At 44.9% G+C, this 55,989-nt stretch carries 44 protein-coding genes and 3 pseudogenes; 27 read left to right on the top strand and 20 right to left on the bottom strand.

Going from position 1 to position 55,989, the window contains the following annotated elements; all coding sequences use genetic code 11:
- Positions 1-31: 31 nt before the first annotated feature.
- Positions 32-217 carry a hypothetical protein gene (locus tag ACED45_RS15310; RefSeq protein WP_371714392.1) on the bottom strand — a complete coding sequence of 62 codons (186 nt, stop codon included), beginning with the start codon at positions 215-217 and terminating at the stop codon, positions 32-34.
- A 31-nt stretch (positions 218-248) separates the two neighbouring features.
- Complete coding sequence (locus tag ACED45_RS15305) at positions 249-1,655, bottom strand: CHASE2 domain-containing protein (protein ID WP_371714391.1); 1,407 nt, start codon at positions 1,653-1,655, stop codon at positions 249-251.
- Between the two features lie 293 nt (positions 1,656-1,948).
- Between ACED45_RS15305 and ACED45_RS15300 the strand changes: the two genes are divergently transcribed.
- From ACED45_RS15300 to ACED45_RS15290, 3 genes are all read left to right on the top strand, one after another.
- Positions 1,949-2,746 carry a Cof-type HAD-IIB family hydrolase gene (locus ACED45_RS15300; protein ID WP_371714390.1) on the top strand — a complete coding sequence of 266 codons (798 nt, stop codon included), beginning with the start codon at positions 1,949-1,951 and terminating at the stop codon, positions 2,744-2,746.
- A 181-nt stretch (positions 2,747-2,927) separates the two neighbouring features.
- Positions 2,928-3,575: a DsbA family oxidoreductase gene (locus ACED45_RS15295; RefSeq protein WP_102495503.1), complete on the top strand. Its 648-nt coding sequence runs from the start codon at positions 2,928-2,930 to the stop codon at positions 3,573-3,575.
- Positions 3,576-3,609: 34 nt separating this feature from the next.
- Positions 3,610-4,818 (top strand): winged helix-turn-helix domain-containing protein, encoded by a 1,209-nt coding sequence (locus tag ACED45_RS15290; protein ID WP_371714389.1) that lies wholly within the window; start codon positions 3,610-3,612, stop codon positions 4,816-4,818.
- Between the two features lie 27 nt (positions 4,819-4,845).
- Here the strand turns inward: ACED45_RS15290 and ACED45_RS15285 are convergent, their stop codons facing one another.
- The gene (locus ACED45_RS15285) at positions 4,846-5,703 is read right to left on the bottom strand and encodes a LysR substrate-binding domain-containing protein (protein WP_371714388.1); all 858 of its coding nucleotides are present in this window, start codon (positions 5,701-5,703) and stop codon (positions 4,846-4,848) included.
- Between the two features lie 106 nt (positions 5,704-5,809).
- On the opposite strand from ACED45_RS15285, the gene ACED45_RS15280 reads away from it, so the two are divergent.
- From ACED45_RS15280 to ACED45_RS15265, 4 genes are all read left to right on the top strand, one after another.
- Complete coding sequence (locus tag ACED45_RS15280) at positions 5,810-6,133, top strand: putative quinol monooxygenase (RefSeq protein WP_017072302.1); 324 nt, start codon at positions 5,810-5,812, stop codon at positions 6,131-6,133.
- Between the two features lie 3 nt (positions 6,134-6,136).
- Positions 6,137-7,111 (top strand): Gfo/Idh/MocA family protein, encoded by a 975-nt coding sequence (locus tag ACED45_RS15275; protein ID WP_371714387.1) that lies wholly within the window; start codon positions 6,137-6,139, stop codon positions 7,109-7,111.
- 198 nt (positions 7,112-7,309) lie between these two features.
- Positions 7,310-7,648 carry a Fis family transcriptional regulator gene (locus ACED45_RS15270; protein WP_102478785.1) on the top strand — a complete coding sequence of 113 codons (339 nt, stop codon included), beginning with the start codon at positions 7,310-7,312 and terminating at the stop codon, positions 7,646-7,648.
- A 53-nt stretch (positions 7,649-7,701) separates the two neighbouring features.
- The gene (locus ACED45_RS15265) at positions 7,702-8,004 is read left to right on the top strand and encodes a hypothetical protein (protein WP_240698013.1); all 303 of its coding nucleotides are present in this window, start codon (positions 7,702-7,704) and stop codon (positions 8,002-8,004) included.
- Positions 8,005-8,173: 169 nt separating this feature from the next.
- On the opposite strand, the gene ACED45_RS15260 is transcribed toward ACED45_RS15265, so the two are convergent.
- The gene (locus tag ACED45_RS15260) at positions 8,174-9,073 is read right to left on the bottom strand and encodes an AraC family transcriptional regulator (RefSeq protein WP_371714386.1); all 900 of its coding nucleotides are present in this window, start codon (positions 9,071-9,073) and stop codon (positions 8,174-8,176) included.
- Positions 9,074-9,528: 455 nt separating this feature from the next.
- Between ACED45_RS15260 and ACED45_RS15255 the strand changes: the two genes are divergently transcribed.
- Complete coding sequence (locus tag ACED45_RS15255) at positions 9,529-11,760, top strand: hypothetical protein (protein WP_371714385.1); 2,232 nt, start codon at positions 9,529-9,531, stop codon at positions 11,758-11,760.
- Between the two features lie 43 nt (positions 11,761-11,803).
- On the opposite strand, the gene ACED45_RS15250 is transcribed toward ACED45_RS15255, so the two are convergent.
- Together ACED45_RS15250 and ACED45_RS15245 are read right to left on the bottom strand one after the other, a co-directional pair.
- Positions 11,804-12,265 (bottom strand): hypothetical protein, encoded by a 462-nt coding sequence (locus tag ACED45_RS15250; protein ID WP_371714384.1) that lies wholly within the window; start codon positions 12,263-12,265, stop codon positions 11,804-11,806.
- Between the two features lie 181 nt (positions 12,266-12,446).
- Complete coding sequence (locus ACED45_RS15245; protein ID WP_102431788.1) at positions 12,447-13,205, bottom strand: DeoR/GlpR family DNA-binding transcription regulator; 759 nt, start codon at positions 13,203-13,205, stop codon at positions 12,447-12,449.
- 280 nt (positions 13,206-13,485) lie between these two features.
- Between ACED45_RS15245 and ltnD the strand changes: the two genes are divergently transcribed.
- From ltnD to ACED45_RS15205, 8 genes and pseudogenes are all read left to right on the top strand, one after another.
- On the top strand, positions 13,486-14,400 hold the full coding sequence (gene ltnD, locus ACED45_RS15240) for an L-threonate dehydrogenase (protein ID WP_371714383.1): 915 nt from the start codon (positions 13,486-13,488) through the stop codon (positions 14,398-14,400).
- 2 nt (positions 14,401-14,402) lie between these two features.
- A complete protein-coding gene (gene otnK, locus ACED45_RS15235) occupies positions 14,403-15,659 on the top strand; it encodes a 3-oxo-tetronate kinase (RefSeq protein WP_102431790.1) in 1,257 nt (418 codons plus the stop codon).
- 11 nt (positions 15,660-15,670) lie between these two features.
- Entirely contained in the window at positions 15,671-16,318 is a 648-nt protein-coding gene (otnC, locus tag ACED45_RS15230; RefSeq protein ID WP_371714382.1) for a 3-oxo-tetronate 4-phosphate decarboxylase, read from the top strand.
- Positions 16,318-17,094: a 2-oxo-tetronate isomerase gene (otnI, locus tag ACED45_RS15225; RefSeq protein ID WP_102431791.1), complete on the top strand. Its 777-nt coding sequence runs from the start codon at positions 16,318-16,320 to the stop codon at positions 17,092-17,094. Before otnC ends, otnI begins: the two co-directional genes overlap by 1 nt.
- Positions 17,095-17,253: 159 nt before the next feature.
- Positions 17,254-18,708 (top strand): GntP family permease, encoded by a 1,455-nt coding sequence (locus tag ACED45_RS15220; RefSeq protein ID WP_102431792.1) that lies wholly within the window; start codon positions 17,254-17,256, stop codon positions 18,706-18,708.
- A gap of 113 nt (positions 18,709-18,821) precedes the next feature.
- Positions 18,822-19,991: pseudogene (locus ACED45_RS15215) on the top strand (glycerate kinase).
- Positions 19,992-20,190: 199 nt separating this feature from the next.
- Positions 20,191-21,642, top strand: a complete 1,452-nt coding sequence (locus ACED45_RS15210) for a catalase (protein ID WP_371714381.1) — start codon at positions 20,191-20,193, stop codon at positions 21,640-21,642.
- Positions 21,643-21,846: 204 nt separating this feature from the next.
- Complete coding sequence (locus ACED45_RS15205; protein WP_371714380.1) at positions 21,847-22,719, top strand: patatin-like phospholipase family protein; 873 nt, start codon at positions 21,847-21,849, stop codon at positions 22,717-22,719.
- Positions 22,720-22,838: 119 nt separating this feature from the next.
- Here the strand turns inward: ACED45_RS15205 and ACED45_RS15200 are convergent, their stop codons facing one another.
- From ACED45_RS15200 to ACED45_RS15190, 3 genes are all read right to left on the bottom strand, one after another.
- Positions 22,839-23,831, bottom strand: a complete 993-nt coding sequence (locus ACED45_RS15200) for a 2-hydroxyacid dehydrogenase (protein WP_371714379.1) — start codon at positions 23,829-23,831, stop codon at positions 22,839-22,841.
- A 195-nt stretch (positions 23,832-24,026) separates the two neighbouring features.
- A complete protein-coding gene (locus tag ACED45_RS15195) occupies positions 24,027-24,365 on the bottom strand; it encodes a DUF1971 domain-containing protein (protein WP_285953859.1) in 339 nt (112 codons plus the stop codon).
- 66 nt (positions 24,366-24,431) lie between these two features.
- Positions 24,432-25,235, bottom strand: coding sequence for a ferredoxin--NADP reductase (locus tag ACED45_RS15190; protein WP_371714378.1), 804 nt, complete (start codon positions 25,233-25,235; stop codon positions 24,432-24,434).
- Positions 25,236-25,577: 342 nt separating this feature from the next.
- Here ACED45_RS15190 and ACED45_RS15185 point away from each other — a divergent pair, with 342 nt between their 5' ends.
- Positions 25,578-26,513 carry an acyltransferase gene (locus ACED45_RS15185; protein WP_102478808.1) on the top strand — a complete coding sequence of 312 codons (936 nt, stop codon included), beginning with the start codon at positions 25,578-25,580 and terminating at the stop codon, positions 26,511-26,513.
- Positions 26,514-26,676: 163 nt separating this feature from the next.
- Here ACED45_RS15185 and ACED45_RS15180 read toward each other — a convergent pair whose 3' ends face one another.
- From ACED45_RS15180 to glgX, 3 genes are all read right to left on the bottom strand, one after another.
- Positions 26,677-27,399 carry a tRNA (adenine(22)-N(1))-methyltransferase gene (locus ACED45_RS15180; RefSeq protein WP_102478807.1) on the bottom strand — a complete coding sequence of 241 codons (723 nt, stop codon included), beginning with the start codon at positions 27,397-27,399 and terminating at the stop codon, positions 26,677-26,679.
- A 141-nt stretch (positions 27,400-27,540) separates the two neighbouring features.
- Complete coding sequence (locus ACED45_RS15175; RefSeq protein WP_102478806.1) at positions 27,541-29,283, bottom strand: sensor domain-containing diguanylate cyclase; 1,743 nt, start codon at positions 29,281-29,283, stop codon at positions 27,541-27,543.
- 248 nt (positions 29,284-29,531) lie between these two features.
- A complete protein-coding gene (gene glgX, locus ACED45_RS15170; protein ID WP_123300506.1) occupies positions 29,532-31,505 on the bottom strand; it encodes a glycogen debranching protein GlgX in 1,974 nt (657 codons plus the stop codon).
- A 434-nt stretch (positions 31,506-31,939) separates the two neighbouring features.
- Here glgX and lamB point away from each other — a divergent pair, with 434 nt between their 5' ends.
- Entirely contained in the window at positions 31,940-33,148 is a 1,209-nt protein-coding gene (gene lamB / locus ACED45_RS15165; protein ID WP_048660984.1) for a maltoporin LamB, read from the top strand.
- Positions 33,149-33,310: 162 nt separating this feature from the next.
- Positions 33,311-34,141: a MalM family protein gene (locus ACED45_RS15160; protein ID WP_371714377.1), complete on the top strand. Its 831-nt coding sequence runs from the start codon at positions 33,311-33,313 to the stop codon at positions 34,139-34,141.
- Between the two features lie 348 nt (positions 34,142-34,489).
- Here ACED45_RS15160 and pulA read toward each other — a convergent pair whose 3' ends face one another.
- Complete coding sequence (gene pulA / locus ACED45_RS15155; protein WP_371714376.1) at positions 34,490-38,203, bottom strand: pullulanase-type alpha-1,6-glucosidase; 3,714 nt, start codon at positions 38,201-38,203, stop codon at positions 34,490-34,492.
- Positions 38,204-38,580: 377 nt separating this feature from the next.
- Between pulA and ACED45_RS15150 the strand changes: the two genes are divergently transcribed.
- On the top strand, positions 38,581-38,970 hold the full coding sequence (locus ACED45_RS15150; RefSeq protein WP_371714375.1) for a DUF1294 domain-containing protein: 390 nt from the start codon (positions 38,581-38,583) through the stop codon (positions 38,968-38,970).
- 55 nt (positions 38,971-39,025) lie between these two features.
- Here the strand turns inward: ACED45_RS15150 and ACED45_RS15145 are convergent, their stop codons facing one another.
- A complete protein-coding gene (locus ACED45_RS15145; protein WP_086714841.1) occupies positions 39,026-39,610 on the bottom strand; it encodes a LysE family translocator in 585 nt (194 codons plus the stop codon).
- Positions 39,611-39,751: 141 nt separating this feature from the next.
- On the opposite strand from ACED45_RS15145, the gene ACED45_RS15140 reads away from it, so the two are divergent.
- Both ACED45_RS15140 and ACED45_RS15135 read left to right on the top strand, forming a co-directional pair.
- Entirely contained in the window at positions 39,752-40,192 is a 441-nt protein-coding gene (locus ACED45_RS15140) for an Lrp/AsnC family transcriptional regulator (RefSeq protein WP_009845852.1), read from the top strand.
- A 26-nt stretch (positions 40,193-40,218) separates the two neighbouring features.
- Positions 40,219-41,148: a LysR family transcriptional regulator gene (locus tag ACED45_RS15135; RefSeq protein ID WP_371714374.1), complete on the top strand. Its 930-nt coding sequence runs from the start codon at positions 40,219-40,221 to the stop codon at positions 41,146-41,148.
- Between the two features lie 143 nt (positions 41,149-41,291).
- Here ACED45_RS15135 and ACED45_RS15130 read toward each other — a convergent pair whose 3' ends face one another.
- The 5 genes and pseudogenes from ACED45_RS15130 to dsrO form a co-directional block, all read right to left on the bottom strand.
- Positions 41,292-42,353 carry a c-type cytochrome gene (locus tag ACED45_RS15130; protein WP_371714373.1) on the bottom strand — a complete coding sequence of 354 codons (1,062 nt, stop codon included), beginning with the start codon at positions 42,351-42,353 and terminating at the stop codon, positions 41,292-41,294.
- Positions 42,354-42,362: 9 nt separating this feature from the next.
- Positions 42,363-43,004 (bottom strand): c-type cytochrome, encoded by a 642-nt coding sequence (locus ACED45_RS15125; RefSeq protein WP_371714372.1) that lies wholly within the window; start codon positions 43,002-43,004, stop codon positions 42,363-42,365.
- A 456-nt stretch (positions 43,005-43,460) separates the two neighbouring features.
- Positions 43,461-46,553, bottom strand: a complete 3,093-nt coding sequence (locus ACED45_RS15120; protein WP_371714371.1) for a tetrathionate reductase subunit A — start codon at positions 46,551-46,553, stop codon at positions 43,461-43,463.
- 14 nt (positions 46,554-46,567) lie between these two features.
- Positions 46,568-47,688 (bottom strand): annotated as a pseudogene (nrfD, locus tag ACED45_RS15115) (NrfD/PsrC family molybdoenzyme membrane anchor subunit).
- Complete coding sequence (gene dsrO / locus ACED45_RS15110; protein ID WP_371714370.1) at positions 47,685-48,521, bottom strand: sulfate reduction electron transfer complex DsrMKJOP subunit DsrO; 837 nt, start codon at positions 48,519-48,521, stop codon at positions 47,685-47,687. Before dsrO ends, nrfD begins: the two are co-directional and overlap by 4 nt.
- A 203-nt stretch (positions 48,522-48,724) precedes the next feature.
- On the opposite strand from dsrO, the gene ACED45_RS15105 reads away from it, so the two are divergent.
- The 3 genes from ACED45_RS15105 (at position 48,725) to ACED45_RS15095 (ending at position 52,734) form a co-directional block, all read left to right on the top strand.
- Positions 48,725-50,602 (top strand): sensor histidine kinase, encoded by a 1,878-nt coding sequence (locus ACED45_RS15105; RefSeq protein ID WP_371714369.1) that lies wholly within the window; start codon positions 48,725-48,727, stop codon positions 50,600-50,602.
- Between the two features lie 11 nt (positions 50,603-50,613).
- Positions 50,614-51,216 (top strand): response regulator transcription factor, encoded by a 603-nt coding sequence (locus ACED45_RS15100; RefSeq protein WP_146491018.1) that lies wholly within the window; start codon positions 50,614-50,616, stop codon positions 51,214-51,216.
- Positions 51,217-51,522: 306 nt separating this feature from the next.
- On the top strand, positions 51,523-52,734 hold the full coding sequence (locus tag ACED45_RS15095; protein WP_285953934.1) for a tetratricopeptide repeat protein: 1,212 nt from the start codon (positions 51,523-51,525) through the stop codon (positions 52,732-52,734).
- A gap of 191 nt (positions 52,735-52,925) precedes the next feature.
- Here the strand turns inward: ACED45_RS15095 and sstT are convergent, their stop codons facing one another.
- On the bottom strand, positions 52,926-54,140 hold the full coding sequence (gene sstT, locus ACED45_RS15090) for a serine/threonine transporter SstT (protein ID WP_017108934.1): 1,215 nt from the start codon (positions 54,138-54,140) through the stop codon (positions 52,926-52,928).
- Positions 54,141-54,777: 637 nt separating this feature from the next.
- Between sstT and ACED45_RS15085 the strand changes: the two genes are divergently transcribed.
- Together ACED45_RS15085 and ACED45_RS15080 are read left to right on the top strand one after the other, a co-directional pair.
- Positions 54,778-55,098 (top strand): hypothetical protein, encoded by a 321-nt coding sequence (locus ACED45_RS15085; protein WP_017072398.1) that lies wholly within the window; start codon positions 54,778-54,780, stop codon positions 55,096-55,098.
- A pseudogene (locus ACED45_RS15080) lies at positions 55,099-55,935 on the top strand (HlyD family secretion protein); the annotation flags it as partial.
- Between the last annotated feature and the right edge of the window lie 54 nt (positions 55,936-55,989).

The following is a 55,989-nucleotide window of genomic DNA, read 5'->3' as shown; positions in this document are numbered from 1 at the left end:
ATATGGGTTTGGAGCTATTAGATCATATCTGTTAACAAAGTGCGATCCCGCCCTGAGGTAAAGTCTTCGTTGATACGTCTGCGCATTCATTATTCTTGTCACACACCCAAACATTATCGACTAAAAAGTCAATAATCTTGACGTGGTCTTGCGCCATGGCTGCTGATGTCGAAAAACCTAATGATAAGCCTAGAACTAGCGTTGATAATAGTTTCATAAATGTTCCTTATTTACTGAATATTATGTGTTTATTGTATTTTTCTTAATTTATGCTTGGCTGTTTTTGCGAATACACAGGCTTTCTCTCGATATATTTCGAGTTTTGGTCTGAAAGCTTCAAATATGAAGAAGAAAAACACCGGCAAGTCGATAAAAATGATCAGAACCAATCCATACCAATTAGGTGCACCGACGTTAAGTACAAAGTGAGATATGGCAACTGAAATGGCGATGACAGCAATGATGATTATCATCGGAACGAAAGCGCCCCAAAGTTTTTGTCTTTCATTGAATTGCAGACTTTCTTGTTGTTCTAGAAAGTTAAAGCGAAACCAAATGACTAAAAATAGAACGATGGTTTGCACTGAAATCTCAACCATATCTGCAATACTTAGGTTAAATAACCCAGTGTCGTCAGGGGAACGCCAGTAGTCATCTTTAAGTATGACTAGGTTATCGAGTGCCATAGCATGAAAGTAGACCCCAGGAAGCGTGCCGTGAACGGGTGAAACAACTAGATCGACACCACCAGTAACATGGTAACCAACGAGTACCATTTTCCCCTTAATGGCTTGTTTTAGTTCAGGTGAACCAGCTGCACCAGGAGCACTGAGCTTGGAAGCTGCAATAGTAAGAAAGGGCGGACAGCGTTTTCTGAGCGTGGCATCGACATCATTTTGGTCTTGTATGCCTTGAGTAAGGCTTACGACAAGTAACTCTTTTAACTGTTGAAACTGGCTGGTGTGTTCTCCACAGTCAAACCCAAGTGGAAAAAATGACTCCTGGTTACTAGCGTGTTTGTTGCTCCATTGGACAATGACCGCGTCATCCATATTGCCGATGGATGTGGTATCGCACTGTTTGTCTCGTGCGCACCAGTCTTGATACATCGCAGCCGCAACGGTGTTCATTGTCTTATCATTCCATGGGACAGACAACGGGTAGTATCGTCCTTCACCACTCCAAGATACTGCTGCCAGTTGTGCGACATTTGATATTTTGTGTCTTAGTGATTCCGGATCATTAAGTCTTTGTTCAGTGTCATAATTGGTGTTGCTGGCCATGAAAATGGGGAACTTCTGGTTATCCAGCATGCGCAACCAACGCTTTAGATTATCGGAATGCTCATGATGTTGAAGAATATCGTAGAACATGGATTGTGGTTCGTAACGTGAGATAGTTTTAAGTAGCCGGGCAAGATTTCGGTAGCTAACCGGGTAAGTGTTAGTTTCTTCTATATATTGGTCATCAATTAATACAACTACAATGTCTTCAGAAACTGTTTCACTAAAGAATGGAGACCATAATCTTAGAATATGATCTTCATAGTGGTCTTCGGCAGAGTTTCTGATTCCAAGTGGGTCAACAATGAAGACGACCAATATCAGGCTCGTTGTGATTAGGGCTTTAAGGAATATTTCGAAGCTAAAAAACATTAATCAACAACCATAAATTATAAATAAGCAATATGTAGGTGAACAACTCGTTGCAAAGTTGTGCAAAATAACACTGCTAGGGGTGTTTTTATGGGAGTAATATCACAAAAGTATGGCGTATTTATAAATGGAACAATAAGTTAATGATGAGTCCCAGTTTTTTCACTTTTTATTGATTTTTATGTTAGTTATTTAATCATGTTAGAGGGGAGCAATTAGGTTAGATTGAGATATAATCAACGACTTGCCCACGACATTGTGGACTCATTACAATTTTAAGGTAAGTATCTGAAATGCCACAACAGAACATCAAATTTATCGCTGCTGATATGGACGGCACTCTGCTTAATGAACACGGAAAGTTAGACCCAGAATTCTTCAATCTTTATGAGCGACTAGAAGCTCAAGACATCATTTTTGCGGCGGCATCGGGTCGTCAGTACTACAGCTTGATGGAAACATTTTCTCCGCTAAAAGATCGCATGATGTTCGTTGCTGAAAATGGCACATTGGTGATGCACAAAGGGCAAGAGCTCTACAGCTGCTTACTTGATACTGATGCCATCAAAGACATCATCAAAGAAGCGCGTGCCATTGAAGGTGCACATGTGGTGCTTTGTGGTAAGAAATCAGCGTACATCGAAACCAAAGATGAGCGTGCTCTAGCGGAGATCTCTAAGTACTACCATCGCCGTGAGAAAGTAGAAGATTTACTGGCGGTAGAAGACGATTTCATCAAGGTGGCTATCTGTCACTTCGACGGTTCACAAGAGAAAGTGAACCCAACTATTGATGCCAAGTTTGGTGAGAACTACCAAGTGGTTGTCAGTGCGAAAATTTGGCTAGATGTGATGAACGCTGAAGCGTCAAAAGGTGCGGCGATTAAACATCTACAAAACACATTAGGTTTCACTTACGAGCAGACCATGAGTTTTGGTGACTACCTGAATGACTTGGAAATGCTTAAAGAGAGCTACCACTCTTACGCGATGGAAAATGCGCATCCAAAGCTGAAAGAGATTGCTCGTTTTGGCGCGCCAAGTAACGTTGATGCAGGTGTATTCCAAGTGCTTAAGAAGCTGCTAGCGTAACGCTCTTAAGCTCCAACAGATTTTTATGAAAGCCAACTCGTGAACATGAGTTGGCTTTTTTGTTGGCTACAGATCCAGTTAGTTAAATTTGAACGATTGTTCAGGTTGTTGTAGTCTGAAGATAAATTGGATGCCTGCTTATACAGCGGACATGCCTTATCAATGATCATTTGGAATGACGATGAGCAAGAAACTTCAACTCGATATTATTTCTGACGTAATGTGCCCGTGGTGCGTGGTCGGTTACAAAAACTTAGAGCAAGCTATTGCTGAGCTTGGCTTAGCAGAGCAAATTGAACTTGAATGGCAGCCGTTTGAGCTCAATCCTGATATGCCGCAAGAGGGTGAAAACCTGCGCGATCACATCATGAGAAAATACGGCTCTAGTGCGGAAGAGAGCCAAAGTTCGCGTGAGCAACTTGCGGCTCGTGGCAAAGCGGTTGGTTTCGATTTCAATTTCTATGACAGCATGAGAATGGTCAATTCCCGTCATCTGCATGTGCTTCTCGATTTCGCACTGGCGCATGGTAAACAGACTAAGTTAAAGCTACGCTTCTTTACCGCTCACTTCACAGAGCAAAAAGATCTGTCTGATCTTGAGGTCATCGCGCAAGAACTTGAAGCGGTTGGGCTAGATTCAACGAAGGCATTGAAGCGCCTAAAGAACACCGACAACTTGAAGCAAATTGAAGCGCAAGAGTTTGAATGGCAACGCATGGGGATCTCAGCTGTTCCTACTGTGGTGTTCAATCGTAAGAGTGCAGTAACGGGCGCGCAGACGATAGAAACTTACAAACAGATTCTTCAAGAGCTTATTGCTGAATCATAAACGGATCATTGGTATCAATTAGAGTCTGAATTTCATGGAATCACTGTCACTCGCTCAAGCGCAAAAAATGGTACTGCTTTCGCAAAAGCTTCCGCCTAAGAAATTACCCCCTAAAAAGCAACGCAATGGGGGTGCTTTGGCGAATACGCTGTTTGCGATTGAAAACCTTGGCTATGTGCAAATTGATACCATTTCTGTGATTCAGCGAGCACACCATCATACGTTGTGGAATCGCAATCAAGGCTACCAGCTTGATCATCTCGACAAACTGTTAGAGCGTCGAGAGGTGTTTGAGTATTGGTCGCATGCCGCTGCGTATTTACCCATGCGTGACTTCCGATTCAGCCTACATCGCAAGAATGGCTTTGCGAGCGGTAAGCTCAAGCATTGGTATAAAAAGGATGACGCACTCATGGATCATGTTCTCAAGCGAATTGAGAATGAAGGGCCGTTGATGGCGAAAGACTTTGAAGGGGATAGGCCAAACCCCGGCGGGTGGGGCGGTAAACCGGCCAAGCAAGCACTAGAAACCTTATTCATGCAAGGCGACTTAATGGTGCCAAGCCGAGTAAACTTTCATAAGGTGTATGACCTTACCGAGCGAGTTTTGCCGAGTGGCATTGATACCTCAGAACCTACGGAACAAGAGTACATCGAGCATCTAATCACGCGTTATTTAGAAGCCAATGGTGTGGGAATAGCGTCGGAAATGAGCTATCTACTCAAGAACACTAAACCTCTGATTCAGAAAACACTCCAACAGATGCTTGAAGATAAGCAGGTTCTGAAAGTAGATATTCAAGGCTCTGGCTACTATGTCCTACCAGGTGCTTTTGATCTGCTGAATCTGCCGCTTTCTAGAACCAAGCTAAAGATACTGTCTCCGTTTGATAACCTGCTGATTCAACGAAAGCGAATGCAATCATTGTTCAACTTTGACTACCTCCTTGAGTGCTATGTGCCAGAGGCCAAGCGTCAGTTTGGTTACTTTAGTTTGCCGATTCTGTGGCAAGGTAATCTGGTGGCGCGAATGGATTGTAAGGTCGACAGGAAGACCCGTTTACTCAATATTCGTAACTTGGTTGTTGAAGATAGAGTTAAAACTCATGAGTCATTGATTCACGCTTTATGCGAAGAACTAAAGCACTTCATGGTGTTTAACCAATGTGATGAGATGATCGTCCATAACACCACACCTTACGATCTTGGCAAGCGCTTGATGAGCCATTGGCAAACAGTCTAGCGGTCTTTGTTGTTTAGAAGCGCTTAGTTACTCAGCAAACGCAGCTAACAAGAACTCGACAAAGGTTCTGTTCTTCAACGACAGTTGCTTGGTTTTGTAGAGCAAGTGAATCGGCTTTGGTAACGGCGCCATGCCGGGTAGGATTTCCAACAGCGCTCCACGTTTAATCTCTTCTGCGACTAAGATTGTCGGTTGCAACAACACGCCCACACCTTGTAGGGCGGCATATCGCAACACATCCCCATTATTCGACATCAAGCGCACACGTTCTTTGTTCGGTGTGGCGTGAGGGGCTTGGCTGCTGTAACTGAACCCAAGCGACGGGTGCTGCGCCAAGTCTTCTAATACTCTGATCTCAGCATGTTGGTTAAGGTAATCGGGCGCCGCGCAATAACACATCTTATAGTCCCCTAAATACCTTGCGACCAAGCTTGAATCGGATAGGTCACCAATTCGCACAATCAAATCAATGTCGGATGAGTAAGGATCAACAAGATCATTATTCAACATCAGCTCAACGTTAATGGTTGGGTGATGTGCGAGAAACTTAGCTACGATAGGGGCAAGTACCTTGTTGCCGTAGGTGACGGGGCAGTTAATCTTTACCGTGCCTTGCGGCTGATTTTCCAAGGTTTGAATCAGGTTTTCAGCATTGCTGATGTCTTCGAGAATTCGCTTACACTCACGATAGTAAAGCTGCCCTGAGTCGGTTAACGATTGCTTACGCGTGGTGCGGTGGATCAGCTGAGAGTTCAAACTGGTTTCTAAGGAATGGACATGCTTACTGATCATGGTCGCCGACAGGTTGAAGTGGTTTGCGGCGCTACGAAAGCTGCCCTGTTCCACTACGTAGACGAAGACTTTCATGCTGGTTAACTTATCCATTAAACACTTTTGGTTGATAAACAATAAACAAAAGGTGAGTTTATCAATTATTAGGGGTTAATTATATTAATGGCAAACCGATAATTAACTAAAATAAGAGCGTGAAATGCCTCAAATGAATGAAATCATCTTTGTTACTGCCGAACTTAAGATCAAAACCAACATAGAGCGAGCTGCTGCGATCGAAGCCATCGAACAGTTTTGTTTAGACATGCAAAGCGAACCGGGCTGCCTACAAGCGATTGCAACCTATGATCAAAGCCAAAGCGATCGTGTGATCTTGCTTGAACAATACGCAAACCGCGAGGCGATCAATCAGCACTTTGTGATGCCTCATACCCAAGCGTTTATTGAGCGTGGCATTACCGAGTTGGTTCAAGCATTCGAAACGCAACGTGGACCTATCAAAGCACAAGAGCAGGAGATCTAAGACATGAAATGGGGAATCCTAGGAACTAGCTTTATCTCAGGCGCAATGGCGGATGCGATCAAAGGCGATGCTCAAAGCGAGCTGTATGCCGTTGCTGGTCGTACTGAAAAAACACTAAACGAGTTTGCTGCCCAATACCAACCAACACGAACCTTCAACAGCTATGACGCCTTGATTGAAGATGAGTCAGTCGACATCATCTACATTGCTCTGCCAAACCATGTTCATCATGAGTATGTGATTAAAGCGGCTCAAAAAGGCAAAGCGATCTTGTGTGAAAAGTCTCTGTCGGTTGATATGGAAAAAACCGAGCAAGCTCTGCGAGCGGTAAAAGCATCTGGCGTGTTCTTCGCAGAAGGTTTGATGTATCTAAATCACCCGCTTATCGCTAAGCTTCATCAAGAATTAGCGACAGGTGAGATTGGCGAAGTGCGCTCAATTCAGGGTTCATACGTTGCTGCGATTGACCAGTTCGTTAACCCTGCGAGCAAAGGCGCGTTGTACAACTTAGGTTGTTACCCAATGTCACTGATTCACTCTGTCGCGCAACACCAGTTTGGTGAGAGTGTGTTTGATGACGTGCAGATTTCAGCCATTGGCCGACGTGGTCAAGATGGTAACATCTGCGAGTCATCGGCGATGATGCGCTTCAACGACCACTTCACAGCGCAAATCCATACTGCAGAAGACCACGGTTTAAAGCATGGCTTTACGATTTTAGGCAGTAAAGGCTGTATCATTCTCGACACCAACCCATGGTTACCGACCGAAGACAACACATTCACGGTTGAGATCTACGAAACATCGACACGTGAAGTAAAAGTCGAAGCGCAAGGCGATGGCTTCCATTATCAAGCGCGCAATATCCGCCAAGCAGTTGAGCGAGGTGACACACAACTTGCAGCACCCATGGCGACTCATCAAGACTCTCGCGTAATCATGAAGTTACTGACGGATTGGGAACAAGCGGCGAGCTAGTTTCTTTGCTAATTCCTGTACACGCCTCATACTTGGTAGCTTTGTAAGCTATCAAGCATGAGGTGTTTCTCTAATCCTTCTCGCCCATTATCCTCAATAAATACTTTGCATTTGAAACAGTCGCAGTGTCCAATATCGGTTGAGACTACATTGATCGAAAAACCTTATTTTTAAGATGTTAAATAGGAAGTTTGCTGTATGCGTAAATCAGATAAGAAGATCGAAAATCAGATCAGAGACGTGCTAACTGACGTTTGTGAAGACACGCTAAAAGGCTTCGATGGTTTTTTGTGGGTGACTCACTCGGTCAACTTCTCTTCATTTCCGCAAAGTTTGAAAATCGTCTGTGTATTCGATACCAATCAGGATAGAGCGAATTTCTTAAATGGCGAAGGTCAACAGAGTGTCTCTGAGTCTATTCAACAAGCGTTCAATCAAGTTGGAATTGCATTAAAGAATATCGACAAGCATGTTAGCTACGATACGCAGGAAAATTGCGACCGCGACCATCAAGGAAAGTGGAACAAGAGGCTTTAGTGCTCTTGCTTCTTTAGAATCCCTCAACTGTGTCGTGATAAAAAGGTCGTGAAATGAATAAAGCTCAAATATCGCTTAACAAGAACACACTGCTAGGTGTGTTCGAGCAATTTTTGATACTAGCTCTGTGGCTGCTAGTAGGAAGTGTCGTTTGGTCTGTTTGGTTTATGTGGGGGATTAACGTTGTCCCCTTTGACGATCCTTACCTCTCTGATACTGAGTATCAACGTCTCATTAAGCAAGAAACTCAGCTGATCAATATCGGCTTATGGGTAGGTAAGCTCTATACCGCGTGTGCGGTGATGTTTTTTATTGTACGCGTTAGGAAAGTGCTTCGAGCCTCAAGCGATGGATGAAATCCGTTTGGGTTATGACATTACTGGTATCTACTAGTATTTGTTCTCATTGATTGACTAAAAATCTACGAAACGAGATGTCGCTATCCATAAACTTAATTAATCAACAAAGCCGTTGGCAAGCGAACCGAAGAGAAGAAAGCCTACGCGAGGTAGGCTTTGATTGTCGTTATTTAATTGCGGTACAGAAGCTGACGTCTGAATGTTGAGTTTGCGGATCGTAGCTGTGGTAAAGCTCAAAACAAGGTCGATCGTCTGTTTCAATACCGGACTCAATGACGTTACTCATTAAATCATCCCAAGCTTTGGCATATTGGCCGATTTCGGTGATCGTTTGTCTCATCACCGCATATTGCCCACCGGGAAAGTCCTTTAGCTCGATACCGCTGGGTACTTCGACATCCTCTGGAACCATTAAACAAATGTCTGTTCGGCACTTATCTGTCGGTGTGATTTCTGGGTTATCATGGTAAATGAACATGCAGGTGTTGCCTGATAATCCTTTCATTTCTGCCCACTGATAAAGACGGCCGCTAGGCTCTTCATACCCTTTTCCATAAGGGCCTGTTACTCGCACATACGCCAATTTTGATGATTCGAATTGTTGCGTTTTCATTGTCTTACTCCATGTTGAAAGTTCGGAGCCAGTATATGAATTACTCGTAACTGCATCGTTTCCATTCTTGCGCAACGTGTGTCCAATCTTGCTATTTCGAGTTAACTCACCGAAAGCTTGGTAGTCTTCACAATCACGAAATGCGCTAGGCGTAACGCCAAAGTGTTGCTTGAAGGATTTGGCAAAGTTTTGAGACGATGAGAAGCCGTAATCTAGTGCAATATTAATAATAGGTTGCTTGGTTTTGAAGAGATCGTTGGCTGCCGCTTCGAGTCTCAATCGTCTGATAAAATCAGCAAGCGTTTCGCCTTGAACGGCCTTAAAAGTACGATGAAAATGGTAGGGTGAAAAGTTAGCTAATGCCGCGACTTCGATCAAGTTGAGCGGATCGTTAAAGTGCTTCTCTAAATAGCGTATAACGGGAACAAGCCGCTTATGATAGTCAACGTACATCGCTTTATTTACCACTCTCTGTTGTCATCGTTCTTGTGTAGATGACCGAGACTAGCCTATCCAAATTGAGTTTCAACAATGTGGCGTTGAAACTGAGATTCGATGCAGCAAATCTCAGCCCGTTCTGAGCTTTAAGCTCTGATCATCTTCCTTCTTCCAAACCGTATTATTCTCATTTTGAGAAAATCTGAGCTGATTTCTCGTTAGCCTGAGATACTTGGTTTCCAAATAAAATTAAAATCACAAAAATTTATCTTTTCCTTAATGCATTGATTTTGAATCGGCATTTGCTCGTCTTCCTTGTCATGGATGAAACAATACAGACGAGCACTTGAACAATAGAGCCATGTAGTCGATACTTTTTTCGTATTTTGATTCCTAAATTGACACGTAAGTTGGCTGACTTTTCGTCTTGTGATTTAAGGCATGACAGTATCGATTAGGAAATTTGATTCATGAAAACCTACATTTCTGGGCTGCTCGCACTCATACCGTCATGTTTAATCGCTGGCTACGCTTTTGCTGTTGGTACATCAGTTGTGCTGCCAGGGCAACATGAAGCGGGTGTTGATCTTTCGGGCTCCCCACTGTCTGCGGATGCCGTCATTGATTGGGAAATTTCCAACAGTGATATTGTGTTCGGAGCTTATGCCGACAAAGCCGACAATGAGCGGGCCACGACAATTGGTTATATGTACAACCAAGTCATGGCGATGAACTCGGGTTGGTTGGAGAACGATCTCCGTAACCAAGCTGAGTTAGAAGGCCTCAATTTCGAAGACTATTTCCTGCACTTTTCTGAAGATACTGTCATTGCCGAAGTTGATAAAACTCACGGCGAAAAGACTCTTTTAAACCGAAAACCTATGATCTTGGGTTATACAGCCAGTGAAGACCATGCTGGTTTTTGGCTGTATCAAGAGCCTCCGTGGGATGCCGATGTGTTTGAGAATTTCGAACAGGGTGGGGCTTTGTATGTCTATCATGCTGAGCAGTTCGAACGGCTGACCTTTAAGTTCTCACAGTTTGCTGGCAGCGGCGAATTTTGGATTGAATACCCAACGGCTATTGATTCTCAGGGTAGGGTTTCACAGTGGGAAAGGCTCGATATAAAGAAAGACAAAACGCTCAGCATGACCAAAAACCAATCGGTGATCTGGAACCTTCCTAATGATTGGGTAAGAGCCACAACTCATGATGGCAGTGGTGCGAGCTATGGTGGCGGCCAGTATTTTGGCTCCACCTTTTTGAGAGATGGTGGGCGCTTATACGTTGTGAGAGTTCGTTGGCAAAGTGAGAACGCCGACGACAGGCCGCGCTTAAAAGAAGTAAAACTGAAAAACAGTTTTCCAACCGTCAAATTAACCGACGCTCCGACTACAACGCCGGATGGCGATGCTATCAGCCAATGGCGCAAAATCCGCGGTTTTGATGTGTCTGCAGACCTAGATGGCGATAACTACTTGTCGCCGAGCGAGTATCGAAATCGAACCAATAAGAACGCGACAGCGCGTTTTCGTTGGGAATCAAGAGTGGTGCCATTTGGTCGAATGTGGAGCGCTAATTCATCTTGGTCGTTAACGAACGTCGCAAACACGGATTATCTATCTGCCATTCATCGCTACTACAAGCAAAGCTGGACAAGCCAAGGTTTGAATGGTGCGTACAACGACGACACAAATAAACTCATTGGTTCAAACCAATTCTATGTTCATTCTGGCGGGCATGTTCAAGAGTTAGGATCCGTTGCGGGTTCGAATCAAGCGGATGATCTCTACAAAAAGCAGTTTTCAGCGTTTCTGAAAAATCTATCTGCTTTAGAAAGTGATGCGTCGATTGGGTTGAATATCGGAACCGCGAACTTACTGGGTCGAAATGGACAGTCTCATCTTAGCGAGGCGGGCTCTCTGTATTTACGCGAGCACTACATTTTTCCGTCTACTGGGTTTAGTGGTTACTCGGGGATCTCAAAATTCTGGGATAATTCTGCGCTCGCCTACAATGGGCAAAGTGTTATTTTTCAGGCGACAACGCGTTATGGGCGAGTTCAGTATCTTGGAAATAGTGAAGATAATTGGAAGCAAGACCAATACTCGACCCTAGCGATCTACCACCTCAATCGACACGCTCAACATAGCTACTTTAATCAGTGGAACAATGGTTACGTCTATGGAAGTGGCAATACGACGGCTGACACTTTCTGGCAAAGTGGTGTCCCTAAAAACATCGCCTACCAACCCAGTTCGTTATTGGCCGTTGACTTGGGAGAGCCGAGTCATCAAATCCCACATGGCTTTGCGCCGATTCCTTTGATGCTTTCGACAACGACACCTCAGCCTGCTGACTACACCATCGTTGGCGATTCCTCGATGAACGAAATGGTGCATGCTGATCTACCCAATGGTATGACTCACGTTCTACCGACGTTCACGTACTTTATATATCAATCTGATAATCAGGTGGTCGCTGGTGGTCCTGAAGATATGGTGTTAGCGAGAGAGTTCAGCAACGGCCGTGTGTTGTATCGCACGGATTTCCACGGTAAGAATCCAAGCTTTTATGGCGCGGAAAAACTCACCATCGCGCTGGATGTTCCAATGAAACCTGTTGATGCTAACGGTAACGTTGGTGAGTATGTGAGTGAAATAGAAATTGGCGGTTATGAAGGACTGTTCTTACTTTATTAAAACCAATGCGAATGAGCACTCTCGAACCAGAGCAGACTAGAGCTTAGGCTCGGGATATCAGCTTATTCTTTTTACACAGCTTAAACTCTTTGGCGATCCACGATTGCTCGTTTAATCCATTGTCGATTAAAGCAAAAAGGTAACCATCGACTTTGCTTGAAGCCGCTGGGTATTCTTGAAAAGCGTGCTTAGGGTAGGCGGGGTAATCCGTTTCGTATTGAGCGTCTAACTGCTTACCGAGTTGACGCCATTTTACAAATAACTCTGAAGAGGACGTTTCAACCTTATATTGGCCTAAAATGCGTTGATGGTGGGTTAACGCCACTTTAGCGCAGTGGTTGGTCTGTACGACTTTTTGTATCAATTCAACTTGTTCTTCACTCATGGTTTTCGCCAGTACATTCTCTTGTTCGATGCGCGCCATTCGCTCATCAAACGTTTCAGCATGGGTGGGAAACACAAAAGTAAGCGGTAAAGCCAATGGCAAAAGGTACTTGTAGAACATAACCAGACTCGCTGAAGGGATTTGTGCCCATTATGCCGTCCGCTGATAATATTATTAATGAATATAGAAACTTAATTGTAAGAATTATTTTTATCGAGTGGATAAATAGATGGTTTTGGAGTTTTGGCATTCAGGCTCTGAATGTTTGATTGGTGAGCCTGAAGCTTGATGGGGGGAACAGTTACGAGTTAATGACCTTAATACCTTTATCTTGAAGCTCATCAATCACACTACTCGAAAGATCAATATCGGTGATCACGCCATCAAGCGCACTTAAATCTAAGGCGTGGAAAGTAGCGATGCGCCCGTATTTGGTTGAGTCTGAAATCAGATAGTTTGAATGAGCTGCTTGAACAATGGCTTGTTTGACTAATACCTTATTTTCACAAGGTGTCGAGAGCCCTTTTAGATTCCAAGATGAAGAAGAGATAAACGCAATATCAATATTCATCCCTGCTAAGAACTCCGCTACTTTGCCCCCAATACTCGATTGATTTTCACGGTCAATCTTACCACCAGTATGGTAAATCTCAGATTGTGTACTGTTCATTAGGTACGCGGCAATCGCGAAGTCATTGGTGATGATAAGCAGATCATCTCGCCCTGCAAGTTGGTGGGCGATCTCCAAAGAGGTTGTTCCAGCGTCTAAGTAGATAGTCGAATACTCAGGAACTAATTGAGCAGCTAGTTGACCTATTTGAGCTTTTTCGTTTGCTTGCTGTTCTACCTTGATGTCGTGTGACAATTCGCTGTGAAGTGCTTTAGTCAGCTGAACGCCACCCGAAACTGAAATCACTTTCCCTGATGTCTCTAGCTTTACGATATCTCGACGAACGGTCATATGAGACACCTCTAGGTGCTCAACAAGCTCAGAAATACTGATCACTTCTTGATGTGATAATAGTGACAAAATGGTTCTCTGACGTTCTGCTGGAATCATGATTCTTCTTCTATGTTCTTATTTTTCATTATCCTATCAACCTTTCGTTGTTTTGTGAATATCTGTGAATATCTGTTGTGATATAGCAATAAGAACTGTGATTGTTGCGGAAATTACCATTATCTAATGCCTCGAAAGGGGTAAATCACCCACGAATGTTAACTTTTGTTAAAAATGTGACTTATCACTAAGTCGCATTCGGTTGCTTCACATATAATCACAAACATAAACAATAGTTAACAAATTTAAAATTCAATAATTACGTGAAAGGCATCTTGTTATGAGTGAAGTTCAATCTGTTGGTGTTATCGGTTTAGGTTCAATGGGCATGGGCGCAGCTAAGTCATGTGTGCGTGCAGGGCTTGATGTATATGGTTTCGATTTGAATCCGCAAGCGCTTGAAACCTTGGGTGAATATGGTGCAAAAGCGGTATCGACGAATGCGGTTGAGTTTGCAGACAAACTTGATTCTGTTTTGGTACTGGTTGTGAATGCTGCTCAAGTTAACACGGTACTGTTTAAGACTGGTCTTGCGGCGGCACTAAGACCTAACACGCCAGTTATGGTCTCGGCAACGATCTCAGCAGAAGACGCGAAACAAATCGAAGCTCAGCTTGCTGAACATGATCTTGTGATGCTTGACGCACCTGTTTCAGGTGGTGCATTAAAAGCAGAAGCAGGTGAAATGACTATCATGGCTTCAGGTGCGATTACTACATTCGAGGCATTGGCTCCTGTACTCGATGCGACGGCGGCAAAAGTTTACAACATCGGTGAAGCTATTGGCCTTGGTGCGACTGTAAAGATCATCCACCAATTACTTGCAGGTGTTCACATTGCTGCAGGCGCTGAAGCAATGGCATTAGCAGCTCGCGCGAATATCCCTCTAGATCTGATGTACGACGTTGTGACTAACGCAGCGGGTAACTCGTGGATGTTCGAGAATCGTATGAAGCACGTTGTTGATGGTGATTACTCTCCAAAATCTATGGTCGATATCTTCGTAAAAGACTTGAACTTGGTATCGGATACCGCTCAAGACCTAAAATTCCCGCTTCCACTATCAAGTGCAGCACTGAATATGTTTTTAAGTGCGAGTAATGCTGGCTTTGGTCAAGAAGACGATAGCGCAGTAATCAAAGTGTTCCAAGGCATTGACCTACCGGGTGTTAATACACCAAAAGTGGAGAAGTAATCATGTTATTAGGTGTTATTGCAGACGATTTTACAGGTGCAACAGACATTGCTGGTTTCTTAGTTGAAAACGGGATGCGCACTATTCAATTGAACGGCATTCCGACGGGTGACTTTGATGCTTCAGCGGATGCGGTCGTGATCAGCCTTAAATCTCGCTCTTGCCCGGTAGATGAAGCGGTAACCGATTCGGTGACTGCGCTTAAGTGGCTTCAATCTCAAGGCTGCCAACAGTTTTACTTCAAATACTGCTCGACGTTCGACAGCACAGCTGAGGGCAATATCGGTCCCGTAACCGATGCACTTTTGGCTGAGCTTGGCGAATCTTTCACTATGGTTTGTCCTGCATTGCCAGTTAATGGTCGCACGGTTTACAACGGCCACTTGTTTGTTTTTGGTGAGCTATTAAGTGATTCAGGCATGCGTAATCACCCGGTGACACCGATGACAGATTCCAGTGTCGTTCGAATGATGGATGCACAATCAGAGGGTGTTTCTGGCTTGGTTAACTTCCAAATTATTGAACAAGGCTCTGATGCAGTCACCGCTCATTTTGATGAACTAAAAGCTCAAGGCAACCGTTATGCGGTCGTTGATGCTTTTAACGCAGAACACTTGGTGACGTTAGGCCAAGCAGCTAAATCTCTGAAGTTAATCACAGGTGGTTCAGGCTTAGCAGCAGGCATCGCAAAAAACTGGACTGAACATCTTGCTGACCAAAGCGATGCAAAAAACGCAGGTAGTCCAATAAAAGCGCCAACGGTTGTGTTCTCTGGTTCTTGTTCGGTAATGACTAACCAACAAGTTACAGCTTACAAGCAACTCGCTCCTCACTTCGCTATCGATGTGAAGGCATGCTTAACCAACGATCAATACGCCAATGAAGTATTCGATTGGGTGATGACTAACAACCAAGGTGAGCTTGCTCCTTTAGTGTATGCAACCGCTGATGCGGCTGCACTTAAAGCCATTCAAGAAGAGTACGGTGCACAAGCTTCAAGCCATGCCGTAGAGCAATTCTTTAGCCTGTTAGCTATCAAGCTACAACAACATGGTGTGAAGAATTTCATCGTTGCTGGTGGTGAAACCTCAGGTGTTGTGACGCAAAGTTTAGCGGTTAAAGGTTTCCATATCGGTCCTCAAATCGCACCGGGTGTGCCTTGGGTTAAGTCGGTTGAAGGTGATCTTTCACTAGCACTTAAATCGGGCAACTTTGGTGACGAGAATTTCTTCGCTAGAGCGCAATCATTCTTTTCATAAGCGAGATTCAGATGAGTAAAGTTTTGATGAACGAACAGCAGTTAAGAGATCAAATGGTAACGCTCGCTCGTTCGATGTTCGAACGAGGTTACGCGACAGGTGGTGCCGGTAATCTCTCTATCAAATTGCCAAATGGGCATTTTCTAGCAACACCAACCGGTTCTTCATTTGGTCGTCTTGTGGCTGAGGAATTATCGGTTGTCGATATCGATGGCAACCATATATCAGGCAAGAAGCCGTCAAAAGAAGCGGCATTCCACCTAGCGATTTATAGAAACAATGCAGAGTGCAATGCGATTGTGCACTTACACTCAACATACCTGACTGCACTTTCATGCCTTGAAGGGGTAGATCGTAATAACGCGATTAAGGCATTTACGCCGTACTTTGTGATGCGAATTGGTGAATTACCTGTGATTCCTTACTTGCGCCCAGGAGACCCTCAGATCGCTGAAGAGCTTGCAAAGCGAGCTGGCGACTACCGAGCCTTTTTGTTGGCGAATCATGGTCCAGTAGTAACAGGCACTGATTTTGTCGATGCCGTGGACAATGCAGAAGAGTTAGAAGAGACCGCCAAATTAGCATTCTTATTGAAAGGGAATGATATCCGTTACTTAACGGACGAAGAAGTGATGGATTTAAAAGGGAGAGGCAAATAATGGCTAAGTTCGCAGCAAACTTAACGATGTTATTCACAGAAGTGCCATTTTTGGAGCGTTTTGAAAAAGCACACCAAGCCGGTTTCAAAGCAGTGGAATACTTATTCCCTTACGCGTTTGAAGCGGACGAGCTCGCAGAAAAAATGCAGAAATTTGGTTTTGAACAGGCCCTGTTCAATATGCCTCCAGGTGATTGGGATGCAGGTGAACGTGGCTTCGCAGCGATTCCTGGCCGTGAAGAAGAGTTTAAAGCCAGCGTTGATACAGCACTTATGTACGCTAAAGCGCTGAATTGCAAGAAAGTTCACGCGATGTCGGGTCTACATGATGCGAATTTCACGAGGCAGCAACACGTTGAAACCTTTATCTCAAACATTCGTTTTGCCGCAGATAAGTTTGCTGAGCAAGACATTGAATTGATGATTGAACCGCTGAATAGCCGTGATGTTCCTAATTACTTCGTTGCTCACCAACGTGATGCTGTCGAACTGATTAAGTTGGTCGATAGATCAAATGTGAAGCTGCAACTTGACCTGTACCACGCACAAATCATGGATGGCGATTTAAGTACTTTGATTCGTGAGGTTGCCGCTTATACCGGTCATATCCAAATTGCTTCTGTACCAGAAAGACATGAACCATCGGAAGGCGAACTGAACTACCCACACTTATTTAGTGTTTTGGATGATTCGGGTTATCAAGGTTGGATTGGCTGTGAATACACCCCAAAAAATACAACTGAAGCTGGTTTGGAATGGGTTAAACCCTATTTATAGAAGCAGCCAGCATGAGCCTTTAAGGCAGATTTGAACTCGTAAAAATAAGATAAAGCGGCCCAAAATAAAAGTCGCTGCACAATAAAGTGCTGCGGGCGGTACTCCTATGCCTCTCGCATGCAAACCCTACACAACAAATAGTACAAAAAGGAAAATACAATGGATGGAGCACTGATAGGCATCGTAATTGGCATTTTAGCCATGATGGGTATGATCATTAAAACGAGAATCCCGGTGGCACTTGCTATGATTATTGCCAGTATCATCATGGGTCTGTTTGCTGGAATGGCACCAACAGAGCTGATCAACGCAATTAAAGCTGGCTTTGGTGGCGTACTTGGCGGGATTGGTTTGATTATCGCGTTTGGCGTGATCATGGGCGCGTGTTTTGAGCGTTCTGGAGCCGCTGTTCGAATGGCAAAAACGTTTGTAAAGCTGTGTGGTAAAGGTCGCGAAGACTTAGCACTAGGTTTTACAGGTGTACTTGTCGCTATTCCGGTTTTCTGTGATTCTGCGTATATCATTTTGCATTCTCTTGTTCGCGCAATTTCACGTGACACTGGTAAGTCAGCGGTTGGCCTAGGTGTGACTCTAGCGCTTGGCCTACTGATCACTCACGCACTTGTACCACCAACACCGGGTCCAGTTGCAGTAGCCGGTATTCTTGGCGTTGACCTCGGTGAGTACATGCTTTGGGGTTTGATGGTTTCTATCCCTATGATGCTGCTTTCTATGATTTACATTCGCCGAGTAGGTAACGAGTACTACCGCGTACCAAACGGTGAAACATGGATTACTAACCAAGCTGATTGGGCAAACCTAGAGAAAGTAAAAGAGACAGATGACAAAGAGCTACCAAGTAACTTCTTATCATTTGGTCCAATCCTTCTACCAATCGCATTCATCTTAATCAACACGCTTGTTGGCCAAGGTGACACTGCAATGCATACCGTTATTTCACTAATTGGTAACCCAGTGGTTGCTGTTGGTATCGGTGTTCTTATGGCGCTATACGGTCTTACTCGTCACATTGAACGTAAAGACATGGTTAGCTCAATGGATGACGCGTTATCTACAACAGGTCTAATTCTTGTGGTAACTGGCTGTGGTGGCGCAATGGGTGCAGTACTTAAAGCATCTGGTGCTGGTCCTCAAGTTGCAGAAGCTATCGCGAGCAGCGGTATTCCACCTCTACTTGTACCACTAGCCATTGCTTCAATGCTTCGTCTAATCCAAGGTTCAGCAACGGCATCTATGATGGTTGCAGCAACGATGACGCTGCCATTGGTTGAAACGTTAGGTCTAGACCCAGTATTCGTAGCACTTGCATGTGCGGTAGGCCCGGTTGGCTTCTCTCATTTGAACGATTCGTACTTCCACATCATCAACCGTACGCTAGGGATTACTGAACTAGCAGACCAAATCAAGATCTGGTCTGTGTCTTCAACTATCGCATGGGCGATTGGTGCAAGCATCATCATGGTTCTAAACTTGGTGTTTGGTAAAGGCGGTACACTGATTGATCCATTGATTCCAATTGCAGTTTTAGCAGCAGTATTTATCTGGCTAAAAAGCAAAGAGAAATCACAAGTAAAGGCAGCTGTTACTAACTAATACCGCTTACCTTTATATACTGCCCCTATTGCTTGATTGGCTTGCTAATCTGACATAGGGGCATTTTTGGATCGACAGCCTATCAAAATTATTATTTCCTTGGATTTATCAGTATGAAAATTGTTATTGCACCAGACTCGTTTAAAGAATCTTTATCGGCGGTATCGGTGGCGGCGTGTATTGAAAAGGGTTTTCGTGAAATCTTTCCTGACGCTGACTATGTGACTTTACCTCTGGCTGATGGTGGTGAGGGTACGGTAGATGTGTTGTTGCAAGGTTTAGCAGGACAGAAGCGAACCTACCAAGTAGAAGGGCCGTTGGGTGAACTTGTAAACGCGGAGTGGGCGATACTTGAGCCATCCGCAAGCAATCAGAAAAAAACTGCACTGATTGAGATTGCTGCCGCATCAGGCTTGGATTTGTTAACACCAGAGCAGCGTGATCCATTGGTAGCCTCTTCATTTGGTACTGGTCAGCTCATTTTAGAAGCGATGCAGCAGGGCGCTCAAACGATCATTCTTGGCTTGGGTGGCAGTGCGATCAATGATGGTGGTGCAGGAATTGTACAAGCGTTAGGTGGTAGATTGCTTGATCGTGCAGGGCAAGAACTCAGCCGAGGTGGCGCTGCGCTAGCGGATTTAGCATCTATCGATCTTACCGACCTAGATTCACGCTGTGCTGATATCGAATTGATTGTGGCGTGCGATGTCGATAATCCACTGTGTGGTGATAATGGTGCCAGCCATATCTTCGGCCCACAAAAAGGAGCGACACCTGACCAAGTTGTGATGCTTGATACTGCGCTTGCGAACTTTGCTCAAGTTGCTGAGATGCAGGGTTGTGCTAGTGGCGATGAACCTGTTCACAAGCGCATTGGTTATGGCGCGGCTGGTGGTACGCCGATGGGACTTGGTTTGCTATTCAATATGCAGATTAAACAGGGCATTGAGATGGTACTCGATGTTTTACAAGCCGATGAAGTATTGAAAGGCGCAGACCTTGTGATTACCGGCGAAGGTCAGATGGACAATCAAACCCTTCAAGGAAAAACGCCTTATGGCATTGCTAAACGTGCGAGCTTGCAAGGCATTCCGACGATAGGGATTGCAGGATCTTTGGGCACTGAAGTCGAAGCCTTATATGGTGAAATGAGCAGCTTGTTCGGAACAGTGCGATCTCCTCAGTCACTCGAGCAAGTACTACGATAAGCTGAATTGAACCTAACCAGAACGGCGAGGAACATTGCATCAACTCTGAGGTTAGGCCATGCCATTTTTAACTAAAGCGAAGTTATACATAGGCTTATTCGCAATGAAGTTCAATAGGTTTTATAGATAACAACGATAAATATAAACGATTATATTTTCTGCCAACTCAGGTCTATTCTTTATCCATATTATTTTAGTGGTTTTTAAAGTATTGAATCCACTTAAATCTAAGATGTGGCAACGATGCGATATCTTTAACCTTAAGGAATAGACCATGAGTAAAAAACTGACCACAGCTGCGGGTTGTCCTGTCGCTCATAACCAGAATGTTCAAACGGCGGGCAAACGTGGCCCTCAACTGCTGCAAGATGTTTGGTTTTTAGAGAAATTGGCGCACTTTGATCGTGAAGTGATTCCAGAGCGTCGTATGCACGCGAAAGGTTCTGGTGCCTACGGGACATTTACTGTTACGCATGACATCACCAAATATACTAAGGCAAAGCTGTTTTCTGAAGTAGGTAAAAAGACCGACTTGTTTGCCCGTTTTACGACAGTCGCCGGCGAGCGTGGCGCGGCCGATGCTGAGCGTGATATTCGCGGCTTTGCATTGAAGTTTTATACTGAAGAAGGTAACTGGGATATGGTAGGTAACAACACGCCAGTATTCTTCCTTCGTGATCCTCTTAAGTTCCCAGATCTAAACCACGCGGTGAAACGTGACCCACGCACCAACATGCGCAGCGCGAAGAACAACTGGGATTTCTGGACCTCTCTACCTGAAGCGCTTCACCAAATCACGATTGTGATGAGTGATCGTGGTATCCCTGCGACTTACCGTCATATGCACGGTTTTGGTAGTCATACATTCAGCTTTATCAACTCTGATAATGAACGCTTCTGGGTTAAGTTCCACTTCAAATCTCAGCAAGGTATTAAGAACTTGTCTGATGTAGAAGCGGCACAAGTGATCGGCGATGACCGTGAAAGTCACCAGCGTGATTTACTAGACAGCATCGATAATCAAGACTTCCCGAAATGGACGCTGAAAGTGCAAGTGATGCCTGAAGCGGATGCGGCGAAAGTACCATATAACCCGTTCGACCTCACTAAGATTTGGCCACACGCAGATTACCCATTGATTGAGGTGGGTGAGTTTGAATTGAACCGTAACCCGCAAAACTTCTTCGCTGAAGTTGAGCAGTCTGCATTCAACCCTGCAAACGTGGTTCCGGGCATCAGCTTCTCACCAGACAAGATGCTGCAAGGTCGCCTGTTTGCTTACGGTGATGCACAGCGCTACCGTTTAGGTGTTAACCATCAGCATATCCCAGTGAATGCACCTCGTTGTCCTGTACACAGCTACCACCGTGATGGTGCAATGCGTGTTGATGGTAACTTTGGCAGTACACTTGGCTATGAGCCAAACAATGAAGGCCAATGGGCAGAGCAACCAGACTTTGCAGAGCCAGCATTGAACTTGGATGGTGCTGCAGCGCACTGGGATCACCGCGAAGATGAAGATTACTTCTCACAACCGGGAGACCTATTCCGTCTGATGACACCAGAAAAACAAGCGATTCTGTTTGATAACACAGCTCGTAACCTAGGCGGCGTGCCTAAAGAGATTCAACTGCGTCACCTAAGACACTGTTACAAAGCCGACCCTGCATACGGCGAAGGCATTGGTAAACTGCTTGAAATCGATGTAAGCGAGTTTAATTCGTAATCGATAATGTAATTGGTTAATCAATAGGCCGTTGAATGATGCACTCACGGCCTTTTTTGATCCTATGGCTTAATAAGCTATTGAATCTTAGTTGATATTTAATGATAGCTTTTGCCTATTAAATCAATAAACTCAGCCTATTATCTTTGTAAGAGTGATCGAATTATTCTACGACCATCAGTTTATAAAGTAGAAGAGTTTGAGATGAGTAACAGCGCATTAATCGTTGAAGGTGGAGCAATGAGAGGCATCTTCGCTGCCGGAGTGTTGGACGCCTTTATGCAAGACGATTTCCGTCCTTATGATTTTGCCATTGGCGTATCTGCGGGCGTGTCCAATTTGGTTGGTTACTTATCTCAAGCGCCAAAACGCAGCTACAACGTGATTACCACGATGGCGACCGATAAAACCTTCTTCAACCCGACTCGTTTTGCCAAGGGGGGTAACTTGGTGGACGTGAAATGGTTATGGAATGAATCAAACCAACGCTATCCACTGGATTGTGGTGAGATGTTTTCAAGTATCCCACTGATTGCCGCTGTGACTAATGTCGATACAGGCAGTGCCGATTACTATCATATTAAGCCAGAAAATCTTTCTAATGTGGTTGAAGCAACAACGGCTTTACCAATCGCTTACCGTGAAACTCCGTGTTTCTCTGGTGGCTGTTATACCGATGGTGGTGTCGCGGATTCGATTCCAGTTCGTGAAGCCTATCGCCGTGGCGCGCGCGATATTACCGTGATTCTTTCTCACCCACTTAGCTACCGAATGAAGCCGCAGAAGTATCAGTGGATGCTGAAAAAACTGTTAAAGAAATTCCCAAACATTGCGGAGTCGATGGCGGTACGTGCTGAAAACTACAACCAGTCTTTAGAGTTCATTCGTAACCCTCCAAAAGATGCGACCATCAAGGTGATTGCGCCACCGGAGACGTTCGCGGTTAAGCGACTGACTATGGATCAAAGCATCTTGGATGCAGGTTATGAGATGGGCGTGAAGGCAGGGGAAGAGCATCTGGCGATTCGAAAAGGGACCTATGGGTTAGATATCGAGGATTGCCACTTCTGCATCTAACTCTGCTTTCGATATTGGCATAAACGAAAAAGCCACGCTGTTCACTTAGGAATAGCGTGGCTTTGTATTTGTAGAGCTAGTTTGTTTTTAACTCAGTCTGCTATTAACTCAAGTTGTTGTTAAACCAGTTCGTTGCCGCTGGTGTTGCCTGTGAAAAAGGCATCAACACTGGTTAGGGTTGTATTGGCGATGTTGAACAGAGCATCTTTGGTCAAGAAAGCTTGGTGACCTGTAAACAAGACGTTGTGACAAGCAGATAGGCGACGGAATACGTCATCGACAATCACGTCATTCGATTTGTCTTGGAAGAACAGCTCTTTCTCGTTGTCATACACATCAAGACCAAGCGCGCCAATCTTACTCTGTTTCAGCGCTTCGATCGCTGCGGTTGAATCCAGTAGTTCACCACGGCTGGTATTGACGATCATCACGCCATCTTTCATTTTGCCAAATGCCGTTGCATCCAATAGGTGGTAGTTCTCTTTACTCATTGGGCAATGCAAGGAAATCACGTCAGATTCTTGGTAAAGCTCATCCAGTTCCACGTATTTAGCACCAAGTTCTTTTGCCAAAGGATTTGGGTATGGGTCGTAACATAGGATGTTCATGCCCAAGCCTTTCAGGATTCGCATCGTTGCTAGCCCAATCTTACCTGAACCAATCACACCAACGGTTTTACCGTGGAAGTTAAAGCCTACCAAGCCTTCAAGGGAGAAGTTCGCATCACGAGTACGTTGGTATGCCTTGTGCAGCTTACGGTTCAAACACATCATCATGCCAACCGTGTGTTCTGCTACTGATTCTGGTGAATAAGCCGGAACGCGCACCACTTGCAGGCCAAACTCTTTGGCTGCGTCTAGGTCGACTTTATCGAAGCCCGCACAGCGCATCGCAATCAGCTTAGTGCCGCCTTGTGCAAGAATCTCTAACACGTCTCGCGATAGGTCGTCGTTTACAAATGCACACACCACTTCGTTGTCGTGCGCCATTTTTGCCGTGGTTGTAGTGAGGCGAAAATCATGGAAATGAAACTCAGCGTTGAGATCGCCTTTCGCAAGGTTGAATGATTTTTCGTCGTATGATTTTGAGCTAAAAAAAGCAATGTTGAGCATGGCTTCCTCTCTTACCTAAAATATAAAGAACCCCACATATTCATTATCTGAAACGGGAGTAAAACAAATAACTTTGTGCAGTGTGCTAGAGTTTTATAATCTTGTCTATCATCATTAGTCATTGTTATTATTAAGGTTATTTTTCTATTTAGTTACAATTACTAATTTCAGCACAAGGTTAGCCGATTGAGCTCTCTATCTGCTTTTACGAGTGTTGAGCGTCTTCTTAGTTTCCTTTTCTGACCAGAAGTTAATGTTGAATTGCGCGTCGTCGCTCAGTTCTACTCGATGCCAATATTGAGGTGGACTTGTGGCAAATTGCCCTGCTTGGATCGTGATAACACTTTCTGGTTCTGTCGCGTCGGCATCAGCAAAACCATAGAAGGTGACCGTCCCTTCCATTACGCAGATTTGGCCGAATACGCTTTCTGCGGTGTTATGGTGATTAAGTAATGCAGCCGGTATGTTGTCTTTGGTGAAAAATGGCGTTGAACGTTGAATTTTCCAGTGTGACGGAATACGTAAATGACTCATATAAAACCTCTTATCTGTCTGTATTTTAAATACAAGCTTTAGCTTTGATGGAGTTGGTGACTGTGATTACCAGTAGTTTTCACTGCTGAATTGGCCAGGCTTTCGGCGTAAGTGCTTCTCGAAACCTAAGCTGGTTAGTGCTTCACTTGTATCGCGAACCATTTGCGGATTGCCGCAAAGGTAGAAGAAACTGCGGGTTTGATTGAAAGCGACAGACGCGGCTTGCTCAAGGTCGCCTCCAAGTAACAAGCTTGGTATTCGTCCGCGCAAAGTTCCGGTGACTGATTCTCTAGAAATAATTGGCACATACTTGAGTTTCCCTTGAAAGTGATCGACGAGTTGAGTGATACGGTTTCGATAAGTCAGGTCTTGCTTTGTTCTTACGGCATGAACCAGTACAAGGTTTTTGAATGAGGTGACTTTTTCAGATTCAGAGCCGTTTTGCTGCTGTATCTGCATGCTTTCGAGCATTGAGATAAAAGGCCCAACCGCGGTTCCGGTCGAAAGCATCCATAGATCATCGGCGATCTCTGGGATCTCATCTAAGGTCATAAAACCGCTTGGGTCTTTACCGACAAAGATGTCATCGCCTACCTTCAACTCATGAAGTTGAGGTGAAAGCTGACCGTTCTGATCTTTAATAATCAAAAACTCCAGATGTTGATGTCCTTGTTCGTGATCTGGCGCGTTTACCATGGAATAGGCGCGTCTTACGAACTCACCCTCACTATTTACCAAGCCCAGTTTCGTGAACTGACCTGCCTGATAAGGAGAGACAGGAGCACTGACTTGAAGTGAGAACAGCTGGGCTGTCCATTGTGTTTTATGTAAGACTTTTCCGGCTACCAAACCATGAGGAATATCTGTCATATCATCACCTTTACGTAGAGAAGTTATCTCATTAAGGATACTCAACTATTTACATTTTGGAGTTGCATGTACCATGCCAATAATGAGAATGCTTATCAATACTTAGTTTGTAGTAAAAACAAACCTTAATTGTGTCAAATGGACATGATTCACCTTAAGTCTAAATGACACTGCTGGTGTTTTTTGATGCTGACTTTGTTGATTCAGAACAATGAGCTGGTCTTTGGACATAGGCTAAATCAGTACAGTGGTTTGACCCCTCGGATATTCAACCAATTACTAAAGAGAATATTTTGTAGATGAGTATAATGGCGGCTTTCGATCTCAATATAGCCGTGTTTTATGCTTGATAATCTTCGTATGGCCTTGAACGTACTGTTCGTGACCATCAATACTGCAATGACTGCGTTTACCGTGAGTTTCTTTGGCCTCATCAAACTGATTCTGCCAATCTCTGTTGTACAGAAGTCGTGTACTCGTTTAGCTAACTTCACATTTTGGTGCTGGGCTTCGCTCAACCTTTGGATGTTGAACGTGAACAACGACATCGAGTGGCAAGTGGAAGGCGGGGAAGATATCTCGACCAAACAGTGGTATTTGATGATGTCGAATCATCTGAGTTGGGCGGATATCGTGATCTTGTCTTCTATCTTGAAAGACAAAATGCCGATGACTAAGTTCTTCCTTAAGCATGAACTGCTGTACGTCCCATTTGTTGGGTTGGCATGTTGGGGGCTAGATATGCCCTTTATGAGACGCCATTCTCGTGAGTTTTTGCTGCGTAACCCAGAGCGTCGTAATGATGACTTCGATGCAATCAACAAAGCGTGTACTAAGTTCAAACTTGCACCGACAACCTTGGTGAACTTTGTTGAAGGGACTCGTGCCAATCATGATAAACTAGCGACAGTCAAAACACCTTATCGTCACTTACTCAAGCCTAAAACCGGCGGTGTGGCGTTTGCTCTATCGGCAATGGGTCCAATCTTAGATGGTATCGTCGATGTTACTTTGGCTTATCCGGAAAACCAGACTTCTCCATTTGAAGATATGCTGAAAGGCAAAATGACCAAGGTAGTCGTGCGTATTAAACTGCATGCAATGGATGAGAACGTGAATGGTAACTACTTTGAAGATAAGGCATTTAAACGTCGCTTCCACAGTTGGTTGAACAATACGTGGAAAGAGAAAGACGACTATCTTGATACAGTTTATGGTGTTGATACGCCCTCTGAGGTTGAAACGACTGGTGAGCCTGATGCGGTTCATAAGAAATAAGAGCAGTAAGCTTAAACCAAATTGATAGCATTAAAAAAGCCGATAGTTCATTGAACTGTCGGCTTTTTTATTTAATCGGCTTTACTAACGGTAAGCGATAAAGTTAGTACTTACTATAATCTAGTGGTAGTAAAATCAATGCTATATGCAGAACAGGTGAGGACTAAATCGCTTGGTATGCATCAATGATGTGCTTCACTTCGCTGGGTTTACCTTGCTGCTCTTGGCCTTGATGAATGCGAAGATAATGCTGCAATGTTTTGGCTTTGTATTGCTGTGATACCTTCATTTGTTCATCACAACTTGGTGTCCAGATCTTGTCACCTACGTTTGATATCTCGCTAATGTTTTGGCTATTTTCTGAATCACCTTGGTTATTACTCACCAATAACACCTCGTAGTAACGACGGTTCTCTTCGAGCAACATTTCATCAATAAGACCAAAATTGAGCGCCTTTAAATGGCTTCTCAACTCGAATTGCTGATGCACCGGACAAAGCAAGAAATCGATCGCTTTGTTTGGGTGTTGACGATGAATGTCATCGACGAGTTTCTGAGTGAGATCGCCACCGACGCCTGCAATAATAACTAGGTGTTTGCCAGTATGTTTCTCAAGCGGAATAGCGGCGACATCCATGCAGTAGACTTGCCATTGACTGGTAACCGTTTGTTCAGCTTTATTATCTTGTGGAAAGTAGTGCGCTAGCTTGTCTTCAAGTTCACTCATTAGAGACGGGACAATATCGACAAAGTGAATCTGAGGTGCTTTATTATCCGACAACAGTTGAACACCCAAAAAGCCATGATCACAGCAACAGTCCCAAATATGCTGGTAGTCATTGCTGACAAGGGAGTGGAGAGTTTGCAGTCGGTTACTTAGCTTCATAAGATTCGTGTCGTTAGAAAAGGGGATATTGTCTTATCGAAGGCGCATTGTAATGACTTTCTAGAAAAACAAAAGCACCTTGAATTTGGAACCCTAGGTGCTTTGTCGTGTGTGATAATCTACAGGCTTGTTGGAATGCGTTTAAGATGCTTTGGCAACGGCTCTGATGTGGCTTTCCACTCGGTTCTTACCAAGTTGTTGCGCGATAAGCTTTGCCTGTTCCGCTAGCGCTAAAGCTGAGTCTGTTTCGCCTTCTATTTGTGAGTACCCCACGCTAACCCCTAGCGATAAGGTGATATCTGGAGTGACGATGGTTTTCTCCGCGATTCCGACTCGGCACTGGTCTAGCTGGAATTTGGCATCTTTCACATCATTGGCTTTGAACAATACCGCGAACTCCTTTCCTCCAACACGCGCCAAGCAAAGTCCTTTCGGTTTCGGGAAGTAATAACGTATCGATTCTGCAGTCAGCTTGATCATCTTGTCACCGACTGCTTCACCGTAGGCACGGTTTACGTGGTCGAAGTTATCGATATCAAGCAGAGCAACATAGGTATCGGGCTCGCTCGCGTAGTTTTCGATGGCGATACTGAAACTGCTCTTATTGTCTAACTGCGTCATCAGATCTTTGCTACTCAATTGATGTTGAAGCAGTAAGTTCGACAAAGAGACCTCAGTGTAATCCCGGATCATTCGCAGAATACTCTGGCTGATCGGTAAGTTTGCGTTTACGTACAACACTGCGATCAACTGCTTACGAGAGTGCAAAGGAATACAGTAATGACGTTGGTGTATTTTGAGTTTACACGCTAATGGGTCGGCGTATTTTCCGCTTCTGTAAGCCATGGTGTCCGGTGTAAATCGCTCTGCAAGGGCTTTGTCACAATGTACCGTTGACTTGTTTCCGTGATAGTCGATGGTACTGAATGCGTGGTTCTCAGGCTGATAGAGACAGAATTGAATGCCTTTTTGGTAGGTGAAGCTGTCCAGTATGGATCTTAACTCTCGCTTAAAGCTTACAAGGTCATCGACTTTATTCAGTTGTGACAAGGACACATTCAAACGATAAGCCAGATAGTTTGCGCCAATCCACAATAGAAGCAGTGAACCAAGTACCAAGCCAGTTAACGTAAATTGGTGTGAGCTGGTTAAGATATCATGGCGATCGGTGCCTGCGATGAATACCCAGTTCAAGCTGTTGTCAGCGTCAAATACCGATATTTTGAAGTTATCTTGATAGTAATATTCGTGCTTACCAACGGTTTCACCTTGTGAGAGTTGATGGCTGATACCTGCGTGATAGCTGACTGATTTAGATCCGATACGCTTTGGGTCTGGGTGGAAGACCAGTCGTTCTGTTGCTCGGTCAACTACAAACACATAGCCGTGATTAAGCGTTTTTAAGTCTCTTAATCCTTGTGTGGTGTGTAAAAGGTCAAACTCAATCCATATTTCTTCATTCAATCTTTCCGCTGTATGTTTAACTGCGAACACCCAACGACCATCTGCTTTTTGGTAAATCGAAGAGATGTAGAAATCCTCAACCACACTGTCTATTGAGTTCCATTTTATGGAATCGATTTGTTCATGGGAAAGAGGTAATCCACGACTTGATATATATTGTTGGGATTGTGGTTGGTATCGAACGATATCGGAGAAGTTTGGCGTTCTTTTTAGAATATTATCGCTCAATTCTCTGAATTTTTTATCACCGATTGGAGCCGTTTTAGGTAGGCCTAGACTGGTTTCTAAAAAATAGAGCTTGCCGAATGTCGCTTCGATGTTGGAACGAATAGTGGAGCTTGCGATACGAATGTTTGACGATGATTGTTCAGTTGCTGCTGTTTCTACTTTTTCAAGCTGAGCCACAGCTAGATAGAGCATCCCTCCAGTTAATAAAATAATGTATGGTTTAAAAAGCCGAATTAATGTTTTAGGTAAAGCCATGATATCCAAAGACGTTATAGATTCATTTTTATAGTACGGCCATACTAAACAGTTTTCGTAATCACATCAATGCAAATGATTCCATATAAATGAATGCGTTTTGTGATATTAGGCTAACAAAAAAGCCAGTCATAAATATAACTGGCTTCTATGGTTTTCGGTGTTTTATTACGTTGGCTTAACTTTTAACTTAACTCAGTTTTGCCTGGTGAATAGTGCAAAATCGCCATCGAAGTTGGCGACAATAACATTTCACCTTCAGCATGACCTGGTTTTACATTTCGTAGGTTAGTATCGCAGATCTTCACCCAGTTTTGATCACGATCACTAGGTAAAGAAAAACGTGCTGGTGCGTTGGTTTGGTTGATCAGATAAATCAACTCGTCACCATTTTTACCAATGCCTAAATGCAGCGCAACTGAGCTTAAACGGTTCCAGTCATCATGCTCCATGAGTGTGCCATCGACACGGCTCCAGAAGATGCGATTAGAGTTACGCTTTTCGCCACTGAATGCCTTAATAAATGGCACCATGTATTGCTGACGAGCAGAAATCATTTCCGATAGCCAAGTCTTGAAGTATGTCTTGCGTTCAGAGTCTTCCCAGTTAAGCCAACTTGTCACGCCATCTTGGCAGTATGCGTTGTTGTTACCTTTTTGAGTATGAGATAACACATCTGCCGTCAGAATATGTGGAATACCAAAAGCAAACAGCAGGCTCGCCATGAAGTTACGTTTCTGCTTCTCACGCGTGGCGATAACTAACAGGTTTTCTGTTTCGCCTTCAACACCATAGTTCTCAGAGCGGTTGTCACCGTGTCCATCGCGATTGTTTTCACCATTCTCTTCGTTGTGTTTGTGCTTGTAAGAAACAAGATCCTGCATGGTGAAACCATCGTGATAAGTGATGTAGTTGACGGTCAATTTGTACGGCCAGTGTGCTGCGCTATAGATGTCACGTGAACCCATCAAGCGAGTCGCAAACTCTTTCAGGTAGCCTTGATCACCGCGCCAGAAGCTGCGTGTGATGTCTCTGAGCTTGTCGTTACACTCATTCCAACCTAACGGGAAATTACCAACTTGGTAGCCATTCGGGCCGATGTCCCAAGGTTCAGCGATGAGCTTAGTTTCTTTAAGTACAGGATCTTGAGCAACGGCTTTGAAAAAAGCGGCCTCAGGATTATAGTTGTCACCTTCTCGCCCCAGCGTGGCTGCTAAATCAAAACGGAAGCCATCGACTTGGAATTCACTCACCCAGTAGCGAAGCGTATCCATGACTAAGTTGAGTGCAGGTTGATGGGTTAGATCGACCGTATTACCGCAGCCTGTGAAGTTCGCATAATGACAGCCATGTTTGATGTAGGAGTTGCTATCCAGCGCTTTTAGATTGAACGTTGTCCCACCTTCACCACCTTCAGCTGTGTGGTTGTATACGACGTCAAGGATGACCTCGATACCATTGCGGTGCAGTTCACGAATCGCGGTTTTGAGCTCAGTAACCGCGTCTTTTTCTGCATAGCGAGGGTCTGGCACCATGAACAGATATGGGTTGTAACCCCAATAGTTTACTTTCCCCATATCCAATAGGTGGGGTTCATGCATACACGCAGCAATAGGTAAAAGTTGTAGAGAATTGATATTTTGTTGTTTATAGAACGCAAGCATTTCAGGGCTAACTAACCCTAAGTAACGTCCTTTAGTATTGGTCGCTACTTCAGGATGAAGTTGAGATAGGCCTTTTACATGGGTTTCAAAAAGAACGGTCTCTTCGCGGCTAATGCGTGGTTTTTCTACGCCTTGCCAATCGAAAGTGTCATCAATAACAACACATTTCGCCATAGCAAAGCTCTTCTCATTGGTATACGGCGTGACGTAATCGAGCGGTTCGCTGATTGCTTTGGCATACGGGTCTGAAAGTAGGATTGGCCCATTGTCAGTGTCAGCAATGAAGCCGTATTTTTGCCCCGCTTTTATACCATCAATAAAAACATATCTGATATCAGCGTATTCATTTTCCAACTTATAAGTGGTGAATTCATCGTTCTCGTCAAAAAGAGCAAGAGAGAGGGATTTACAGTCAGGAGAATAAATTGAGAAGTTACAGCCAGTGTTTCCTGGCGTTGCGCCTAGTGGATAAGGGCGAGCGAGCGTTCTAGTCATTGCTTGATTTCTTGTTCGTTTATCAACATCAGTGAACTATAAGTAAAAAGCTTTGTCACAGTAAGGTCAAGCAACTTCACAGAATAATTATTGTTAAATAAATAATTTACCGATTAGGTTCAAATTATATATTTGAAGTAGATCTCACTTAAGGTGAATAATTAGATCTGTGTGCTGTCTACTCCTCCTAGATTAAGTGATCTACCTCTTTAAAACGCCGTTCTGTATATTTTCTACTCCCCTCTAGTCCCCCTTAATTAACTTAGGGGTGGAGGAAGTCAAACTTGTCATCCCCTCTTAATATTGACCCCGTTGAAACGAATCAGGGGAAACCCTAAACCTCTCTATCTTACGACTACCATTACTGCCTTTGGTTGCCGCAAGAGAGCAAAAATATAAAAACCTAAAATAAATCGTCCTTAATGGAGTTAAGAATGAAAAAAGTAAGTTTGATTGCTGCAGCAGTGGCAACTACATTAGCTGCTGGCTCTGCGTTCGCTGTAGATTTTAATGGCTACATGCGTGCTGGTACTGGTATTAGCGGAAATGATGGTGGTGACGTTTCATTCATGAAGAATGGTATTGGCCGTCTAGGTAATGAAAACGACAACTACTCTGAGTTTGGCTTGGCTGAAGAACTAAAAACTGGTGAGCAAACTTGGCGTTTAGAGTCAATGATTGCTTCTGGTGCTGATGGCGCAAATGGTTGGGAAGACGGTGACTTTAACGTTGCTCAGTTTGCGGTTAAAGCAAAAGGCGTTCTATCTTTCGATGAAGAAGCGACTCTTTGGGCTGGTAAAACATACTACCAACGTAAAGATATTCACATCACTGACTTCTACTTCCTAAATACATCAGGTACTGGTGGTGGTATTGAAAATATTTCAGTTGGTAACCAAAAACTTTCTTTAGCAATTATTCAAGATGGCGAAGATGAGAACGGTGCTGGTTACATGGCTGATGCTCGCCTAGCGAATATCGGTTTATGGGAAGATGCTAGTTTAGAGCTTGGTGTTGTTTACAACTTCGGTACTGAAAACAAGAATGGCAAATACGATGGTGATGATGGTCTACTTGCTACAGGTATTATCCACCAAAACATGAGCAATGGTTTTAACCAAACAGTTGTTCAGCTAGGTACTGCTGGTTACGGCGTTCAAATGGCTAACTTCTGGGGTTCTGGTGCTTACTATGATCGCTCTGGTGCTCAAGATGATGGTTTTGGTTACCGTATTCTTAACTGGGGTGTAATGAACCTAGGCGAATCTTGGGAAATGGGTCACCAACTTGCATACCTAGCAGGTTCAGACCTAGGTGTTGATAAGCATGATTCAAGCCAATACTCTATCGTGGCTCGTCCAATGTATAAGTGGAACGACACAATGCGTACTATCTTCGAAGCTGGCTATAACGCTGGTGAAGTAGACAACGTTGACTTTGGTGGCGCTAAATTTACTGTTGCTCAAGCATGGGCAATGGGTGACAGCTTCTGGGCTCGTCCTGAAATCCGTGTATACGGTAGCTACCTAATGGATCTAGAAAACGATTCATTCGGTGAAGTGAAAGATGAAAACGGTGTTGTTACTGGTCAAGGCGCAGACAACGACTTCGTTGTTGGTATCCAAGTTGAAGCTTGGTGGTAAGCGACTTAGCTTAAAATCCTAAACTGTCCTAATTCATAGCCGGCTTGCGTCGGCTATTTTTTTAAGGAATGTACGATTAAGTTGATCGTTCCCTAGGTGAATAGTTCTCTTTGTGGTAATTAAAGTTAGTAAATTTCTTAAAAAAATAAAAAAGGAAGGGTTATGTATTTTAAAGCTCTGATGTTGAGTGGCTGTGTTGCATTGGCCGGTTGCCAATCTGCACAAGTAGTCGAGCAAGTGCAAGTGGCACAGGCTGAACAAGTTAACTCGATTACTGGTCTTCAATTTGCCCCGATGAAGCTGCCAAGCTCGGCAGTTTTTGATGTGACACCAAATAGCCAAGTATTAAACTATCAAGGAATAAATAGCCCTGTAGTAGCGATTGAACTGCCTGCAGATCGCGGTGAGTACTCGATTAATATCACGAGCATTATCGGCGATACAGCGTTTGTTCCTAATGCGGTTATCTATGACGAAAACGGTAGTGAGCTAGAGCGTTACGGTAAAGAGAGTTTCGAGTACGCTAAACCAAGACTACACTTGGGGAACCGTCTCGTTGCTGAGAACGATTTTTACCCACCGACAACAGCAAAATCAGTTTATTTAGTTATCTATACAGATCAAGCTGATATTGGTGATTTTACTGATGTGATCCATCCTGCTCGTTTAGATGCGGAAGGTCGTGGTAACTATTTACCTGAAGTGAAAGATATCCCGATTCCAAATGCTAACGTTGGTAAGATAGAAGTAACAATCGATAAAGCGAGCTTCTTTTCTATTGGTTCATCGAGCAGCGAATCTAACGCTAAACCAGCCGCTGCGACTAAGATCGATACCATTCAACCTGAAACGCAAACCTACTATCACAATGCGATTCAAACGGCTGTAACTGAAGACAATATTCCTAAAGCTCTGAGCTTATTAGATGAAGCAAAAGCACTAGGTATTGAAGGCGCGCAAGAAGTATTTGTAAAAGCCGTCAATAAAAAGTAGTCGAATAGTTTGTAAATACTGATTGATATAAAGAGAAGGGCTCCTAGTAGGGAGCCTTTTTTATTGATTGTAATAAATTAAAAGTAATACTCATGTTAACCAGAATATTTGAATGTAAATAATCTCAGGCTTACACATAATAACCAAGAACCAAGAACCAAGAACCAAGAACCAAGAACTTAGGCGGTTTGTTTATCTCTTAACATTTATGTTAATCAAGGTCAGGGAAGGAGGGGACGTGTTGGGATTGGTGTTTGTTGAGCACAAAAAAAGGGAGACTGAGGTCTCCCAAAAGGCTAGCTTGCGCTGGTTTTATTATCTGTTTATTAGAATCGTAAGTTTTAAGGCTTAATTCTTGGTTACTGAAACGACCGCTTTTTCTACATTGTCATCCAGCTCATTAATCGCATTCAGAGTGAAGGTGTAGGTGCCAGCTTCTGCTACGCTTAGTTGGCAGTTACCATCACTACCTAGGTTGATTGACCCATTAGCAAGTTCAACGGAGTCACAACCAAAGTTAGGTGTTTTCCAGTCAGCATCTGCAAACTTGAAGCCATAGTTACCCGCTTCCAAGCTACCTGTTACTGAATAAACGCCGTTACTTACAAAGCTCATTGCCCAAGCATCAGTTGCGCCCCTGCCATTCATGTCGCCTCGAACGTAAACTGTTGTTTGGCCGTATGGTGGGATGCTAGACACATCTTTATCAGAGTTATCAACCGGCAGACCGACACCTTGTGCATCGCCTTGAGCTTGTACAAATACAGCTGTTGTTAGTGCAGGGACTGTGAAGGTCTCAGCGGCGAAGCTTGCACCTTTCACTGTATCATCAGCAGAGTTTTGTTGAACGTCATGAAGCGCAAATCCTGTCGCTCCTGTGATTTTGAACGATTGAGTTTCATTCGTTGAGTTTACAACTGCCACAATCGCATCATTTGCAGGGTCAAGGTCTTTGCCCGTAGACACACCATCATCGATAGACATGACAATCAAGCCTTCGACTTGATCTTCGCCAACGTTACGGAAATCGACTCGCTTCATGACTTCGTCTGCAGTGTCTAAGCGGAACAGTTCACTTGAGCTACGGATTTTTAATAGCTCTAGGAATTGCTGTTTAGTCAGTTCAATGTCGTCTTCGTCTGGTTTAGCCGCTGGGTCAGCAATGATAGTCTTGATCAGATCCCAGTTCGCACCATCTTTGTCTTCACGTGGTAATCCAACGTTCCAGTTGTTATCAGTACCGTCAAACATTACGCGGTTGTACCAGTCACCTGAATCGTAAGAATCACGCTGCATAGACTTTGAACGTAGCAGTTCAGAACCCATATGGATGAATGGTATGCCTTGGCCTAACATCACGGTAGAGAGCGATACAGACTGCATGCGAGCACGCTCTGCAGAGCTAGTACCAGTGGCGATTTTGTATGCGTTGTTATCCCAAAGCGTTTGGTTATCGTGTTTTGAAACGTAAGAGATGTTCTCTGAAGGCATCTTGGTGTAACCAGCTGGAGCACCGTTGTAATCAACGTTTTTACCCAGTTTTGTATCGCCTTTGTAATCAATCAGTACGTATTCTGCGAGGTTACCTGCCATACCCAAACGAACAAGGTCTTGGTTATGTAAACGACCATTGATCGAATCTTGATCAACTTTGGTTTCTTCGTTGGCAATCGCTGCATTACCAAAGCCTTGGTTAAAGCGAAGTGGGTGGTTGCCTTCTGAATCGACGCCACCATCAAATGGGCTACCGCCACGAACTGCATCACGCAAACGGTCTGAGAATGTGCCGATCTCTGTACCCGCCATGTTTACTTGGTTCGCTTGATCGAAGCGTGCATTGTTAGCTACTTCACCAAAGTCCCACCCTTCACCGTAGAACAGTGTGTTCTCGTCGATTTTACGAACTTCAGCAAGAGCTTCTACCATTACGTCTTTTGGTTGGTGACCCATTAAGTCAAAACGGAAACCATCCACCTTGTAGTCGTCAGCCCACACCTTAAGTGAGTCGACCATTAACTTACCCATCATTAGGTTTTCGGTCGCAGTGTTGTCACAACAGGTCGAGTTTTCCACGCCACCTGTGTTCACATTAAGACGGTGGTAGTACCCAGGGACAATCTTATCCAGTACCGACTTATCGTTCACACCAGACGCATTGGTGTGGTTGTATACCACGTCCATGATCAGCTTGAGATCCATGTCGTGCGTGGCTTTCACCATTTGACGGAATTCTAGAATACGTTGAGAACCATTAGGATCGGTCGCGTAGCTGCCCTCTGGCACAGTGTAGTGGAATGGGTCGTAGCCCCAGTTGAAACTATCTAGCATACGCAGATCGTTCATTAGAGCTTGGGCATCGCCGGTTGAAGAGTTATAGCTGTTGAGTACCGTTTCGATGGTTTTGTTTTCATCTTCGGTGCCACATAAAGTCGCCGTTGGTTTTACGTTACAGAGTTTGCCTACGGTGTCGGTGATATCCACGCGGCTCGCGTCATCTTCATTGATGGTGGCGATATCGAATGCAGGTAAGATATGAAGCGTAGTTAAACCGGCATCTTTCAGAGCTTTCAAGTGTTTTACTGACTCACGATCGGCTTCTGTTAGCGCTAGGTACTTGCCGTTTAAGCTTGCTGTACCTAACTTATCACTGAAGCTAAAGTCACGAAGGTGTGATTCGTACAGTACGTGGTCTTCGTCTTTCTTCACCGTTGGGCGCTTATACCCAGCCCAACCTTGTGGCATCAGCGCTGCTTCATCAAGGTCAATCACTTGAGAGTATGCTGAATTCTTCGACAAGCCGAGTGAGTATGGGTCGGTCACAAGGCGAGTTTCGATATTGCCTGTGGTTGGGTGGTAGACCTTCACTTGGTAACGGTAATAACTATTCACGGCGTTAGAAATTGAATCCGTTGCCCAAATGCCTGTTTCCAAGCTTTCCGTCATTGGGATCACTTTTGAACTTTGTCGGTCTTCGCTGTAGAGGACGAGTTCAACATCTTGCGCGGTAGGAGCCCAAAGTTTGAAGGTCGTCGTGCTGCCTTCCACAATCGCCCCCAGTGTTTCTCCGATTGCGTTACCCGTCTCTTTGTTGGCAAATACAGCATCAAGTACGCCGGGCTTTTGAACTTCAGTAGAAGAGATAACGTCGCCATTCACATTATACGCAACAACAATGATCTGAGATTTCAAAATGGTGCGCAGCGTGCTGTCGTCAACATCGATTGATAAAGCGGGTAGGCTTGCTAGGTGACGGAAACGTTCTTTTAATGCAGAGGATAGCTTGCCATCTTTCTTGAGTTCAACGGCCAGCCCTCCGACGATCGCCTTATCATCGTTTATCGTGATGCTGTTATCGAGTGCGTAGAACAACTTGAGAGAATCGGCACCGTCTGCTGCTTCCCAAGCGATTGTGTTTGAGTCCAACCAATGTGCCTTCTGGCCATCAATCTTAACTGGCCGTTCTGAAATCGGTTCGTAGTACAGCGCGCTGCTGCCATGGAAACCGAATACAGATTGAGATTGACTCAGTTTGGTGAGATCAATTTTCGAGTTGGCGCTGCCAAACGCCTTATCGCCGCCATTATGCAAGATGAAGTTGATGCACTTATGAGGGTCGGATGCATCTGGATCGACTTTCAACACGTAGTAGGCGCCATAGGTATCATTGATGCCCTTGAATTCATAAGGTACATCCCAGTCAGTCCCATTGTTACCTAGTCCCATGCCGACTAAGTCAGTGCTCGTACAACCTTCGCCATTCCAAAGGTGAAGCCCCCAGCCGTCGTAGGTCGATCCAGAAGCGCGAGCCGCTGCAACATCACGTTTGTAATAAATAACAACTTCGTTTTCAGCGGCTTTATATAGACTATTGCTGTCAGAGTTTGTTTTGCTAGTGTCGTTTCCACAGCCTGCTACCAAGGTCGCGGTGACGATAGGCAATATCGCCTTGGCTAAAGCTGAACGTTTGAAGCTGTTTGTTTGCGCAATATTGAAGCTCTTTGTTTTTGCAATCTTCAAGGCACTTTGTAGAATCTCGTGTTTATTGGTATTTATTTCGTTCACGTTTTGATATCCATATTTTTTACGAAGATGAATATCCTAGGCTTAACGATGCTCCACTATTTGTGACGCTTATGTATTAAGTTATTTTTAATCCGTAAAAATAGGAAACCTAGTGTCGATATCACGGATTGTGGTGGTTAACGCGCTTTTTTATTGGTTCAATAGCTCATAAAATACAGTTGGTTAGCCATAGGCGTAGAAGATAGGAGTAGTCGCTAGGGGTGATAACTACGCCTTATTTATGTGAGCTTAGTGGCACTTCACTCGCTGGTTGTTTTTCCTATCAAAAAAAGTTTGTACTCATTCGTCTCAAATAGCCTTAGTGAGTCTTTAATGTGGAATGGTGACGCTATGTTGTTCATTATCCAAAGGAGTTGATGTTGTCTTCATCTATTCAAATCGCTATCACTTATTTGGTTGTGGTGGCGGTATCTGCGTTGTTTGCGGAAAGCTCTAAAGTGCTGTTGGCGTGGTATTTAGTTATCGGTGTGGTGACGTTTTTTGTGTACGCAAAAGACAAGCGAGCCGCGATTAATGGTAATTGGCGCGTGCCAGAGAAAACCTTGCACATCTTTTCTGTTGTTGGTGGTTGGTTAGGCGCTTTGATCGCACAAGATAAGCTGCGTCATAAAACACAAAAACAGCCTTTCAGAGCGATCTATTGGCTAACCGTAGTAATCAATGTAGCGGCGTTTGTCTGGACGTTAACGCCGAGCGGGCAGACGATGTTTGGTCGTTGGCTTAGTGAACTTGTGGGTTATTTATAAAGAGAATAACGGTTAGCACCGGAGTACCAACCGTTAAAATACAGAAGTTATTCGACTAGAGCATCGGAATGGTCGATGCTAGAAGCAAGCCAGCCATACCGTAGTTGAAGCTTTTAATGCGGACTGGTGTTGTTAGCCAGTGTTGTAGTTGCTTGCCTGCTGCCGTCCAGAAGGTCACAGATGGTAAGTTGGCTAGCGTGAAAATGGCTGCGATGATTGCAAGCTCCCACCATGAGCTGCCACTGCTATAAACAGAAATAGCTGTCAGTGCCATTGACCAACCTTTCGGGTTAACCCATTGAAAACTTGCCGCGCCAATGAAGGTCATCGGTTTATAAGCTTCAGTGCTTTTCGCTTTTCCACTCTTGGCTATTTTAATTGCGAGGTACACCAAGTACGCAAGGCTCAGGTATTTCAATACTTGGTGAGTTACCGGATAGGCGTTGAAAATCCCCATTAACCCAAAGCCAACCAACAGCAACATAGCCGCAAAACCTAAAGCAATGCCAAGCATGTGTGGAATGGTACGGGCAAAGCCAACATTTGCTCCTGATGTCATGAGCATGATGTTATTTGGACCTGGTGTGAAGGTCGAGACAAACGCAAACAAGGCAAGTGCGCTAAGTTGTTCTAAAGGCATTATGGTTCTCCAGCAGTAAAATGAACGAAGTGACTGACCGGTCATGACTTTCACGTGTTGAGAAACATAGTAGGTGGAAAGTGAGGCAATTATGTGCTTTTATTTCCTCAATTATCACTTAATGCACAATAATAAGTACTTATGGATAGATTTGACGAAAGGATATTGCAAGAGCTTAAATTGGACGGCAGAATCTCCAATATTGAGCTTTCTGAACGAATTGGTTTGTCGGCTTCAGCGACCTTAAGGCGAGTACAAGATCTCGAGCGTAAAGGGATCATTCAAGGTTACCGTGCAGTTCTGGATAATGGCCTGATGGGCGTTGGCTTTATTGCTTACGTTTCGATTGGTTTATCGAGCCACAGCAAAGCGGCTCAACTAGAGTTTGAACAGCATGTCAGTATGGAAAAAGAGGTGGTGGAGTGCCACAACATTACCGGTGCCAACGAGTACTTGCTAAGGGTAGAAACCAAAGATCTACCGGGCTATAAGAAGTTTCATGCCGATGTGCTTGGGGAATGTGCTCAGGTGCAATCTATTACGACTATGGTTGTGATGGATACCCCTAAAGACGAACGCTAGTCGAGTTTTATTTCAGGAGAGGCGCAGTGCCAAATACCAATCAGTTGTTATTGTTCTTAGATGTGGTTCAACAAGGGTCGTTTACCAAAGCGGCAACCTTGCACGATATGGACAACTCATCACTCTCTAAACAGATCAAAAAGCTCGAGCAAGATTTAGGTGTTCAGCTGCTTAACCGCTCTACACGCTCGTTTTCGTTGACGTCGGCCGGGGAAGATATTCTCGCACAAACCTATGTGCTGAAAGACACTATCAATCAGATCCAAGGAATTGCAGATTCATACCAGTCTGAACCCAAAGGTGTGCTACGAATTACTTCACCGATCTATTTTGGGCAGCAATATTTGCAACCTATCATCACTCAGTTCATGAGAAAGTACCCAGATGTTCAGATCGTACTTTCACTAGACGATAAGATCGCCAATATCATTGCAGGGCAGTTTGATATCGCGTTTCGCTTCAGTAAGCTTGTTGAATCGAATTTGATTGCGAAGAAGATTGCCGACAGTAATTTCATGTTGGTCGCGTCAAACGATTTTGTGAAGCAGCACGGTGAACCGAAAACGCCACAAGATCTACTCGCTCTACCTGCGGTGATTTATACCAATGGTGATATGACGGTCGACCATCTGCGCATTAGTGAAGAGCCGGGAGGTAATACCTTCCAGAGCCTAACGATTCGTGGCAACTATAAGGTGAGTGATGTTCGTACTATGGTGTCTTGTGTGAAAGATGGTCTAGGTTATGGCTTCCTTGATCAATCAAACCTGTATGCCTCAATGAAAGAACTTGGCTTGGTCACTTTACTGCCGGATTATCCGATCTCTAAGATTGATACCGCAATCTACGCTGTCTATCCGCACCGTAAGCAAACCAAACTAGTCAAAGAATTCATCACTACGGTTCAAGACTATATTGGCTCTCCGACCATTTGGGAAAAGATGCAGCAAGATTAGCTGAATCTCTAATCGTTCAAACATAAAAAAGGAGCCAGATCGTCACACGATCTGGCTCCTTTTTAATTGTTCCGGCTATCACTGATTTACAATGTAAAGCTTAGCTATAGCTGGCGTGAACGGCTCATATTCACTAATACCTATTAATGCTCATGAATCACATCTTTACCACTCGGATAAGCTTTGGTACCTAGTACATGACCATCAACTTCTTTGCCATAGTAACCTTGGTGATTGTGGTAGCGCTTAGCATTGCTAGCAACATCACCCTTGTATCGAGGATCTTGTGGGCGTTCATGACTATTCACAAATGCAGCCACATCCCATGCATCTTGAATCGAAAGTTGCTGGCTCTTTCCAAGCGGCATGTTTTCATAGATGAAATAGGCAGCGGTGTTCACCCGGTGCATACCCGCGCCCCAGTTATACGCGTTTTCGCCCCACAATGGTGGAAAGTATGAACGTCCGTCAGCCCCTTTAATACCTTCACCATTTTGACCATGACAGGTTTGGCAGTTGGTTTGGTAAACCTTTTCACCACGCGCTATCGATGGCTCTTGTTCAGGATTATCAATCTTAGGATAGCCACGCCCTGCCAACTTACTGCGGCCATCGATTGGGTATTTGCTTAACAGCTCTTCAGGGAGAGGGAAGCTTTCCGCTTTACCACCGACTTGTAAGTCGGCATCGCTAATCTCAGGAACGGGTGTATCTTGCATGCCGTTCTTGTCTAAGATGCCGCCCATCGCCAGCCAGTATGAATACGCCGTCAGTGCGACCATCTCTTTTGAACCCTCAGCCGGTGGCAGACCATTCATTGAGTAGGTGAAGCAACCTTGGATACGTTCTGCGTAGCTGTTGACCTTGTCGTTTTTCTTACGATAAGCCGGATAGGCCATGTACGCACCCCAAAGTGGCGCTGCATTGGGCTTCATGCCTGCTTGCATGTGGCAGTTAACACAGTTTTGCTCGTTGCCAACGTATTCACCGCGCATCTGTTGTGAGTCAACAAACAGTGAGTAGCCCAATTTTACTTTGTCGCCAAATTCTCCTGCTGGGATATCCACTAAGTCGCGTGGCACAAGGTACTTGTTGTCTTTCACTTTTTCGACGGCTGGCAGTTCGGTTTGACGATCAGGTAATTCACCGTCGGCATAAGCGAGTCCAGAGGCAAGGGTTGCGGTGATTAAAAGTAGTGTTTTCATGCTAGCCCTTTAGTATCGAAAAGATGCGAAGTAGTAAGACAGGTTTTTGATCTCATCGTCGGTCAATTTGCCTGCGATGTTGCCCATCATGTTCAAATCATCACCCTTGCGAGTGCCGTTTTTCCATGCCTTAAGCTGAGATTGAATGTAGTCGGCATGTTGGCTCGCAAGGCGTGGAAATTTGTCTACACCCATTCCGCTTGGCCCATGGCAGGTAGCACATGCTGGAATGTTTCGGTCCCAATCGCCTTGGAATACCAGCTTACGATACGGGTTCTCGATATCCGCTTGTGAGCCGCGCTGCTCTAAATCTGTGAATTCGTATGAAGGTAGTGAGGCAAAGTATTCAGCAACTTCGCGACGAATAGCAGGATCAGACACGCCATCGGCCATGCCTTTCATGATTGCGCTTTGACGCTCTCCACTAGAAAATAGAATCAATTGATGTTCTAGGTAGTCAGCATTCAGCCCAGCAAGCATAGGGGCTATGTTAGGCATACCTTTCCCGTCAGCTTGATGGCACCCGCTACAGGTTTCTGCGGCTTCGGGCATAGGGTTAGGCGCTGCTTGTGCAAAACTGGATAAAGAAAGGCTTCCTAAAGCAGAGATGCAAAGCGTGAGAGTTTGAGTTTTTATATTCAGCTTAATCATGAGGCGTCGCTATTGGTTGTGATGCACGCATTTTCGACATAATTGGTTGTTCGCGCTATTGTGGATTTCCACATTAATTCACTTGGAACTTGAGGTAAGCCTCACATTAATAACCTCGATCACCATGGTGGTATTAATGTGGATTTCAATAGGCGAATCCAGCTGCCGTTAACGAAGTGCAAGGGAACTGCCATGTTCGCCTCGGTGTGACTGCTTGTTAAGGCTCTTTATGGCACCGATTGTATAAGCATAGTGACTTTATGGAGACTGGCTAAAAATTGTGGCGTAGTGAAGACTGACTGACTGACTGACTGACTGACTGATTGCTTGGGGTAGGGCTGCCGTTCGAAAAACAGAGCAACCTCGAAGGACGAAGTTGCTCTGTTGTGTTCCTAGTTACGAATGAGTAGGGACATGGTTGGATAAGTGCTTAAGTGAGATCTTACGGAGTTTAAATTAAACTTTGTAGATCTTCGCAGGAAGCGCCTGTCTTGCCGCTGCGCCCACAACCCAATCCAACATGACGCCTTTACCTTCTCTCGTTGGGTCAATTAAGCCAATATCATTGATGTTAACGCCATCGTTGGACTTCATCTTCACTGGTTGCTGTGTTTTACCAATCCAGTGCGCACGTTCGCCGAGTTCTTTATGGCCAAAGCCATGTTCAAAGCCTAATGTGCCCGGCTTGATGCCATCAATCACCATCGCCAACGCTTTTGTGGTTGCGCTCGGTGTTTCGATCGCAAATACGTCACCTGTTTTTATGCCCGCTGAAGAGGCGTCTTGCGGGTGAATGTACACTGGGTTCACGCCTTTGATGGACTCCAAGCGTGGTGACAGGTTAGACACCGCACTGTGAATGTTGGACTTAAAGTTAGTCAGGGTAAATGGCCACTCTTTTGCTGGGAACTGCTCTGCCAGTGGCGTGCCGTCTGCCAGTTTTTGTGGATACCATGTTGGGCAACCCATGTACTGCTCGCCACTGATGGTGTTGCGAGAGGTGCCAAGCTTTTCATTCCAAATAGCCAGTGGCTTGGTCCATTTGTACTTCATGGTTTCGTTGGTGTAGGCATTGGTAGCGTCTTCAAAACGACCACCGCGCGCAAAGATGTACGCCACTTTTAACATCTCTTCAGGCTTAAGTGTTTTGTTCATCACAGGAACAAGGCGCTCAAGACCAGACCAAACAATGTCTTCTGCATCCACATTCGACACGCCGCCTTTGGCAAATGCTAAGTTCGCCGCAGAGCGAAGGTAGAAGTCTTCTGCACTGTGGATACCGTGCCAATTGCCTTGGCTGTCTTTGATTGCATCATCACCAAAGCCGCCCAGCTCGAGTGTTTTCGCCAGATCAATAAAGAAGTTCTCTAGATTGATGGCACGACCGTCTTGAGTGCGAGAGGTTTTAGGTTCAACAATCGGCCAACGAGCAGTGATCGCTTTAGTTGCAACGCCGTGCCATGGTGTCGCCATGCCCCAACTCTCGTAGGTTACCGTGTCAGGCACGAGATAATCTGATAGTGCTGTGGTTTCATTAATGAAGGCATCGATAGAGACGATCAAACCCAGTTGCTTTGGATCTTTAAGTTTCTCGCCTAATAGGTTGTCTAACCCCGGAACGCCATAAAGTGGGTTCGCCATGTGGTTGATCCACGCTTTTGCACGATATGGGTAGCCATCAATCGCCGCTGACAAATGCTCGGTTAGCAGCGGCGCAGAGATTGGGTACCAAGGCGCGCGAGTTGGGTAGGGTGACTCACCGGCTGCAACGCGACGTTTGTATTCGCTGGTTTTTTGGTACGGGAACTTGCTGCGAGACAAGAACACACCTTGCGGCTTCGTCTTACCCTTGAACTTGGTAAAGTCGTAACGAGGGCCTGCAACAGAAGTCGGGTAGCCACCCGCTTTCGCCATCGCGCCGCCTTTCGCGTTGATGTTACCGATCAGAGCGTTCAACATCAGAATAGAGAATGAGTTGTAGAAGCCGTTGGTGTGCATGTTGCCACCGTGAGTATCGACGACGGCTTTTGTCCCGTAACTGGTGAAGCGTTTTGCTAACGCAATGATCTGATCTTGTGGGATTTCACACTGCTCGCTGTAGTAAGCAAGGTCAAATTTGAAGGCTTCTTCTTTCAATCTTTGTAGAGAAGATTTAACGCGAACAGCCTGACCATCGATTTCTACATCTTGATCGACGAACAGAGCCGCCTCATCGACCTGAATGTTTGATGTTAATCGTGACGTTGTCATATCTAGTGTGATAAATGCATCATCGTCAGACATCGGTTCGCCTGTTTCTAGCAAGCCAATATCCGATGTGCGAAGCATACGTCCGTTTTGTGGGTGCGTTTCGTCGCTGATCACTAGGTGAGACGCATTACACCAGTGTGTGGTGCCGGCTTTTTGCATTGCTTGCGCGCTTGGGCGAGACAAGAAGTCGTGATTGTAGCGTTGGTTTTCGATGATCCATTGGATCATGCCTAGTACTAATGCTGAATCGGTGCCCGGTTTGATTGGAAGCCAGTTGTTGCGATCGCCTGCCGCAAGGCTTGAAGAACCTGCAGGAAGGCTAGGCGTCACTATGGTGTAGCTGAGTTTTCCGTTGGTACGAGCCTCAGCAAGTTGTCGTGCTTGACGCTTAAACGGGTTACCTGCTTGAGCCGGAGACATGCCGATGAAAAGAATGAATTCCGCATTGTTGAAGTCGGGTTTTAAGTGCGAGAATTTGTCCAAGTCATTCATGATCGCGCCAGAACCTGCACGGAATGCGTAGCCACAGTAAGAGCCGTGGTGACCGAAGTTTCGTGTACCATAGCTGTTGAATGCAAAGCGCTTCAAGATGTCATCACGGCCTTCATTACCGGCATTAGTCACCAACAATTGGTTGGCTTTGGGACCGTATTCAGGGTTGTTTGGATCAAGTGGTGTTTCGATATCGCGAATCGATCGTAAGCCTTCCACTTCGCCTTCACCGAACAAGTCACCACCTTCGGTGATCTCAGTGATTAGTTGCTCGTAGCTGATCGGTTCCCACTTGCCTTCACCACGCTTACCGACACGTTTGAGCGGTTGAGTGATTCGGTATGGGCTGTTTTGAATCTCTAACATGCCGTTACCACGGGCGCAGGCTGTCGAACGATTATTGATACCGGATTCTCCAGACAAGCCAATGTAGGCGTCTTTTACCGGTGTTTTGAACGGGATTTGCTGATCACTTGATAGCGGATGGTAGGGATTGCCCGAGATACGCAAAATTTCGTCATTGCGATTATCGATACGTACACGCAAGCCACACAGTGTCCAGCAACCGAAACACATTGATGGTGCTACGCGCTGATTTGGATTCGGCGAGATCTTACCTTGTTCATCGACACTGTATTCCGTCTCTAGCGAATTACCGTGGTGGATGTGGTTGGTTTTCTTACCCGCGGTGCCATCAATAGCACCGTGAACCATGTGTTTTGTGGTTGTCGCATAACCTGCAGCAAAAGCTCCAACACCACCGGCAGCAAGGCCTGTTTTCAAAAATTGACGACGTTTGTTATCCATGATGATTCCTCAGACTACAAGCTATGTGAGCGGTTAAGTGGTGACGATGTTTTTGAGCTGATTTAGCTGATATTGTTTTTGTCGATACGATTTCAGAGGCGAACAACGCAAGTGCTAACCAAAGACCACACATACCCACAATGCCAAGTAGACCTGAGCTAGCCATTGGTAATTCATAAGGAAATGGGCCCACATCGAAACGTGGAATGGTTTGAACTTCCATCATAGTGACCCAGCGTACCGCCCATGCTGAAACCATGGTCGCAAGCGCGACAAGGATGACGCCAAGCTTGCTTTGCGATAGACGCTGCAGCGGAAGAACCAAGAGCATGCACAGCAAAATGCTGGTGGTCATGATGCCTAAATTAATGCCCCAAGCGTCGTTCTCATACAGGTTGAAGTGACCATGGTTAGATGCCCAAATTGACGTAAGAATGATGGCAAGGCCGCCCGTTAACGTAATGGTTCTTTGTACCAGTGCGAGGTCTGTCGATTTTAAGCTAGGCTTGGTTGAAGGCAGCAGAGCCCAAATCAACAACGTTAAACCTGTTGCAGCAAAGAATGCGGTCGTAAACCAAAGCAGCGGAGAGGCCGGTTGATGCCAAAGCGGGCGACTTGCCAAAATTGCAATCTCGGCACCTGTGTAAAGCGCGATACTTAAGCCAGAAATAGCCGTCGCAGCAGCGAGTGCAATCATCAGTTTTGTTGAAACCTGCCATTGACCTAGGGTTAGCCAAGACAAACGTTTTAGAAGTGGGTTTTCACTCTCTTTAAGTTGTGCGATGTCATCACGCAAGTAAACCCAAGCCGTCGCGATAGCCAGACCAGAGAACAGAGGGAGAAACAGAGAACCTAGAGACATCCACGACCAAGGCGTGATGTGAGCGTAGAAGTGCCACGCCCGTCCAGGTTGGTGTAAGTCACCAGTAAGGGCTAATGGTCCAACAATCGCGCCGATGGCCATCACAAGCACAAGGGCTGCACGAAATTGATGACTGGTTGAATTTTTAAATATCAGGGCAATCAAAAACAGAATCGCAGCCGCGTAAGCCGAACCTATGTAGAAGAAATACTGAACCGCCCACGGTAGCCAAGCGATCTCTTGAGCGGGAACTAACACCTCAGTGATATTCATGCTGTCTCTCCTTGTTTGCTTTGTGTCGCGATTGCCAATTCTTGTTCGCTAGAGGATGAGTTATCGATGGCGGCTGGATCATAAATCGCAGGTTGCCCTTCAATGTGGCTAACGAATCGCTCGTTCATGCCGATATAGAAAACATGTGGGTTGGTATTCTGCTCTGGTTTAAGCACCTTGATGTCGTCTTGGTTTTCATTGAGCAGGCGGTTAATTTTGCTGTTTGGATCTTTTAGGTCGCCAATGACACGCGCGCCACCGACACAGGTTTCTACACAAGCGGGTAGCAAGCCGTCTTCAAAGCGGTGTGCACAGAAGGTACATTTGTCGGCGGTCAGTGTGTCGTTATTAATAAAACGAGCATCGTAAGGGCAGGCTTGAACGCAATAAGCACAGGCTACGCAGCGTTCGTTATCGACCATCACAATGCCGTCTTCACGTTGGAAAGTGGCTTGAACAGGGCAAACCTTGATGCAAGGTGCGTTGTCGCAGTGGTTACACAGGCGAGGCAGCATGAATGATTTCACCTCTTGTTGAGCCGTCGAACCATCATCAAGGGAGACTTCATACTGTTTTACTGTGGTTCTGAACTGGCCAATTGGAGCTTGGTTTTCAACGCTACAGCCAACAGTACATGCCTGACAGCCTACGCATTTACGCAAATCAATCGCCATGGCGTAGCGTTTGCCTACTTCGCCTTTGCGGTCAGGTTGGTTGTTATTGCGAATGGCTGTGCTTGCGACTGCGGTGTTGATTCCGGTAATGGGAATGAGCGCAGCACCGGCGGAAACTTTGCCGAACTGGCTGAGAAACCGTCTTTTCAATGAGTCCATATTGGTACCTATAAATGGGTATTGGTTCTGTTGAGCTCATTGTCAGATTTTGACCCTACACGGGGTATTGTGGATTTCCACATTCCCAGATCAAAGTTGATCTAGAACAAATGTGGTTTTCGCTATCTAGCTGTTATGCTTTATTTAAAAGTGCTTCAACGCATTGAGAAATCATTGAATAGGTAACCCGATTGAATAAAGAGATGTCCGTGACTGTTCGCAACTTCACTACATTCATCAGTACGTGCTGGCTGAGTTTGAGTGCAGGTATTTGTTTCGCTGCTCAAACGGAACCGGTTTCGGTAGCGACAAATACGATTGAATCAGACCAGACGATTGAAGTGGGTGTTTTAGCCATCAGGGGCAAACTTGCAGCGCAACAACGCTGGCAACCAACGATGGACTGGTTGTCTGAGCGTATCCCGGGAAAACACTTTGTTCTCAAGCCCTTTAACTTGGAAGAGATGGCCGAAGCGGTAAAGAAGGTCGAGGTCGATTTTGTAATCACTAATCCAGGTCAGGCGGTTCGTTTAGGTCGTCAGTATGATCTCTCTTGGATGGCAACCATGACCAGTCATAATTACGACGCTCAAGGTGTGAGTAGCACGCGTAGTATCGGTTCTGCATTGGTGGTCAGAAGGATGTCACCGTATATCTCGTTTGAACAACTGAGCGGAAAGCCGATTGCCGCGGTTTCTGAAAATGCGTTTGGTGGCTACCTGACTATGCGTTACCAAGTAATGCAACAAGGGCTCAACCCCAATCACTTTTTCTCTAATACTCAGTTCTTAGGTTTCCCTATTGATGCCAGCTTGTATCAACTGCGTGAAGGGAACATTGAAGCTGCGGTGGTGCCTGCGTGTTTGGTCGAGAGCATGATCAGCGAAGGTTTGCTGGTGGCTAGTCAATATCGTGTTATCGACAATCAAGCACCAGAAGGGCTCCGATGTCAGGTGTCTACGCCGTTGTACCCTAACTGGTCGTTTGCCAAAACAGAGCGAGCGTCTTCGGCACTGGCGAAACAAATGAGTCAGGTGTTATTTGCGGTGCCAAAAAGCAGTGCGCCAGCCATTGCAGCGAATGCATCGGGTTGGACTTCACCGACAAGCCTGCTGTCGATCGATAAGCTATACCAACAACTCGACATGCATCCACTGCAACAACCTTGGTGGAAAGAAGCGTTAATCTGGCTTAAATACAATCAACAGTGGGCTTGGGCGTTCTTTATTTTTGCCGTGTTACTGAATGCTTACCACTTCTGGTTAGAATACAAATTCAGCCGCAGTAAAAAACAGTTAGAAGCGACGCTACACAAGCTGAAAAGTAAGAGTGAACAACTAGAGCACTCACAACGTATCGCGGTAGTTGGTGAACTGGGAAGTAGCTTGGCACACGAGATTAATCAGCCTCTGGCAGCCATTCGGAATTATAGCGAAGGTGGTTTACTGCGGATTTCGAAGAACAAACCGCTGACTGACATAGAGCCTGTATTTGAGAAGATACAGTCTCAAGTGGACCGTGCTGATGCGATCATCCAGCGCCTAAGAAACATGATCAAAAAACGCTCATCAGATAAATCTCAAATTGATATAGAAGTGCTTCTTACAGATACCATCGAGCTACTGCAATTTCGATTAGAGAAACACAAGATAACCATTGAACGTTATGTCGCGGGTAAACCTATTAAGCTACATGTTGACCCTGTCGGATTGCAGCAGGTGGTTGTAAATTTGATCAACAATGCGACTGATGCGTGTAATGCTCAGATGCATCGCGAACAAAGCGCTACGTCTGATATTGGTAACAAAAACAACGAACCATCGACAATTAAAGTGATTACCGAGTATCAACCGGATAAAATGATGTTGTCGATTATCGACAACGGCACGGGCTTAGATTTCACTGCACAAGAAGTGACTCAAGCTTTTGTGAGCAGCAAAGAAAACGGCTTGGGGTTAGGGCTCGCGATTTGCCAAGATGTCATTGAAGATCACAGTGGGCAAATGACGATCACGTCACTTACCCCACATGGATGTCATGTTGCGGTGACACTGCCTTTCTCTCTTTCACGTGATTCATAAGGAATCTTGTTATGTCTGAACTTCATCAAAGGCTTCCTGTTTATGTGGTTGATGACGATGAGTCGATGCGCGACTCGTTGGTGTTCCTATTAGAAGAGCATGATTTCACCGTGTCAGCTTTTGAAGATGGCCCGAGTTTTTTGGACTCAGTAGATTTGAGTGCACCGGGGTGTGTGGTTTTAGACAGTCGAATGCCAGAGATGAGAGGGCAGCAAGTTCATGAGTTTATGGTGAAAGCGCAGAGCCCACTGTCGGTGATTTACCTGACGGGCCATGGTGATGTGCCAATGGCGGTTGAAGCCCTACAAGCTGGCGCGGTTAACTTCTTTCAAAAGCCTGTCAAAGGTAATGAGTTAGCCGAGGCAATCAAACAAGGTTTGGACGCTTCTGAAAAGCACTTACAAATGAATGTGTATCGCCAAGCGTACGCATCGTTAACCGAGCGTGAGATAGACATCCTCAAACAAATTATCGACGGCAAGCGTAACCAGAAAATTGCTGATGAATTGTGCATCGCCATGAGAACTGTGGAAGTACACCGAGCGAGTTTGATGAAGAAGTTTTCTGCGAAAACAGTTGCTGAGCTAGCATACATTTATGGGCAGCTTACCTAAGCATAGATGTAAGGTATTAGGGATGGGGAATCATTACTTTTACCACTGATTCTCTGATGACAGGTGGTCTTCATCAGTAATCGATATTGAAGCAAGATCACACCATTTATGGAGTGCATAAGGATGGGTCTTAGGAGGCTTTTTATCGCTATGTATTCCTGAGATACTGAACTAAGTTCATTTTAGGGCGGAACGTTTTAATAACGGCGCGTTTCCCTGTAATTTGAAACATTCACTATAGGTTGATAACTCCTCGATACCGAGGCTGATATCAGCCGAGTTAGGTTAAAATATTTTATGAGTACAATGGGAATCGCAATTGGTGCGACGGCTCTTTCGTTAATACTTGTCGCGGTGTGGCTGATCTCTTTATCGCTAAGAAAGCAGCGCTTGGAACAAGAACGTAAGGCTCGTGCTGTCGCTTACCGAAAAGCGATTGAAAAAGCGCGCATACAAGAGCAAAAAGAGCGTCACTTTAAAGCCGAAACTGGGCATGTACCGTCGATTCTGTATTTGGCGAAAGAAGCTGAACGTAACAATATTAAGGAAGCTCTGTATTGGTACGACAAAGCGGCGCAACTCGATAATATCAATGGCATGTACGGCATTGTACGCCTAAGCATGAAGCGCAAAGAAGACCTGATTTTAAGAGAGAAAGCCAACTTTTGGCAGCTAGCAATCTCTGCTTTAGACAATGACGTATCGGCGAAATTCGAGATGGGTAAAGCGCTCGTCTTTGGTCGTGGAACCGATAAGAACATCCCTAAAGGCTATACCTATATCGAAGAGTCTGCGGCTGGTGGTAATACCGAAGCGATGTTGTTTATCGGTGACTGGTGTCTAGATAAAGAAAATCCAGATTATTCTGCTGAGAGCTCTGTTGAGTGGTACCAAAAAGCCGCCGAAAAAAATAACCTAGACGGCAAGATCAAACTGGGTATGAGCTATTTGAACGGTGTGGGTGTTGAGCCTAACCATGGCGAGGCTGTTTACTGGTTTGAGACGGCTGCAGAAAAGAACAGTGCAGAAGCTATGTTTAGAGCGGGCGAAGCATGGATCGACCATGGCGAACACGGTAATGCCATAGCTTATATCTGGTTATTCCTCTCAGCTCATTTTGGTTACTCAGAAGCAAAGCATTTAAGGGATAAGGTCGGCGGGGAGCTTGGTGTGGATGCCGTCGTGGGCTTGCAGGCTCTGACTAAGCCGATAATGACTAAGCTGACACAAGAAGCAATCACTAAGCACTCAATAATTAAAGCGCTCAATAAGCTCTACAAACGCAATGTACCTGTTCCTAAGAAAGTGAAAGAAGTGCTCGATGAAGAAGGTAACGAGTTGAATGTAGATACGAGTCGCATAGAGACTCAAGCGCCTAGTGAGCAAGAGACTAACGTTGATTATAGCCAACAGGTGAATATCGAGCAGGTACCAACAGATAAACAAGCTAGTCAGAATAGTGGTTCTCTAGACTTTAGTCAGTCTGCGGTTGACTCTAGTTGGAACAGAAACCAGTAAGTTGTGCTCATTAGCTGTGTACGATTCTCTATGGAGCAACTTGCGATTAGTCGACATATAGCTTTAACTCTAATCGAGAAACTCAAGGCAACAAAAAGGGAAGCTGATGCTTCCCTTTTTATTTATGTGCTATTTGCTGTTAGAGCTTAGAGCTTAGAGCCAAAGGCTAAAGCTAATACCTAAGAGCTTAATTAAGCTTTGTTTTGCTCAGCTTTACATACAGCCGCAGTGAACACGACGTCTGTTGAGCTGTTAAGCGCTGTTTCAGCTGAATCTTGAATCACACCGATAATGAAACCAACCGCTACAACCTGCATCGCTACATCGTTTGAGATACCGAATAGGCCACATGCTAGTGGGATAAGCAGTAGTGAACCGCCTGCAACACCTGATGCGCCACATGCAGATACAGCAGCAACAAGGCTTAGTAGGATTGCAGTGAAGATATCAATCTCAATACCCATTGTGTGTACAGCAGCAAGTGTTAACACAGTGATGGTGATTGCAGCACCCGCCATGTTGATCGTTGCGCCGAGAGGGATTGATACAGAGTAAGTATCTTCATCTAGTTCTAGCTTCTTACAAAGGTTCATGTTCACTGGGATGTTTGCAGCGCTTGAACGAGTGAAGAATGCCGTTACACCAGACTCACGAATACATTGTAGTACAAGTGGGTATGGGTTCTGTTTTGTTTTCACAAAGACAAGCAGAGGGTTAACCACAAGTGCGATGATCAGCATTGAGCTTAGAAGAACTGCTAGCAGTTGACCGTAGCTTGCCAGTGCATCGAAGCCTGTTGTTGCGAACGTAGTCGAAACAAGACCGAAGATACCGAATGGTGCAAGACGGATAATGAAGCGAACAATGTGTGAAACACTGTGGCTTAGGTCTTCGAAAACCGCTTTGGTTGTTGCAGATGCGTGGTGCAGTGCAAGGCCAAGACCGATTGCCCAAGCAAGAATACCGATGTAGTTCGCGTTCATTAGCGCGCTAACTGGGTTATCGACAAGCTTGAATAGAAGGGTATGAAGAACTTCAGCAATACCTTGAGGAGGGTTCGCACCTTCAGCACCAGCAACCAGAGTCAACGTGGTTGGGAACATGAAGCTCAATACTACTGCTGTTAGTGCAGCAGAGAACGTACCAATCAGGTAAAGCACAATGATTGGACGCATATGAGTATGCTGACCTTTCTTTTGGTTTGCGATAGAAGCTGCTACAAGAATGAAGACTAAAATTGGGGCTACAGCTTTCAGCGCACCAACAAACAGACTACCTAGTAGACCTGCATCTTGAGCAGCTGATGGAGAAACCATGGCGAGAACGACACCGAAAACAATACCAGCAAGGATCTGTAGAACGAGATTTCCACGAGCGATGCGGGCGAACATGTTGTGATTTTGCATAAAATACCTGCAATTGTTAATTTATTATAGTGATGTATCTTTTTATAAAGTTGTACCAAATCCAACTATACACTAGTGGAATGGGCGGTCATATTAGCGGGATCTAAGAAGGTGTCTAGGAATAGTTTACTTTTAGGGTGATTGTTTGCGCCATGTGGTGCTTTTGGAGCTAAATGTTAAATCTTTGTGCTTTTGTTGAGGTATAAGTCTGCTGAATAATGTTCCATTGGCTTAATGTTCTAGTATTTATGGTGTGTAAACCATTACTGATAAAAACATTGTGTTCGGAAATAGCTGCCTAAACTTGTATAGGTAAAAAAAGCCACTTCAACAGACATCATAGACATCACCTGCTTTGCTTAATCTACGTTGGTGCATGACTTGCCATGTTTTGTCTTCATCTAATCTTTCTATCAGCATTCCCACCTACTTAAGCAGCGTTAGCTGTGAATTTCATCAGCTCTCCTTAATAGCGTCAGGCTACTGAACTTAATACCTTGCTACTTTGATATACCGCACACCTTATCTGGTAATTTATATCAACATGTTATTTTATATGACGTAATTCATCTAAAATTTCCGTTGTAAGTGGGTGGCATATATCCTGTGTTGGTCTTAATTCACAAGAGTATGAGCAATGAGTTTAATCAGTATCCCTTATGTAGAGACCTCTGCAGATACCGTTTTACATATAGCAGCCGCTATCGTGCTGATCAGCACCATAGCGGCTGGCCTGTTCGGTTTTTGGAAGCTTCACGAGATCCCTATTCAAAAGGCTCATAAGACTGACCACCATCAGATAGGGTTGATTACCGCGCTCACTTGGATTGGCTTCATTTGGCACTGGGTGTGGGTGCTCGCCATTATCATTGCGTTTGTAGATTTTGAAAAAGCCATTATCCGACTGCGTGATTTATGGAATTCTCCGGCTCAAGTTAATCAATCAGAGGATGTCTAAATGTTAGAAGGTTTAGCGGTTTGGTGTTTGTTCATCTATTTATTAAGACTTGTTGGCATGCCTTGGAACACAGGGACTAAAGCATTCGCTTATCTAGGAGGGAGTGGTTGGTTGTTATTTGTGTGGGTAGGATTAATTAACTATACACCAATGGATTTGTCGGGAGGCTCTGTGGTGCAGTCTCCTCACATTCAGCTTCGCCCAACCTCAACCAATGTCTCGGGCAAGGTCGATCAGATTTATATCACCCCGAACCAACGCATTGAGAAAGGGCAGTTAATCTATGAGATTGAAAACGAGCCTTATCAAATTGCTTATGAACAAGCGAAGATTTCGCGCGACTCGGCAAACGTAGCGGTTAGCACTGCGGCTGAAGAAGTAAAAATCGCTGAATCCAGCTATCAGGCAGCGTTACATGATTTTGAAATGACACAAAGTGAGCTTTCAGCTGCTCAGTCAAATAGAGACTTACAGAAAAGAACGTTGAAGCGTTATCTTGAACAAAACCGAGTCGTGCGTAATACGATCACTGAAAGCATGATTGATAACCAGCAAACGGTCGCCGATTCTGCTGTGTACACTGTGGCCAAGCTTGAGTCACAGCTGAGCAAAAAGAAATCTGATGTAGAGAAAGCCAAGCTACAAATAACCAAAGCGGAACTCTCGGTTGAATCCCGTCAGTCAGACTTTAACGAAACAATTCAGAAGGTGAATAAAGCAAAATGGGATCTTGATAGCACCAAGATTTATGCACCCGCTGATGGCTTTGTGACTAACTTTATTCTTCGTGAAGGTCAGCTTGTTTCTAGAGTTCCACGATTGCAGATGTACACCAACCCCCTCTGGCAGGATAGTTGTCACTGTTAAAATTTAACCAGTTTGGGCGATAAA

The sequence above is a fragment of the Vibrio crassostreae genome, from assembly GCF_041439375.1.
Lineage (GTDB): Bacteria > Pseudomonadota > Gammaproteobacteria > Enterobacterales > Vibrionaceae > Vibrio > Vibrio crassostreae_D.
The sequence above is the reverse complement of the archived record's forward strand: the minus strand, read 5'-3'. Positions and strand labels throughout refer to the sequence as shown.

Coding starts and splice junctions, on each gene's coding strand:
- ACED45_RS15280 (WP_017072302.1), top strand. CDS start 5,810: ATGCCTCAAATGAATGAAATCATCTTTGTTACTGCCGAACTTAAGATC.
- ACED45_RS15190 (WP_371714378.1), bottom strand. CDS start 25,235: ATGACAGATATTCCTCATGGTTTGGTAGCCGGAAAAGTCTTACATAAA.
- ACED45_RS15205 (WP_371714380.1), top strand. CDS start 21,847: ATGAGTAACAGCGCATTAATCGTTGAAGGTGGAGCAATGAGAGGCATC.
- ACED45_RS15145 (WP_086714841.1), bottom strand. CDS start 39,610: ATGCCTTTAGAACAACTTAGCGCACTTGCCTTGTTTGCGTTTGTCTCG.
- dsrO (WP_371714370.1), bottom strand. CDS start 48,521: ATGGACTCATTGAAAAGACGGTTTCTCAGCCAGTTCGGCAAAGTTTCC.
- ACED45_RS15185 (WP_102478808.1), top strand. CDS start 25,578: ATGCTTGATAATCTTCGTATGGCCTTGAACGTACTGTTCGTGACCATC.
- lamB (WP_048660984.1), top strand. CDS start 31,940: ATGAAAAAAGTAAGTTTGATTGCTGCAGCAGTGGCAACTACATTAGCT.
- sstT (WP_017108934.1), bottom strand. CDS start 54,140: ATGCAAAATCACAACATGTTCGCCCGCATCGCTCGTGGAAATCTCGTT.
- ACED45_RS15220 (WP_102431792.1), top strand. CDS start 17,254: ATGGATGGAGCACTGATAGGCATCGTAATTGGCATTTTAGCCATGATG.
- ACED45_RS15300 (WP_371714390.1), top strand. CDS start 1,949: ATGCCACAACAGAACATCAAATTTATCGCTGCTGATATGGACGGCACT.
- ACED45_RS15125 (WP_371714372.1), bottom strand. CDS start 43,004: ATGATTAAGCTGAATATAAAAACTCAAACTCTCACGCTTTGCATCTCT.
- otnC (WP_371714382.1), top strand. CDS start 15,671: ATGAGTAAAGTTTTGATGAACGAACAGCAGTTAAGAGATCAAATGGTA.
- ACED45_RS15200 (WP_371714379.1), bottom strand. CDS start 23,831: ATGCTCAACATTGCTTTTTTTAGCTCAAAATCATACGACGAAAAATCA.
- ACED45_RS15270 (WP_102478785.1), top strand. CDS start 7,310: ATGCGTAAATCAGATAAGAAGATCGAAAATCAGATCAGAGACGTGCTA.
- ACED45_RS15310 (WP_371714392.1), bottom strand. CDS start 217: ATGAAACTATTATCAACGCTAGTTCTAGGCTTATCATTAGGTTTTTCG.
- ACED45_RS15160 (WP_371714377.1), top strand. CDS start 33,311: ATGTATTTTAAAGCTCTGATGTTGAGTGGCTGTGTTGCATTGGCCGGT.
- ACED45_RS15260 (WP_371714386.1), bottom strand. CDS start 9,073: ATGTACGTTGACTATCATAAGCGGCTTGTTCCCGTTATACGCTATTTA.
- ACED45_RS15250 (WP_371714384.1), bottom strand. CDS start 12,265: ATGTTCTACAAGTACCTTTTGCCATTGGCTTTACCGCTTACTTTTGTG.
- ACED45_RS15285 (WP_371714388.1), bottom strand. CDS start 5,703: ATGGATAAGTTAACCAGCATGAAAGTCTTCGTCTACGTAGTGGAACAG.
- ACED45_RS15100 (WP_146491018.1), top strand. CDS start 50,614: ATGTCTGAACTTCATCAAAGGCTTCCTGTTTATGTGGTTGATGACGAT.
- ACED45_RS15295 (WP_102495503.1), top strand. CDS start 2,928: ATGAGCAAGAAACTTCAACTCGATATTATTTCTGACGTAATGTGCCCG.
- ACED45_RS15175 (WP_102478806.1), bottom strand. CDS start 29,283: ATGCTCTATCTAGCTGTGGCTCAGCTTGAAAAAGTAGAAACAGCAGCA.
- ACED45_RS15180 (WP_102478807.1), bottom strand. CDS start 27,399: ATGAAGCTAAGTAACCGACTGCAAACTCTCCACTCCCTTGTCAGCAAT.
- ACED45_RS15265 (WP_240698013.1), top strand. CDS start 7,702: ATGAATAAAGCTCAAATATCGCTTAACAAGAACACACTGCTAGGTGTG.
- ACED45_RS15140 (WP_009845852.1), top strand. CDS start 39,752: ATGGATAGATTTGACGAAAGGATATTGCAAGAGCTTAAATTGGACGGC.
- ACED45_RS15305 (WP_371714391.1), bottom strand. CDS start 1,655: ATGTTTTTTAGCTTCGAAATATTCCTTAAAGCCCTAATCACAACGAGC.
- ACED45_RS15085 (WP_017072398.1), top strand. CDS start 54,778: ATGAGTTTAATCAGTATCCCTTATGTAGAGACCTCTGCAGATACCGTT.
- ACED45_RS15130 (WP_371714373.1), bottom strand. CDS start 42,353: ATGAAAACACTACTTTTAATCACCGCAACCCTTGCCTCTGGACTCGCT.
- ACED45_RS15195 (WP_285953859.1), bottom strand. CDS start 24,365: ATGAGTCATTTACGTATTCCGTCACACTGGAAAATTCAACGTTCAACG.
- ltnD (WP_371714383.1), top strand. CDS start 13,486: ATGAGTGAAGTTCAATCTGTTGGTGTTATCGGTTTAGGTTCAATGGGC.
- ACED45_RS15255 (WP_371714385.1), top strand. CDS start 9,529: ATGAAAACCTACATTTCTGGGCTGCTCGCACTCATACCGTCATGTTTA.
- ACED45_RS15275 (WP_371714387.1), top strand. CDS start 6,137: ATGAAATGGGGAATCCTAGGAACTAGCTTTATCTCAGGCGCAATGGCG.
- otnI (WP_102431791.1), top strand. CDS start 16,318: ATGGCTAAGTTCGCAGCAAACTTAACGATGTTATTCACAGAAGTGCCA.
- glgX (WP_123300506.1), bottom strand. CDS start 31,505: ATGACTAGAACGCTCGCTCGCCCTTATCCACTAGGCGCAACGCCAGGA.
- ACED45_RS15120 (WP_371714371.1), bottom strand. CDS start 46,553: ATGGATAACAAACGTCGTCAATTTTTGAAAACAGGCCTTGCTGCCGGT.
- ACED45_RS15210 (WP_371714381.1), top strand. CDS start 20,191: ATGAGTAAAAAACTGACCACAGCTGCGGGTTGTCCTGTCGCTCATAAC.
- ACED45_RS15245 (WP_102431788.1), bottom strand. CDS start 13,205: ATGATTCCAGCAGAACGTCAGAGAACCATTTTGTCACTATTATCACAT.
- ACED45_RS15095 (WP_285953934.1), top strand. CDS start 51,523: ATGGGAATCGCAATTGGTGCGACGGCTCTTTCGTTAATACTTGTCGCG.
- ACED45_RS15150 (WP_371714375.1), top strand. CDS start 38,581: ATGTTGTCTTCATCTATTCAAATCGCTATCACTTATTTGGTTGTGGTG.
- ACED45_RS15105 (WP_371714369.1), top strand. CDS start 48,725: ATGTCCGTGACTGTTCGCAACTTCACTACATTCATCAGTACGTGCTGG.
- ACED45_RS15290 (WP_371714389.1), top strand. CDS start 3,610: ATGGAATCACTGTCACTCGCTCAAGCGCAAAAAATGGTACTGCTTTCG.
- otnK (WP_102431790.1), top strand. CDS start 14,403: ATGTTATTAGGTGTTATTGCAGACGATTTTACAGGTGCAACAGACATT.